The sequence below is a fragment of the Ruegeria sp. CDSC052 genome (genome assembly GCF_059610685.1).
Map to the genome: position 1 here is coordinate 1 of NZ_JBXWOB010000020.1, position 43,960 is coordinate 43,960.

The 43,960-nt window shown below is 54.3% G+C and carries 39 protein-coding genes and 3 pseudogenes; 16 read left to right on the top strand and 26 right to left on the bottom strand.

Annotation, left to right across the window (positions count from 1 at the left end; genetic code table 11):
* Positions 1 to 170: 170 nt before the first annotated feature.
* The 9 genes from AC2FIM_RS19590 to AC2FIM_RS19630 form a co-directional block, all read right to left on the bottom strand.
* A complete protein-coding gene (locus AC2FIM_RS19590) occupies positions 171 to 887 on the bottom strand; it encodes a glycoside hydrolase family 25 protein (RefSeq protein WP_271952468.1) in 717 nt (238 codons plus the stop codon).
* 21 nt (positions 888 to 908) lie between these two features.
* The gene (locus AC2FIM_RS19595) at positions 909 to 1,547 is read right to left on the bottom strand and encodes a tail fiber protein (protein WP_271952471.1); all 639 of its coding nucleotides are present in this window, start codon (positions 1,545 to 1,547) and stop codon (positions 909 to 911) included.
* Positions 1,544 to 4,840 (bottom strand): hypothetical protein, encoded by a 3,297-nt coding sequence (locus tag AC2FIM_RS19600; protein ID WP_496708372.1) that lies wholly within the window; start codon positions 4,838 to 4,840, stop codon positions 1,544 to 1,546. Before AC2FIM_RS19600 ends, AC2FIM_RS19595 begins: the two co-directional genes overlap by 4 nt.
* 5 nt (positions 4,841 to 4,845) lie before the next feature.
* The gene (locus AC2FIM_RS19605; protein WP_271952474.1) at positions 4,846 to 5,526 is read right to left on the bottom strand and encodes a hypothetical protein; all 681 of its coding nucleotides are present in this window, start codon (positions 5,524 to 5,526) and stop codon (positions 4,846 to 4,848) included.
* 41 nt (positions 5,527 to 5,567) lie between these two features.
* On the bottom strand, positions 5,568 to 6,875 hold the full coding sequence (locus AC2FIM_RS19610) for a hypothetical protein (protein ID WP_282021700.1): 1,308 nt from the start codon (positions 6,873 to 6,875) through the stop codon (positions 5,568 to 5,570).
* 36 nt (positions 6,876 to 6,911) lie between these two features.
* The gene (locus AC2FIM_RS19615; protein WP_281973906.1) at positions 6,912 to 7,505 is read right to left on the bottom strand and encodes a hypothetical protein; all 594 of its coding nucleotides are present in this window, start codon (positions 7,503 to 7,505) and stop codon (positions 6,912 to 6,914) included.
* Positions 7,506 to 7,528: 23 nt separating this feature from the next.
* The gene (locus AC2FIM_RS19620) at positions 7,529 to 8,128 is read right to left on the bottom strand and encodes a hypothetical protein (RefSeq protein WP_142640306.1); all 600 of its coding nucleotides are present in this window, start codon (positions 8,126 to 8,128) and stop codon (positions 7,529 to 7,531) included.
* Between the two features lie 73 nt (positions 8,129 to 8,201).
* A complete protein-coding gene (locus AC2FIM_RS19625; protein WP_142640307.1) occupies positions 8,202 to 8,828 on the bottom strand; it encodes a hypothetical protein in 627 nt (208 codons plus the stop codon).
* Between the two features lie 210 nt (positions 8,829 to 9,038).
* Positions 9,039 to 9,659, bottom strand: coding sequence for a helix-turn-helix domain-containing protein (locus AC2FIM_RS19630; protein ID WP_496708371.1), 621 nt, complete (start codon positions 9,657 to 9,659; stop codon positions 9,039 to 9,041).
* A gap of 382 nt (positions 9,660 to 10,041) precedes the next feature.
* On the opposite strand from AC2FIM_RS19630, the gene AC2FIM_RS19635 reads away from it, so the two are divergent.
* Positions 10,042 to 11,064, top strand: a complete 1,023-nt coding sequence (locus AC2FIM_RS19635; protein ID WP_496708370.1) for an Ldh family oxidoreductase — start codon at positions 10,042 to 10,044, stop codon at positions 11,062 to 11,064.
* 64 nt (positions 11,065 to 11,128) lie between these two features.
* Positions 11,129 to 13,435 (top strand): Tex family protein, encoded by a 2,307-nt coding sequence (locus tag AC2FIM_RS19640; protein ID WP_496679696.1) that lies wholly within the window; start codon positions 11,129 to 11,131, stop codon positions 13,433 to 13,435.
* A gap of 38 nt (positions 13,436 to 13,473) precedes the next feature.
* Here the strand turns inward: AC2FIM_RS19640 and AC2FIM_RS19645 are convergent, their stop codons facing one another.
* Positions 13,474 to 14,733: a replication initiation protein gene (locus AC2FIM_RS19645; protein WP_271952489.1), complete on the bottom strand. Its 1,260-nt coding sequence runs from the start codon at positions 14,731 to 14,733 to the stop codon at positions 13,474 to 13,476.
* Between the two features lie 580 nt (positions 14,734 to 15,313).
* Here AC2FIM_RS19645 and AC2FIM_RS19650 point away from each other — a divergent pair.
* Both AC2FIM_RS19650 and AC2FIM_RS19655 read left to right on the top strand, forming a co-directional pair.
* Positions 15,314 to 16,699 (top strand): AAA family ATPase, encoded by a 1,386-nt coding sequence (locus tag AC2FIM_RS19650; RefSeq protein ID WP_496679694.1) that lies wholly within the window; start codon positions 15,314 to 15,316, stop codon positions 16,697 to 16,699.
* A complete protein-coding gene (locus AC2FIM_RS19655) occupies positions 16,692 to 17,759 on the top strand; it encodes a ParB/RepB/Spo0J family partition protein (protein ID WP_496679692.1) in 1,068 nt (355 codons plus the stop codon). Before AC2FIM_RS19650 ends, AC2FIM_RS19655 begins: the two co-directional genes overlap by 8 nt.
* Positions 17,760 to 17,988: 229 nt before the next feature.
* On the opposite strand, the gene AC2FIM_RS19660 is transcribed toward AC2FIM_RS19655, so the two are convergent.
* Positions 17,989 to 18,672 (bottom strand): IS6 family transposase, encoded by a 684-nt coding sequence (locus AC2FIM_RS19660; protein ID WP_271952492.1) that lies wholly within the window; start codon positions 18,670 to 18,672, stop codon positions 17,989 to 17,991.
* A 76-nt stretch (positions 18,673 to 18,748) separates the two neighbouring features.
* On the opposite strand from AC2FIM_RS19660, the pseudogene AC2FIM_RS19665 reads away from it, so the two are divergent.
* Both AC2FIM_RS19665 and AC2FIM_RS19670 read left to right on the top strand, forming a co-directional pair.
* Positions 18,749 to 19,075 (top strand): annotated as a pseudogene (locus tag AC2FIM_RS19665) (DDE-type integrase/transposase/recombinase); the annotation flags it as partial.
* A gap of 57 nt (positions 19,076 to 19,132) precedes the next feature.
* Positions 19,133 to 19,534, top strand: a complete 402-nt coding sequence (locus AC2FIM_RS19670; RefSeq protein ID WP_271952528.1) for a GNAT family N-acetyltransferase — start codon at positions 19,133 to 19,135, stop codon at positions 19,532 to 19,534.
* Positions 19,535 to 19,762: 228 nt separating this feature from the next.
* Here the strand turns inward: AC2FIM_RS19670 and AC2FIM_RS19675 are convergent, their stop codons facing one another.
* The 4 genes from AC2FIM_RS19675 to AC2FIM_RS19690 form a co-directional block, all read right to left on the bottom strand.
* Complete coding sequence (locus AC2FIM_RS19675; RefSeq protein WP_271952494.1) at positions 19,763 to 20,170, bottom strand: universal stress protein; 408 nt, start codon at positions 20,168 to 20,170, stop codon at positions 19,763 to 19,765.
* A gap of 60 nt (positions 20,171 to 20,230) precedes the next feature.
* On the bottom strand, positions 20,231 to 20,680 hold the full coding sequence (locus AC2FIM_RS19680; protein ID WP_271952496.1) for a phasin family protein: 450 nt from the start codon (positions 20,678 to 20,680) through the stop codon (positions 20,231 to 20,233).
* 133 nt (positions 20,681 to 20,813) lie between these two features.
* Positions 20,814 to 21,221, bottom strand: a complete 408-nt coding sequence (locus tag AC2FIM_RS19685) for a c-type cytochrome (protein ID WP_142636019.1) — start codon at positions 21,219 to 21,221, stop codon at positions 20,814 to 20,816.
* Between the two features lie 31 nt (positions 21,222 to 21,252).
* Positions 21,253 to 21,468, bottom strand: coding sequence for a hypothetical protein (locus AC2FIM_RS19690; protein ID WP_142636020.1), 216 nt, complete (start codon positions 21,466 to 21,468; stop codon positions 21,253 to 21,255).
* Positions 21,469 to 21,624: 156 nt separating this feature from the next.
* Here AC2FIM_RS19690 and AC2FIM_RS19695 point away from each other — a divergent pair, with 156 nt between their 5' ends.
* Positions 21,625 to 22,845: an APC family permease gene (locus AC2FIM_RS19695; protein ID WP_142636022.1), complete on the top strand. Its 1,221-nt coding sequence runs from the start codon at positions 21,625 to 21,627 to the stop codon at positions 22,843 to 22,845.
* Positions 22,846 to 22,893: 48 nt separating this feature from the next.
* Positions 22,894 to 24,510 carry an MFS transporter gene (locus AC2FIM_RS19700; RefSeq protein WP_271952501.1) on the top strand — a complete coding sequence of 539 codons (1,617 nt, stop codon included), beginning with the start codon at positions 22,894 to 22,896 and terminating at the stop codon, positions 24,508 to 24,510.
* Positions 24,511 to 24,519: 9 nt separating this feature from the next.
* On the opposite strand, the gene AC2FIM_RS19705 is transcribed toward AC2FIM_RS19700, so the two are convergent.
* From AC2FIM_RS19705 to AC2FIM_RS19740, 8 genes and pseudogenes are all read right to left on the bottom strand, one after another.
* Positions 24,520 to 26,094 carry a trypsin-like peptidase domain-containing protein gene (locus AC2FIM_RS19705; RefSeq protein WP_496679686.1) on the bottom strand — a complete coding sequence of 525 codons (1,575 nt, stop codon included), beginning with the start codon at positions 26,092 to 26,094 and terminating at the stop codon, positions 24,520 to 24,522.
* A 317-nt stretch (positions 26,095 to 26,411) separates the two neighbouring features.
* Entirely contained in the window at positions 26,412 to 27,536 is a 1,125-nt protein-coding gene (locus tag AC2FIM_RS19710; RefSeq protein WP_496679684.1) for an ABC transporter permease, read from the bottom strand.
* On the bottom strand, positions 27,537 to 30,233 hold the full coding sequence (rbbA, locus tag AC2FIM_RS19715; protein ID WP_496708368.1) for a ribosome-associated ATPase/putative transporter RbbA: 2,697 nt from the start codon (positions 30,231 to 30,233) through the stop codon (positions 27,537 to 27,539). It abuts the gene before it with no gap.
* Positions 30,230 to 31,225: an HlyD family secretion protein gene (locus AC2FIM_RS19720; RefSeq protein WP_271952509.1), complete on the bottom strand. Its 996-nt coding sequence runs from the start codon at positions 31,223 to 31,225 to the stop codon at positions 30,230 to 30,232. Before AC2FIM_RS19720 ends, rbbA begins: the two co-directional genes overlap by 4 nt.
* A gap of 346 nt (positions 31,226 to 31,571) precedes the next feature.
* On the bottom strand, positions 31,572 to 31,949 hold the full coding sequence (locus AC2FIM_RS19725; protein WP_271952511.1) for a nuclear transport factor 2 family protein: 378 nt from the start codon (positions 31,947 to 31,949) through the stop codon (positions 31,572 to 31,574).
* Positions 31,950 to 32,193: 244 nt separating this feature from the next.
* Positions 32,194 to 32,979 (bottom strand): formate/nitrite transporter family protein, encoded by a 786-nt coding sequence (locus tag AC2FIM_RS19730; protein ID WP_271952513.1) that lies wholly within the window; start codon positions 32,977 to 32,979, stop codon positions 32,194 to 32,196.
* Positions 32,980 to 33,234: 255 nt separating this feature from the next.
* Positions 33,235 to 33,681, bottom strand: coding sequence for a universal stress protein (locus tag AC2FIM_RS19735; RefSeq protein WP_271952515.1), 447 nt, complete (start codon positions 33,679 to 33,681; stop codon positions 33,235 to 33,237).
* A gap of 997 nt (positions 33,682 to 34,678) precedes the next feature.
* Positions 34,679 to 34,917, bottom strand: a pseudogene (locus tag AC2FIM_RS19740) (transposase); the annotation flags it as partial.
* A gap of 642 nt (positions 34,918 to 35,559) precedes the next feature.
* On the opposite strand from AC2FIM_RS19740, the gene AC2FIM_RS19745 reads away from it, so the two are divergent.
* Entirely contained in the window at positions 35,560 to 35,745 is a 186-nt protein-coding gene (locus AC2FIM_RS19745) for a hypothetical protein (protein WP_142636042.1), read from the top strand.
* Between the two features lie 165 nt (positions 35,746 to 35,910).
* Here AC2FIM_RS19745 and AC2FIM_RS19750 read toward each other — a convergent pair whose 3' ends face one another.
* A complete protein-coding gene (locus tag AC2FIM_RS19750; protein WP_271952517.1) occupies positions 35,911 to 36,909 on the bottom strand; it encodes a hypothetical protein in 999 nt (332 codons plus the stop codon).
* A gap of 205 nt (positions 36,910 to 37,114) precedes the next feature.
* Here AC2FIM_RS19750 and AC2FIM_RS19755 point away from each other — a divergent pair, with 205 nt between their 5' ends.
* From AC2FIM_RS19755 to AC2FIM_RS19775, 5 genes are all read left to right on the top strand, one after another.
* Complete coding sequence (locus AC2FIM_RS19755) at positions 37,115 to 37,642, top strand: PepSY domain-containing protein (RefSeq protein ID WP_271952518.1); 528 nt, start codon at positions 37,115 to 37,117, stop codon at positions 37,640 to 37,642.
* A 38-nt stretch (positions 37,643 to 37,680) separates the two neighbouring features.
* Complete coding sequence (locus AC2FIM_RS19760) at positions 37,681 to 38,340, top strand: response regulator transcription factor (RefSeq protein WP_142636050.1); 660 nt, start codon at positions 37,681 to 37,683, stop codon at positions 38,338 to 38,340.
* Positions 38,341 to 38,390: 50 nt separating this feature from the next.
* Entirely contained in the window at positions 38,391 to 39,668 is a 1,278-nt protein-coding gene (locus tag AC2FIM_RS19765; protein ID WP_496732289.1) for a sensor histidine kinase, read from the top strand.
* 131 nt (positions 39,669 to 39,799) lie between these two features.
* Entirely contained in the window at positions 39,800 to 39,976 is a 177-nt protein-coding gene (locus AC2FIM_RS19770) for a hypothetical protein (RefSeq protein WP_271952523.1), read from the top strand.
* A gap of 8 nt (positions 39,977 to 39,984) precedes the next feature.
* Positions 39,985 to 40,932, top strand: coding sequence for an ornithine cyclodeaminase family protein (locus AC2FIM_RS19775; RefSeq protein ID WP_271952525.1), 948 nt, complete (start codon positions 39,985 to 39,987; stop codon positions 40,930 to 40,932).
* Positions 40,933 to 41,231: 299 nt separating this feature from the next.
* Here the strand turns inward: AC2FIM_RS19775 and AC2FIM_RS19780 are convergent, their stop codons facing one another.
* Together AC2FIM_RS19780 and AC2FIM_RS19785 are read right to left on the bottom strand one after the other, a co-directional pair.
* The gene (locus AC2FIM_RS19780; protein WP_142636056.1) at positions 41,232 to 41,768 is read right to left on the bottom strand and encodes a luciferase domain-containing protein; all 537 of its coding nucleotides are present in this window, start codon (positions 41,766 to 41,768) and stop codon (positions 41,232 to 41,234) included.
* Positions 41,769 to 41,834: 66 nt separating this feature from the next.
* The gene (locus AC2FIM_RS19785) at positions 41,835 to 42,425 is read right to left on the bottom strand and encodes a YceI family protein (protein ID WP_142636058.1); all 591 of its coding nucleotides are present in this window, start codon (positions 42,423 to 42,425) and stop codon (positions 41,835 to 41,837) included.
* A 123-nt stretch (positions 42,426 to 42,548) separates the two neighbouring features.
* On the opposite strand from AC2FIM_RS19785, the gene AC2FIM_RS19790 reads away from it, so the two are divergent.
* Positions 42,549 to 43,130 (top strand): TetR-like C-terminal domain-containing protein, encoded by a 582-nt coding sequence (locus AC2FIM_RS19790; RefSeq protein WP_142636060.1) that lies wholly within the window; start codon positions 42,549 to 42,551, stop codon positions 43,128 to 43,130.
* A 466-nt stretch (positions 43,131 to 43,596) separates the two neighbouring features.
* Positions 43,597 to 43,887: pseudogene (locus tag AC2FIM_RS19795) on the top strand (transposase); the annotation flags it as partial.
* Positions 43,888 to 43,960 lie beyond the last annotated feature (73 nt).

The following is a 43,960-nucleotide window of genomic DNA, read 5'->3' on the forward strand; positions in this document are numbered from 1 at the left end:
AAACCATCATCTCAATGGATCACAGGCCAATGATGCACTAACAATCAAATTGAACCAGTCAGATGAGGCTGCTCAACGGGATCACTCAAATTCTTTGCGGAGTTGCACTACCGTTTTTTGGGTTTGCCCAAGTTAGCAACTGATCATTTTGGTGAATCGAACTGTGACAATTATAAGTTTCGGCTTTGCACCCCGTACTGCGCCTTCAGTTGCTGAACCGATCCGCAATACACGTCCAAATCAACCTCTGGGGCAATACCGGACACTCGCTCGTTCGTAGAGTGCTGCCAAAACTCCCATTGCGGAGCATCCGGTGCGGGTCTGGCTGCGTATTCTGCCAGCCAGACCGGGTAGTTCCCGAAACCCGAAGTCAGCTCAGTCTCCCAGGTGTTCAGATTGGCATATACCATCGGCACCGTTCCGAAAGCCCTCTGAACGCTGGTAAGCCATTCCAGCGCGAGGCTTCGATAGGCGGCCCCCTGTGCCGTCGGGACGCCTTCAAGATCGAGTGTAAATGGCAGGTGCAGAAGGCCGGATTTTCCAACCGGGCCTTTCGAAAGAACAGCCTGCACTGCATCGACAAAATTCGTGACCTGTGGCTTGGCCGGGTGGCTGACGTGAAGCAGGTGATAGGCGCCGCACAGGATACCCACCTCATTCGCGCCCAGTACATTTGGCTGAAAATAGGCATCCTTGATGCTGACGCTTTCGGTCGCCTTTATCAGCGCAAAAGAAACACCCGAGGCTGCGACTTGCGGCCAGTTGATATCCCGCTGATGATCACTGACATCTATTCCTTTTGCCTGCGCCTTATCTGGCGCCGCCTTGAGAATCTGTCCTGATGGTTTGCGAAACGACCTTACAATTTTGCCCAGCCTACATGCCATCAGATCGGCCTTTTCTATCTGTCATAACACCGCATCCAACCGACATTTGATAAGCCAATAGACCGAGATGTTGATTGCGCGGGTCTCGGTCTCGCTGGTCAGGGCCGACCCTTTAACGACGTTGCCCGAATTGGATTGGGGTGTGGGGGCGATAACCGGTTCCGGGCCTAACACTCCGTTTGATACCGTGCTGTCGCTTTGTTCCAGCACATGTTGGTGTTGCTGGAGCGCAGACAGTTGCAGCGACCCTACCCTGTCATATTTCTGGTTCTTTTTGTCGGTTCGGTACCTCTGGTCCTGATCCTTATCGACTTTCCCGCCGGGGTCGACGCCGCGCAGAAAATAGCCCTGGTAATCAGGCAGTCGAAACTCTCCGTCCTTGCCTTTACCAAACAGATATCCGATGGCGGCAAACAATTCCGGATAAGCGGAAATCAACAGAGGTGAGCCGTCGCAAACCTTCCAGCCATAATGTTGCAGATCAGTGGTCCCGCCCGCCAGCTTTTTGGATTGTCCCAGAAGCTCCCCGGAAAAAGCGATCACCGCGCCAACCGGCATTCCCAATACCCGGCCCGGAGACGGACCCCAGCCTTGTTGTGGTTCAAGCGGTCCGCCGGGGGCGTTTGGTCGGGGCGGGGTCGGAAAGCCTGGCGGTCTCATTCTGAATCCGTCTGACCTGGCAGATCACTATCCGCACTCAGCATGCACATATGCGTGGGCACCTGAACCGTCCAGGATTGCGCATTGCCTTCATCGTCTTGTGTATGTTCCGATTTAATCCGGGCCACAATTTCGGCGTCTTCGGGCAGGCAAGGGGCAAGATGATCTGCATCCGGCCAGATCCGGCCGGTGCGCAGGAAATACAGGAAACTGCGCGCGTGCTTTCTGTCGACCGGCGCCAGAATGCGCACACGGTCAGCGCGCAGAAAATCCCGGAACCGCAGGTCGGGTACGGTCTCGCGCAGGGCAAGATCCGCGGGGTCGCCTGTCAGATCGCTGACTTCGTCCTCGATATCCATGAATGTGGCGATGTCGGACCACCCGACCGTTTGTTGCAAATAGTGCCTGATACGCGGCTTGACATAATCCGGGGCCACGGCATCCTTCTCGGACCCGCTGAGGGTCAAGATTTGCTCCTGGGCCGCGGACAGGATTTCCGTCGTCATCGCCTTGTTCAGGAACGCAGGGTTCTGAGCCTCAATCGCAGCCACCTGTTGTTCCAGTTTGCGACGGTAACCCTCTAGCTGCCGCGCATACGCTTCCTTGATCAGCCTATAGGTTTCGAATTGCCAATCGGAATAAGTCTGCGCCGACCGTTGGCACGTCACTTCAAGAGTTGCCGCAAAGAAACCGGTCAATTCGGTTTGCAAATGCATTGGTGCAGGATCGGGAACCGGCATATCCGGCGGAGAGTTGGGCTCGGACGATTGTGTGGCTGCGGTTTGCTTGAGGCTGCACAGAATGGTGAACCCAAGCGGATGGCCTTCATCCGCCGGAGAGGTTCCGGTTCCGAACCCTTTATCCAGCTGGGCGCTCAGCACCTGCGCGCCCGAGGCTTGGCTGACAGGCAGGCGCAGTGGCTGCGGTGACTTGTCCGCATGGCCGTTTGAACCGGGCGGGGCGGATTTGTCCCCCGCTTGCTGCGGTTGCAGGGCGACCGAGCCCACGATGACATGGGTTTCTGCGGGAGTTCCGACACTCATCACCGTTGCTGTTGCTTTGATGGGCTCAAAGCCTCTGGGGATCAGGACGGCGCCTTCGGCCACTGGCGTATGGCTTTGCACCGTTTGGCTGACCACAAGCTTGAATGGCGGGGCCATACGGGTCTCTTCCACGCCAAATTCCTGAAACGCATCGAGATAAAATATCTTGCCATCGTCTGTCTTGCCAGTCTCATCGGTCAAATCCTGAAATCCGCTTATCCCAAACTCGCCTGGAGATTTCGGTGGGCGCAGATCAAGCTGCCAGGACCGGCGAATATGCCGGACAAGATTCTCACCCGGGCTGGGGACCATGATCTCAAAAATCAAAACCTCGCCCAGACTTTTCGTGCGCAAGCGAAAGCTTCTGTTCACCCAACGATAGATGCCGCGGATATCCGTGCCGTTCCGCCGATTGTCAAAGCGCGTCACATCCGAGTATTCGGTTTCTTCAACTTCGGATAACTCGCGCGTATGGCGCATTTCGCGTGACAGGTTTCGCACCGTTTTCTCGACGATGTCGCGGGCAAATTTCAGGTCGTTTTTCGCGAAGCCTCCGGCTGGCTGCTCTTGCACCCACCAATTCCCAGTAACACTCATCTTATTGCCATCTGTCGGCATTCCGTACTGGGTGTCGTAAGAGTTGACATGCGTGGTCGAGACATGGTCGGCCAACGTCTTTTGCACCTGATTGATCAGGTCCGAAACCGAGGTATCCTCGTCCCGCCGGGCAATTTTGGTGGTCACATCGGAATGTGCCTCATGGCTTTCGCGGCGCTGCAATCTCCGGTTTCGCGTCTCGCGCATTTCACCGCGCAGGACATTTTCGATACGCTGCACGTCGCCCAATTCATACCCAAGCGGCTGATACCGGATCGAACGAGCAAGCCCGTATGAATAGGCGCGCACCCAGCCGGGCTTTGTCAATTTCAGAGGGATCTGATGATCTGTATCCTTTGCTGCAACCGGCGCAGGTTTTTTCGGCTCGAATATGGAGCCAGGCAAAACCAGCGTCGCATGCATCCAAGCTTTGATCTGTTGTCCGGTGACCGGATCGGTCATCAAGCTGGCATGCCCTCCTTCGGTTGCAGCCAGCGCACGGGTCAGAACGTGATGGGTAGTCAACACCTGAATCAGAACTGCAAGTTCGTCTTTTTGCCAGCCAGCCAAAAGGTTCAGCGCAACGATGCTTTCCCAGATGCGGGCCAGTTCCTTTTGCGCATCCGGTGCATTTGCCAGAACCTTGAATGCGGCCCATCCGCCCAGACGGGCCTTGATCAGATCTGTGATCTGGGCCAGCGAAAAATCAGGCAGCTCTCGCAGAGCCGGCCACAATTCAGGATATGAACTGAATGGCGGGCCAAGCGATTCAATCGAGGAGATGAACCCTTTGGGTTTGCCCGGTTCGGCCGCAGGCTGAGCCTTGCCGGATTGCCCCGCATCCGATGCCGGATGGGGCGAACTATTCCCACCTGGTGTATTGTCGGTGTTCGAGCTTGGATCCACGTAAGTAACCGCCAAAGCCTCCTGCCCTGACCTGTCCCCGGATTTTGAAACAAGGCTTTGCAGGAACACGCTGTTCGCCAGGATCTTTTGCGGAACCTCCATGAAACCCGCATCCAGCGCGCCCGGCGCTATCGACGGCCAATGTTTCATATAGATGAAGGGGAACAGCTCATCCCAGCGCAGGTTAGCGCCCTGAGTGACCGGGCTCAGCCCGTCAGAATCCGGGTCATCGCTAAATGGATTATCACCATCACCGCCGTGAGTGTGGCTTGGCTGATCTGGGTCATGCCCGTCATGTCCACCTGAACCGTTTTGCCCGGTGCCAGAGTTCCCACCATCATCGGCCCCGCCCCCTGCTCCGGAATCGGGCGATGGAATATGGCTTGGCTTGCCAAATTCAGACATAAAACCCTGAAAGCGCCAGACACGACCGGTCTCGGGTTCTTGCAGAGCCAAAGCCCCAAGGACCTGCTGAGACAACGGCGTACTCAATCCGCTTTGCCAGGTCAGGGTACCGGTCAACCGCTCACCGGTTTCGAACAGCACATTCAGCGGCGTTCTTTCCTTGTACCTCAGAACAGGGCCGCGCACTGCCTTGCCCGGTGTCTTGGTGAAAAAGAACTGGACGGTCACGAATTCCGGGGGATCGGCACCATGCGGATGGGTTTCGAAATTGGCCACCAACTGGTTACGCAGATCCTCGAACGGCGCATCCATCCAAATGAGTTTGGGGTCCTGGCTGGTCATGCCCGTTAAGCGTCTTCCACCGCCAACACGACCTCAAGCTCGCTGATCGCCTGCAGTGAACCCTTAGTCAGCTTGCTGGATTTCAGGCCACTGATTTCCAGACGCTCGATATCCAGTTGCCAGACATCAACACCGGTATGGATATTGTCAAAAGGCGCGTGCGGAAAGAATGCCTCGATCTCGGTGTATTCATACAGGTTGTCCTGAATCACGGCCAACATCGCCGCGCGAGCCTCGGCCAACACCTCAACCATATAGTCGCGAATGCGGTCCAGATCCGCGTCGGACACTTCGGCGAAATAAACTGCGGATCGCGTGCCATCTTCATCGAAACGGGTCACGACTTCGGTCGCCGGGGCGAGCAATATCTCATGCTCGCCCTCGATTGACACAGGCCCCTTGTCTGCCGCTTCTGGGGGAAGGAACTCGATCAGCGCACCGCAACAATCAATCAGAATTTGCTGGCCGGCTTCGGCAATGAAATTATCATCCTCCCAAAGCTCAATCGCGATTTCAGGATCAACCTGAGCGTATGGCAGAGCATAGCGCCCGCCGCCATGCAGTTTCTGACCTTCGGGGAAAATTTGCCCCCCATTTCCGCGCTGGAAAAAGGTCAGGATAGGTCGACGAAACATCAGAAACCGACCAGAGCGGGTATGTACGAGTGCATAAACCTGAAAGGCCATGTGTCTTCTCCTCCGATATGTTAATTCGGGCTGTTGGTGACTTAGTCCAAACCCAATACGCGACGGACGCGGCTCAGCTCGCGGTCATGAACAGTCAGGGCATCCAGAAACAGAGAGACCGCAACCCGGTTATCCGCAGAATAATGCCCGCCCAGAACATGCTCCAGCGCAGCCGGGCAGCGGTCATAGGCATCCGCGATATTGTCGACGCTCAGCGCGCGCATCCCAGTACGCAGAACCTTGTCGCAATAGGCAGCAAAGCTGGCGTTCAGGTCGTTGATCACGATCCGCTCGGTTTTAGGTGAGGTCGACGGCTTGTAGGGCTCGTAAAGTGGCACCCAGCTTTCGGCGCGCCCCAGATGGGTCGAGGTGGGCGGATAGCCATTGGCGGTCATGAACATCGTACAGCCAAAACACGAGGCCAGCTTGGTGGTACAGTCACCAACCGTAATTTCATAAGGCGTGCAATGCGGGCCCAGATGATAGGCCTTGTAGATCGCCTGGATCATGCCATGGGTATAACCCTTAACGCCTTCGTCCCCGCTTTCATCGACGAAATTCATACCCTGATCAAAGCGCATGATATTGGTGATCTGGTCCGACCGGTTTGTCGCCCCGTGGTCGGGTTCCCCTTCCTTCGGAGCATCCTGCGCCAGATCGCCGCCAATGATGCCCCAACCAACGCAGTCATGGTCATGGGTATCGCGACGAACGCGCGGGTTCCACAGGGCAGAATCCTCGGGCGGCAACCACCGAGGGTACCATCCCTCGAAAATATTGTCGTCATGATCGCCCGCATCCAGATCAGGGATATGGAACCGCGCGCTTGGCATCGGACCGACCGGATCGGTGTCGCCTTCGACATTTCCGTTATCGACAAACCCGGTATAGGCCCCCAGCCCGATATACTGATAAGCGGGGTCGCGATCCCTTTGCTTGATCTCATCATATAGCACCTGCCCCTTGTCACTGAGGTGGTGTTCGGGGTGGCGGATATCGCCCTCGGTCGGAGGCTCATGCCCGGCCAAACCATAAACCCCAACGATCACAGCGCCGGTTTTATGATCGACGGCCGTCCCTGCCCTGACCGAATGGCCCTGCATGTCGATTTCCAAAGCGGCCAGCTGTCCGATTTTCTGGGCGGCTTGCTGAAGCTGATCCCATTCGCGGGACCATTTGTCGGGCCTGGGCATCTCGTCAGAAGGTTCCATTGAAAACTGCACATCGACATTGGCGCGGATCTGTTCGATCGAATGACCTACGATGGCGGCGGCAACAATATAGTCCGCCTCAAGCTTGGGATCGGCACCGCCGTCGGTCAGAATTCCGGATGTACGTCTGTAAGCCATCAATTCACTCCTCCAAAGTTTCGCCCGCTTTGGGCGTCATGAATATTGAATGTCGTAACCAACAAAATTGATCGGATCGGAATTCGGACCCGGCGTGCCGCCATACATGGCGACGCGCATTGCCTGGACCTGGTGCAGATCAAAACTGGCCACACCCGGACCTATTTCCCGGCGGTCGATCCGAAAACCCTGCCGCGTTGTCATATCGGCCGCAAAGTTCAGCCGGTCCGGAGCCCGGAGCACGCATTCTCCCTGCAAAGGCAGGCGGGTTTCGGTCAGGGGAAAGCCGCAGCGCACGACCTGCACCTTGTGCAACCGATGCCCTTTTGGAACCGTGATGGTCAGGTCAATCCCGTCGCCTTTGCGCCGGGGTTCGATCGTTGCCTCGCCACAGACAACTTTGCGATCCACCAGAACATCGGGCGAGATATTGCCCTCGCAGGTGACGAACCTGACCGACAGGGTCAGGTCAATCTGAAAGCTTCGGTACCAGCGATACGGGCATTGCAGAACAACCTGCCAGGTTAACGGCCTAATGTGCTGGTCGTGATCCAAACAGTCCCAGAACAGGCCAACCCTGCGCACATTGGGGTTTAATGATCGGTTCTCAAATACGAGTTGGGTTGTCATCGCGCCACCCTGACGAATCTGTGTTATGAACTCGACGGCGGCGGCGACAGCCTCATGATAAAACCAAGCTGTTGAAACCCCGGCTCCAGGCCGGATTTCAGACGCAACCTCAAGAACTTTCCATCCGGCTCGCCACTGATTTTGACGTGGCCGACCACTGTGAAATCTGTTTTACCCTTATCGCCCTTGGACGGTGACGCCTTGGCGTCTTTGCTGGGCTTGGGTTTGGCGGGTTTGGGAACCTCAACCCAGCCATCACTGACCGCCAGAGCCTGAATTTCGGATGAGACCCCGTCCTTGGAATATGTAAAATCCGTGAAGGTGACGGCCACGTCCTCAAATTTCCCGGCATCGTCCACCTTGTACTGAACCGAAATCTGAAGCCCGTTATAGGGGGGCTTGTTGCGCCCGGTCTTATGGAAATCGCCAGATTGCCAAACCTGTTTGATGGGCTTCAAACTGTCTTTCTTGTCCGCGTCATCCTTGGGTTTCGAATCCGGCTTTTTGGGATTCGCGGGCTTTACCGGCGTCGGGGTATCAGCGGCAGCCTTCTGATCGCTGTCTTCGTCGCCCTCAGACCGTTTGCGTTTTAGGGCGATTGTTGTGTCGGCAGTTTTGGTCATGACACACCTCCTCTTTCCATAGCTCCGTCAAGCGGTGTGCATCCTGCGGCGCGTGACTCGCCGCAGGGCGCGTTTACGCATTGATGTTTGCCAGCTGGAAATCGAAGGGGGTAGAGTTTTTGCCAGGCCCGCCGCCCGACATCACGATATCAGCGCTTTGGATGCCGAACAGATTGATCTCGGTGTTGATCTGACTGATGATCGCCGAGTCCATGACCTGGCCCTCTTCGATCTGCGACACCACGCCGATATAGATGGTCGGGTGGAACTGAAAGACGCCCTTCTGCCCCGGCGCAAGGTTGGTCTTGGCGGCCAGAAGTTTGCCTTCGCGATAGATATTCGCGTTGATCGATCCCATGGTCAGATTGTTGCGCAGCTCGACCTCATTCGGCGACGTTGCCGGGGTTTTGGCCAGGCGCAAAATATCTCCGCTGGTGTCTTTGACCATTTCATAGGCCTGACCGTCATAGGCCGTCATCTGCGGCGTATAGTTCCCATAGCTGTCCGAGGCCGAAACCTGAAACTTCAGCGGGTATTTGAAGGGGTGATAATCCAGCCGCCCCAGGTTTTTGATGACTTTCCACGCGATAGCGAGTTCGCCGAAATCTTCGGCCACGTTTTGCTGGAAAATAACGATCGATGAATTATTGGCATCATCCGAGTGATTGACCAATCTGAGTTGAATATTTTCGGTAACCAATTTCAGATTCCTTCCATTAGCGGTTCTTGTCGAGAACGACGAAATCGTGAATCAATGCTAGCTGAGAACTCTGTAATTCGATCTTTGCAGGAATCATCATTTCCTTTGATCTTTGCACTGTTAGACCCCTGCCCGCGGTAACCGGTGCGCACTTTGGCCAGCCTCGCGCGCGCAGGAGCATGCTCATCCAGGACGTGTTTTGGGTGATGCTTAGTTCATCGAATTGCGATAGCGCCGATACTCTGACGGCGAGACGTCGAATTCCCGTTTGAACGCGGTCGAAAAGTTATTCGCATCCTCGTAGCCAACCTTGAAGGCGATGTCCTGAATGCTGTGCTGCCCCTCAAGAACCAGGGCCGCTGCATAGTTCAACCTGTAGCGCCGAAACCAAGCCATGGGGCCAACGCCGAACTCTTCCTTGAACCGCTTGGACAAGGTGTTCCGGTTTGACCCGACCACTTGCGCCAAGGCGTCAATGCCGCCTGTAAATTCGGGCTCGGTAGAAAGGAAATTACAAGCAGCATTGACCAACGTATCTTTTGAAAAGTACTCGGCAGAGACATTCTGTTTCATCAATGCTCGCGCCGCACTGAATCTGTGCTGGATTTCGCTGGTGACAAATGGATAGGCAATATAGTCGCTGTATCCTTGCGAATATACTTCGGCACGCGCCGTCGACAAACCCAGGTTGATCAGTGCAAAACTGTGCTGGCGCTTATGCGACCCGGCAGGTTTTGGGGCATTGGCCGGCACAAAACGCTTCAGGCACTGACGTACAACGATTGCTTTTTCATGGTAAGAAATGCCTGTGCTTTCTGCATCGTTCGACACGCGGTATCCCATAGACCTTTCAACTATGCTGCGAAATTCGGACAAAAGGCGCGGTGTAAACTCCAAGCAGATCACTCGGTCACGATCATAAGGACTATGCATAAAATTCCCCATCCAAAAAACTTCTGAAAATTTTGTAGGGCGCCACGCAGAGTGCGACCTCTGCTGATCTGAAAAATCAACTTGAGTCGCTGAGCCGCCACCACAACTTTTGATTGAGTACAAAAGGCCTGGGAACTTCTGTTAACTTATTCACATATTGCATTATTAGACCAATCCAATACGGCATTAACCATAAATGAATGGCAAATTGCCAAGGGTTCTCCTTGCCAGTCAGACCAAGCTATGCCTTCTTCTGCCAACGCAATGGGAGACATGGCAGATGAGCGAAGCGGTCAATCTGACACTGGATGAAATACGAAACCTAAGCCTGAACATCCTGTCCGGATCCGGATACGGGCCGGACCATGCAGCGGCCATCGCGGATATGCTGGTCACCTGTCAGATTGATGATTGCCAGTCGCACGGCCTGTTCCGACTGTTCATGTGCAATGACACCATGAAGGCAGGCAAGATTGACGGAAATGTCTCGCCAGCCATTACCCAATCGGATAACGCCATCGTTCGGGTCGATGCTCGCGGAGGTATGTCCCTGCTGGCATTTCATGAGGCACTTCCAATTCTGATCGAGAAAACCCGAACCCATGGTATTGCAGCCATGGCCATCAATCGCTGTTTTCATTTCTCTGCCCTCTGGCCCGAAGTGGAGCGGCTATCTGCTGCCGGCCTTGCGGCGATGGCGATGGTACCAAGCCATTCCTGGGTTGCCCCTGCCGGCGGCACCCGCGGTTCATTGGGCACCAACCCGCTGGCCTTCAGCTGGCCGCGACAGGGCAAGGATCCCTTCACCTTTGACTTCGCAACAAGCGCCTTTGCCCGTGGCGAAATCGAACTCTATCGCCGCGCAGGCAAGCCCCTGCCCGATGGCGTAGCAATCGATAAGGACGGCAACCCAACCAACGATCCGCAGGCTGCGATGGAGGGTGCGATGTTGACCTTCGGCAGCTACAAGGGTTCGGCCCTGTCCATCATGATCGAACTCTTGGCCGGTCCGTTGATCGACGACCTGACCAGTCTGGAGAGCATGGAGTTTGCCGGCAACTCAGGCGGCGCCCCCTATCATGGTGAAATCCTTCTGGCCTTCGATCCGAGGCATTTCAGCGGTGGCCGCATAGACCCGAATGATGCAGGGGCAGAACGCCTGTTCGCTGACATCACCGATCAGGGCGCGCGCCTGCCATCGCAACGCCGGTTTGCCGCCCGGGCCCGCAACATCGAACGCGGATATGTTGAGATTGCCAAAACCCTCTATGACGATCTGCAAGAGTTGGCCCAACAGATTTAGCCCCCTTCCCCTCAGCAAAGCAGCTGGCTAAGAAGTCTCTCCGAACGACTGTCAGGAGGCCCCATTGGACCGCATCGCCCGCACCATCGCCACCGAGATCAACGCCCGACCCGATCAGGTAGGGGCCGCAGTAAAATTGTTGGACGAAGGCGCGACTGTGCCCTTTGTTGCGCGCTACCGCAAAGAAGCGACAGGTGGTTTGGACGATACCCAACTGCGCACCCTGTCAGATCGCCTGACCTATCTGCGCGAATTGGACGCCCGGCGCGCAACCATCCTGAATTCGATCAAGGATCAAGGCAAGCTGACAGACGATCTTGCAAAATCCATTGCGCTGGCTGACACTAAAGCACAGCTGGAAGACATCTACCTGCCCTACAAACCCAAGCGGCGCACCAAGGCAATGATCGCACGCGAGAACGGGTTGGAACCTCTGGCTAACGCAATTCTTGCAGACCGGTCTGTCGATCCCGATACCCTTGCCCAATCCTACCTGTCCGAGGCTGTTCCGACCAGCAAGGATGCCCTGAACGGTGCCCGCGACATTGTCACCGAACGACTAACCGAGAACGCTACCCTGTTAGGCGAACTGCGCAGCTTCATGCAGCGCGAGGCGCTGCTGACATCGAAGGTGATTGATGGCAAACAACAGGATGGCGCGAAATTCAGTGACTATTTCGACCACTCCGAGCTGTGGGCCAAAACGCCGTCTCATCGGGCTTTGGCGATGCTTCGCGCGTCAAAAGAGGGCATCGTGACATTGGACATCGCGCCGGACCCCGAGACCGGCGCGGCTCGGGCGGAAGCGATCGTCGCATCACATCTGCTAACCCGCACGGATTCAACTGCCGATACTTGGTTACGCAAGGTGGCCGGTTGGACCTGGAGGGTAAAGCTCTCGCTGACGATGATGGTTGACCTGATGGCCGACCTCCGCAGCCGTGCCCAGGACGAGGCGATTTCTGTTTTCTCTCGCAATCTCAAAGACTTACTTTTCTCTGCGCCAGCTGGCGCCCGCCCAACCTTGGGGCTGGACCCTGGAATACGAACAGGTGTCAAAGCAGCGGTTGTCGATGCTACTGGCAAAGTGGTTGCAACTGAAACAATTTACCCGTTCCAACCCAAGAATGACCTTCGAGGCGCACAGGCCACAATCCTGCGCCTGATCGCCCAGCACGGCATTGAGCTTGTTGCAATCGGCAACGGAACAGCCAGCCGCGAAACCGAAAAGCTGGTCGGCGACACGCTCAGAGATTTGCCCAAAACCGTCACTCCTCCCACCAAAGTCGTGGTCTCGGAAGCCGGAGCGTCAGTCTATTCCGCATCCGAACTGGCCGCCCGAGAGTTCCCGGATCTGGACGTTTCCCTTCGCGGAGCGGTTTCAATCGCCCGTCGTTTACAGGACCCCTTGGCGGAACTGGTCAAGATCGAACCCAAATCCATCGGGGTCGGGCAATATCAGCACGATGTGGATCAATATAAGCTTTCGCAATCATTGGCATCTGTCATTGAAGACGTTGTGAACGCTGTCGGGGTTGATCTGAATACTGCTTCTGCCCCATTGCTGTCGCATGTGTCCGGGTTGGGCCCGGGACTGGCAGAATCCATCGTGTTGCACCGCGACATGAATGGTGCCTTTCAATCTCGTTCAGAGTTGCTGAAGGTGGCGCGCCTAGGTCCCCGCGCGTTCGAACAATGCGCAGGCTTTTTGAGAATACGCGATGGGGCCGAGCCCCTTGATGCGTCTTCCGTGCACCCCGAGGCTTATTCCGTGGCCCGACGCGTTGTCGCCGCATGTGGGCGGGATATTCGGCAAATCCTGGGGAATGAAGGCGCCCTGAAAGGCCTGCGCGCCGAACAGTTTGTTAACGACAGTTTTGGCCTGCCCACGGTTCAGGACATATTCTCCGAGCTTGAAAAACCCGGTCGTGATCCCCGGCCACATTTCAAAACTGCCTCGTTCGCTGATGGCGTGGAAGAGATCAGCGATTTGAAACCTGGAATGACCCTGGAGGGCACAGTTACCAATGTCGCGGCATTCGGCGCTTTTGTTGATATCGGTGTTCATCAGGACGGGTTGGTGCATATCAGCCAACTGGCAGATCGGTTTGTCAAAGATCCCCATGATGTCGTCAAAACCGGCCAGGTAGTTAAGGTACGGGTCGTCGAGGTGGATGCGCCGCGAAAACGCATCGGTCTGACGATGCGCAAGGATGGTGGCATTGAAACCCGGCAAAAGCGCGTTCAAAGCAGCGACCAATCGCGGCAAAGCCATACAAAACAAAAAGAAACACAACGCGCAAAAAACGGCAATAATGCGCAGCAGGGGGCACTTGCAGATGCACTGAAATCTGCGTTCAAAAAACAATAATCTGCTAAAGGGTATGCACTCCCCTGCCCTTACCGCGATCAGTCGAAAGCGTCTGGCTCTAGCTCTTGCCAGAATTCGAAGATTGCGGTTGCGTTCAGCCCCGAGCGCCACGCATGCGCTCGGAAATGCTCGCGGTCCAGGTCGTTGTCTAGACCGGCAAGAAACAGTCTTTTATCTGCGTCCCTCTGTGTCGGGTTTCGCCGCGAAACCAGCTCTTCTACGATCGAGAGTTTCCGCGCCCGCTCCTCCCGCTCGGCTACCCGTTCGGCATAGGCTTTGTCTTCAACCGCCACTTGGGCCTGCCTCGCCTGCGCTTCTTCCAGTGCTTCGGGGCTGGGCTTCGCTGGCTGTTCCGGTTCAGGTGGCTGATAGTCATCGCGCAATGCAGCCGACAGATAGCCCAATGTGGATTTCACTCCGCCCTTTTGCCTTACGTAATCAAGTTTCTGCGCAACGTAGTCTTCACCATGTTCGGAAATCCACTGTCGGGCCAAACGATCCGAGACCCCTTGATCACGTAGCTTCGTGTACACCTGCATATTCCGAGCACCGTCGCTGTCATCAATTTCGAACATCGCCTTTTGCGGGTTTCCCTTAATCCGAAAGCGAATATTGGTGACCGCCCGGCCTTTCTTTTGGAACTCGGGTTCGATCAGAATGTCCGAGCTTTTGTTCACCTCGGCAACCGCCGGCTTGATGATCTTGGCGTTGAGATGTTTGAAGCTGGTATAATAGTCGCTGCCATCTACACCCATGAGCTTTCGAAACACGTCCAAGGCCCACCAACCGGTCGAGCCGATGCGCACAAAGCGATAGCAGTTTTCATACAGTGCCAATCCGTGCCCCGAACTAAAGTTGCGCTGAATCTGAACGTTGATCAGCGCATAGATTTTGGGATCATACAGCTTCTGCGCCAGCGCCGGTGAGTAGGCATATTCACAAACACCATTCTTGAGCTTGGCAAAACTCAGCAGAGAGGAAACACCCCATTCCTGACGCCCCTGCTCATCCAACATGTCCCATTCAGCGACAGTCTCGGCCAGGGCGCGCAGGCTTGCACGCAAGGTATCAAAATCGTTCGAGTTATAGCCGACCATCATCGCCAGAGTTCGTGCATCGATGGTATGGGTCTGTGCAGATGTCAGCGCATCATAGGCATTGAGAAGCAGGACATTCGACAGCTTTCGCTGAAGCAATGTCAACTTACCGCTGATGTGAATCGCGGCGACGTTCTTTTTCACCGTTTCCCTTCGCAAGGCTCCGGATAGGTGATCCATGTCTATTTGTGTTTCCGGCATGATTCTGCCTGACTGCTCTTTTTTGTATTTCTGCCATGAAAGGTACCTATCAATCAACTTCTATTAGGTGCCCAAATACAGGTTCAGGCTCATCCCGAAAACGGGTACCCTAAACAGATATACCTAAACTTATCCCCAGACCTATCATCGCGAGCCCGTCATAAGAACGACTCAGACAGGATCGAACGTACTGGAAACGGCTTTGTAAGTGTCTAATAGCGTCGAAGATCCACGTCCCTGCGAATCGGTGCCCTTGTTCCTGTCGAATGGTTCCCTTGGTCCCGTATCTGGGCACCTTTGATCCCGGAATCGGATACCCCAGGAACTGTAAATGGGTCCCTAATGTGATCTAACTTGTTGTTATAATTATCATATTCTTAATCTAAATCTCTTAAAGACTCTATAAATAGTAAACTCTTTGTTGGCGTGCTCTCTCATTTTTCTAGAGTTTCGTGGCGAAACCCAGCCTCGCGCGCAAAAACTGTGGAAAACTTCCGATAGCAGGATAGCTTTAGAAGATAATGTTCGCTACATTCCTAAATATACGCCGCTAAGGCGAACATCTTCTGAGGCAACGACAGTGAACAAATCAAACCAACCTCCGTTACCGCCATATCTGAATCTTGATCCCGCAACAGCGGCCGGGAAGTTACCTGATCCTATAGGCACCTCTCGATTCGCAAAAGCAGCGGCATTCTGCGCCAAAGGCCGTGAGGATCTTGCTCGCCGAGGTTATGCCCCTGATGGTGAAAAGCGGCTGCGTAGGTTTTCAATCTGGGAAATAACTAAGTATCTAATTCCGGTTGCACCTGCGCATCTCCGCCGTGTCCTCAAAGCAAATCCTGATCTTCCTCAAGGCGAAGGAGAAGCTGGTTCAAAATGGTTCACTTTGGAAGAGGTCCTGACCTTGCGCCAGCATTTTGCGGCTGAAGGCGTCAGCACGAAGGAGTATCTTCCCTACCGGCCTGAAGGGCTTCCGGCAAAGGTTGTTTCCGTTGCAAATTTCAAAGGCGGTGTTGGAAAAACCTCGACCGCCGCCCATCTGGCCATGTCCGCCGCCTTGGACGGGTACAAAGTTCTGGTAATCGACCTCGACAGCCAAGGATCCATGACGTCGATCCTTGGCGGGTCCGTCGCAGATGAATGGCAAACTGTGTTCCCCTTGATCGCAAAGGACTATGCTCGGGCGGTGCAGGAGGAAAACCGCGTGCGCAATGCGGCAGGTCAACCTGAAATTCCTTTGGATGAGACCTTGCAAGAGGCGCTTACAACGACTCCTGGCGATGTAATTCAGAACACCCATTGGCCAAATATTGATCTGATAGGTGCGCAGTTGAACCTTTACTGGGCCGAGTTCCAGATCCCAGTGTGGAGGATGGGGCTGAGAAGTTGGCCTTTGTGGGACGGCCTGACCAATTTCCTCGAGGATGAAGGTATCCTCAACGATTATGACATCGTCTTTCTCGATACGCCTCCTGCACTTGGGTACCTTACGATCAATGCACTGGCTGCTGCAGATATCCTTTTGGTTCCGCTTGGAGCTTCGTTTCTGGAGTTTGATTCAACGGGTCGGTTCTTTGACATGCTCTATACGACCTTCGCCAGTATCGAGGATGGTGAAAACACGGCACAACGCGCAGCTGGCTTGCCTGAGCTCAAGTTCGAATGGGATGTTGTACGCGCAATCATCACCCGGTTTGATGCCAGTCAGCAAACAGACATGGCGAACGTAATTCAGGCCTATTTCGGGGATTTCATGAATGCCTACCGGCAGGACTATACTGCTTTGGTCGGGCAGGCTGGTGAGCAGGTGAATGGGATCTACGAAGCCGACTACCGTGATTTTAACCGCGACACATATGTTCGGGGTCGGGAAACATTTGACCGGACTTACGCAGAATTCAAAGAGGTTCTGATCGGTTGCTGGTGGCGCGACGCTCAGATGGGAGGAGAAGCAGATGGCTAAACGCAGAAGACTGACCGCACCGGATACAACAGAGCTCGAACAGCTTGAAGCGGGTTTCGCCGCGAAACCGTCGATCAGCCCGTTTGAAGCAAGCTCGTCAGCACCTCCAATAGCTCAGGTTGCGGCGGAGGCCGCCACTTTGGGTGGCATGGCGTCCGTGACAGACAGGGTCGCTTTGGCCCAGGACCAAGGTGATGCAGCTCGATGGCGCGATGCACAGACCGCCGGTTTGATTGCGGAAAAAATACCGCTGGATCAGATTGATCCTGATTTTATCCGCCGTGACCGGATGGTTGAAGACGAAGAAGCCATGGCGGAACTGTTGGAATCGTTGCGCGTTCACGGCTTGAGAACGCCAATCGAGGTGAGCCGGGTCGGTGACAGTTTTGGCCTGATCTCGGGCTATCGGCGCCTGGAAGCCTTCAAGCGGCTGTCCCAAAGTGATGCTCGGTTCACCGAGATTCCTGCATTTGTCCGTGAGGCTGGAACAGGGCAGGGCGCTTACGTCTCGATGGTGGAAGAGAATGAGCTGCGCTCGAACCTCAGCCCTTATGAACGCGGGCGCGTCGCGGTTCTGGCGGCAGGGCAGGGGGTTTTTGCTTCAACCGAGGCCGCTGTCGATGTGCTTTTTGCCGCAGCGTCCAAAGCCAAACGGTCCAAGGTCCGTAGCTTTGCTATGGTCCATGAAGCGTTGGGGGATTTGCTGCAGCATCCCGTGTCGTTGTCAGAAAAGGCCGGACTCAAGCTTGCTTCGGCATTGCGGGACGGGGCACAAACCAGATTGCGTCAGGCATTGGCTGGCGCCGGCCCGTTGGATTCCAAATCCGAATGGGGTCTGCTTGAAGCTGCGATCAAGGGCGTGCCGGACGTGGAAAAAGCTAAATCGCGCGGCGGGCGCCCGCAGCAGGTGCAACGATTGACACCGGTTGTCCTTCCCACAGGCGGCACAATTCAGGCCGAGGTGACATCTGGGGAACTCCGCCTCAGGATACGCGGGCGGGAAATTTCAGTTGATGAGGCTCAAAAACTGATCGACCAGATTGGCAACCATCTGGGCTAGCCCTTTGACGAGACCGGGATAGATCGATCTCGTCGCCAAACAAATCAAAGAGCTGACTGGATTGGTTCGCAGAGGCGAGTTCTACTACTGTCATGGTAATGATCAAAATGTGGAATAAATGATCATTGTGAATTCAAGATCCTTTGGAGGTGCTCGCTAGGGATGTGTCGCAAACGGTTCTGTCGCAAACTTTTTGGATGGCTAAGCATCTTTGAAATTGGTGGGCAGATTAGCGTGCCAGCTCGGCGAACTGCTGAAACGGGCGGAGTCCGGGCGTGAATTGATCTTTGCGGATCATGTTGACCAATTCTATGCCTGCCAGGATAGATGCGGCTGATGCGAAGGATTTGAAACCGAGCATGGGCCTGATCCGTCGTTTGATGAATCTATGGTCTTGTTCGATGATATTATTGAGGTACTTCCGCCTAACCATCTCAATCGGTATTGGGCAGCCAAAGCCTTTCAGCATCTTGTTTATGGCTTTGATGCCGGCAGTGTTGGCCCCGCTTTTGTCGATAACAATCTTATGCGGCAGACCGTTGACTTCGAGCGCGCGGGCAAAAAACTTCGTTGCCGCAACTTTGTTTCTGCGCTTGGAAAGCATGAAATCAAGCGTATTGCCGAACTTGTCGATCGCGCGATAGAGATACACCCACTCACCCTTCACTTTCACATACGTCTCATCCATGCGCCAAGAACGATCCACAGCATGCTTTCGATATCGCGCGGCTTCAGCCACGAGCCCGGCATATTTGCCCACCCATCGGTTCAGCGTCGCATGATCCAAGTCGACGCCCCGTTCGGCCATGATTTCTTCCAGGTCTCGATAGGAAACACCGTAACGCAGGTAAAAGAAGACCGCGTGTAGGATCACGTCCTTTGGGAAATGCGCGCCTTTGAATGAGATCGTCACCGTTTGCTCATGTCTTATCCGAGCGCGCACTATCAGAACCGCAGTCGGAATGACAGTTGGGAGCAAAGTTTGCGACAGAACCCTTGAGGTGAACGGATTGCCACGCAAGATCGTCATCGACTAAAGTGGTGCCAATACAGCTGGCATCAAAGCGATCAACAAGATGCTCAAGAGCTTTGGTTGTCCGATCCCATTCGATATGGTCAGGCGGAAATACCTCAACAACATCATTGAACAGGATCACCGATTTATCAAACGAAGGATCAGACCCATGCTGGGATTCAAATCCTTCGCTTCAGCCGCATCTGTCCTGGCAGGCATAGAACTGGTCAACATGATCCGCAAAGGTCAATTCACGCCCGGACTCCGTCCGTTTCAGCAGTTCATCCAACTGGCGGGATAAACTGCTCGCCAAATCCACTGATGCTTTGCCATCTAAAAAGTTTGCGACAGAACCTCGATCAGTGTCAAACCGGACGGGCAGATTGCAGGCAACGTGCTGTTTACGCCGTTCGTCTTCCAGGACCATCCGGACACAAAATGCTACCTGCTCGCACCTTGCGGCGTGTCGCCGGTGTATCAAGGCCATGGAGTCGGCAAGGAGCTGATGGAAACCAGTATCGAACACCTGAAGTCCATTGGAACGGATGCTGTGTTCGTGCTGGGCGTCCCCGACTTCTACCCCCGGTATGGTTTTGCCCCAACTGACAAACAGACGCCTTATCCTGATCTGTTGACGGCGCATGAAGCATGGATGGCCCTTGAGCTGACAGCCGGAACGGTCGAGTGCTTGAACGGCACGACGATGGCGATCCCTCAGTTCGTGCAAGCGCATTGGTGGGACACCTCAGGGCGCGAGTGACGCAAATACCGAGAACCAGACATTGGGCATTGATTGTTTAATGTCTGGTTTGTCCCGTATAGCAGACATCGGCGCTCCTCATTGTGAACTCTCGAATGTCTGCTGAGAGCCCATAGCGTGAATACGATTTTCATGCTGCGCGTGCTCACAGCGCCAATTTCACTCCGTCGTCTTTGTGTCCCATGCTGGGCATCCGGCATTTGACTTGGACACCTGCCTAAAAACGACTCAGCGGATCACGTGGACAGAACAATTGGCGTGGTGAACGACCCGGTTCGCAGTCGACCCAATAAAAATGTTCTCGATCCCCGGCTTGTGTGAGGCCAGCACGATGCAATCGATGCCATTTTCATTTGCGAAATCAACGATCGCTCGGCCAGCGCTCCCCGAGATAAGCCGCGGTTTCGCCCCCGGTAGCTCTGCAGCGTTCCGATGTAAGCCCTCCTGAAGCTCTTTTCGCGTGTTTGCCAGAACTTCCTCAGGTATCTGGGATGCCACATATGCAGGGATCGGCTCCTGCACATGGAGCACTGTGAATTCCGCATCGGCACTCGCCAGCAAACGAGCAGCTTCAAATGAGGCCTGTGTATCGTGATCGTTGTCCAGCGCGACTGGAATCAGAATGTTCTTATACATGTTAGTCACCTTCGATTGCTCCAGCTACGATCATTCCGGCCTCCGCGGTGATACGGCACTCTAAACCGGTTCGGATTTCGAAGACTTACCCGCTTTCTTTGCTGTGCTTGCAACATCATCTATTGTTTTTTCCACAGCTTCGGCTTCGGTTTCCGCTGCAAATGCTGCACATCGGGCAACTGTTTCGAACCATTCCTGAGCGTCAGCCACGAGGCGTTCGGCTGAATGCTTCTGCCACTCTGCTATGGATTGCAGTGCTTTCGCCGGATCAGTCGGGTCTGCAGCAGACGCCGAGCGCGCAGCTTCTAGCGCGGTTCGAACAGCCTCGTGGCGCCTCTCAAACCAATGTTGTGCAAAGGCCTCTGCCTCTTTCAGTGATTTCTCCTGCGTGTCCCAGAATTGCTCAAGCTGAGCGCCTAAAAACGGATTGGCCGTAGTAGTCGGCTGCATCTGCTTGAAAACATCAACAAGTGGGTTGGAGTAACTTGATTTTGGCTTCTCTTCAGGCATCGGAGATTCCTCCTCATCTTCCCAATGTTGAATGTTACCAAATCCCGTAGAAAATAACCTTAATGTAGATCAACCGGCGTCAACAAACGTGGGCAGTGGTCCTCTACAATCTAATGGCAGCATTTGTACCAACCTACTCGATTTGTATGGACTCAAGATAATAAATCACATTTGCCAACGGCACACCTGCGAACATTGGCTGGCCGTCAGGCATGGTCAGCGCAACTTTTTGGTCCGAATCCAAAGCTGGTCCAAAAATGGGCATTTCTCCGCCATGCGCGAGCAATGGTGCGCGACCATCAATTTGACGCGCCACCTCCTCAATCGGAAAAACACCGTCGTTTTGGGCCGCAAGCCTGGTCAGATCAGGCGTCCTTATTGCCAGCATCTCCGCCATTGGACCATCTCCAGTGGCCTCGAAACCATGGCATTGCCAGCAATAGGTTCTGTAGAGATTGTGCCCGTTTTGAAGGTCAATATCCTGCGCCAGTGCAGCACTTGCAGCAAATATTGACAAAAGAAGTCCGCGATAAACTGGCATTTGTTCCTCCTCGAACGTCAGCATTTCGCGTTTAGACTACGCGGTATTGAGCGAACGCTTCATTGATCTCGCTCATATTCAGCCTTTGAGTACCAGCTGGGAAAAACTGCGACGAAAGTAAGTACACTGCAGTCGGTTCCGCTTGGCTGGTCGGTTCTTGGCGACCAATGACATAGATCAATTCAAAAAGGTACATTACATAGTAAAGCATGAATGTTTCAGCGGGATTGCCGTTCATCGCCTGCATCCAAATCAAACATGGTGATAAGCGGAATTGCAAAAGCGTGGAAATTCCACCGCAGGGGCTCGGAATGAATGGTGGCGAGCCCCTCGTTAGTGACTGGTGTACTCAACCGCGCTGTAGCTCGGTACACAGGCGTTTGTTCATTGAGGAGTGAAGCCAATGCATACGGCCGATCCACCGACACCTAAACTCCGACGCGCGCTTACTGCCCCGTTGCTTACGCTTTACGGACTAGGTGTCACCGTTGGTGCGGGAATCTATGTGCTTGTCGGTGCCACCGCCGAGGTCGCTGGTCCTTACGCCGCTGTTTCGTTTCTCATTGCAGCGCTCGTCGTTTCGCTGACGGCTTTGTCGTACGCCGAACTCGCAACCCGTTATCCCGTAAGCGCGGGAGAAGCGGCATACGTCGAAGCTGGGTTTCAAAGAAACTGGATTGCCGTGTTGGTGGGTCTCGCCGTCGCTGCTTCGGGAGTGATATCGGCTTCGGCCGTTGCGATTGGAGCGGCCTCCTATCTTCACACCCTGACCAACCTTGGCACCACGTTGCTTACGATCGGCATCGTGTCGGTTATGGGACTGATTGCACTCTGGGGCATCGCGCAATCAGTATTTGTGGCGGCAGTGATCACGATCATCGAGATTTCGGGGCTTCTGTTTGTGATTGGCTGGGGCATGTCCGTGCAGGATCCGCAAGGCTATGCGTTCAGCGAGACGTTTCCAGGTTTTGAGATCAACGCTTGGCGGGGCATTTTTGCGGCGTCGCTTCTGGCTTTCTTTGCCTTTGTTGGATTCGAGGACATGGCAAACGTCGCCGAAGAAGTAAAAGACCCAGTTCGCACAATTCCTAAGGCAATTCTGCTGACGCTCGTTCTGGCGACGGGTCTGTATCTGGCGACCTCAATTACGGTCCTGCTTGTTGTTCCTATCGACACCTTGTCGACGTCGACTGCCCCGCTTGCTTTGGTTTTTTCAAATGCACCCGAAGTAATCAAACAGGGGTTTGCCGCAGTCGCAGTCGTTGCAACAGTCAATGGCGTCCTGATCCAGATGATAATGGCGTCGCGGGTAATCTACGGTCTTGCCGACCGGGATCATCTGCCGAAAATACTGGCGAGTGTCCCGCAGGTAACCCAGACACCAGTCGTCGCAACCCTGCTGGTTGTGGCGCTAATCCTTCTACTGACCCAAACACTGCCGATCGGCACCCTAGCAGAACGCACATCTCAGATCGTCTTGGGGGTGTTTGTGCTAGTCAATTTCTCGCTGATCTTTTTGAAGTTGAAACCGGATTCAACCCGACAACATTTCCACGTACCTCTTGTCGTGCCAATCCTTGGTGTGCTGACCAGCACCCTGCTTTTTGGCGCCGGGTTTCTTTGAGAGAAAATCCGACGGCGTTAGGTTGCCAGAACGGGATCCGAATGACGTATGAACACTGATCGACCTACACTTGGAAGGCGGCTCTCTGACTGGTGGCACCGGACATTCGTTGATCTGGTCGCGCAATTACAATGGTCCTACATGCCACCGTTAATGGTGTACTTCGCGGCCGGAGTTTCGGGACTGACATCCGTCGTTGGCGCGTTTTTCCTCAAGGACTATCTGAATCTATCTGCTGCTTTCGTGGCGGGCTTGGCATTTTGGGCCGGATTGCCCTGGATTTTGAAAATGCCGCTTGGGCATCTGGTGGATCTGTTCTGGCGTTGGAAATCGCTGCTGATATTGGTTGGCGCGTCTCTTATCACGGCCTCGTTGCTTATCATGTATGGACTTGTGACCGCGCCTGCCCAGATGGCCGGGGTCATGCTGCTTGAGCATTGGTATGTCGTTGCCTTGATCCTGGCACCTTCTGGTTATGCCATTCAGGACGTCGTGGCAGATGCCATGACGGTCGAAGCGGTACCACAAACCAACCAAGATGGGTTCGCGTTTACGCATGAAGAAGTTCGTGCCCGCCACACTACCATGCAGACCCTGGGCAGGATTGCGATCATATCCGGGTTTGCGGGAGTCGCAGCGGTTAACATTTGGATTTTTTCGGGCGCGGAGGATCTGGATAAAAGCGATCGTTTGGTTCTCTACGGTCAGGTCTATCTCGTCGCTCTGGTTGTCCCCTTACTGTCGATCAGCGGAGTGGTTCTTCATGCTCTGATACAGCGTCGCCTCGTTAGTCTTGGGCACCTTCCACACAAACCGGATCAAGCCACCGAAGTAAGGTGGCCAATACTGCTGGGAGGTCTCGCGTTTGTTGTACTCAGCGTTGTGTTGGGAACCGCAAATTTCGCCTTTGCGCAAGAGACTGTTTTTGCGGTTTCGCTCACGGTCATTCTCTATCTCATGTCACGGCTGCTAAGGGAACTGGAGTCGAAACAGGCCAAGGTTCTGATCGGGACGGCGACAATCATTTTCGTTTTTCGCGCGGTCCCGTTGCCTGGTCCGGGATTGACCTGGTTCGAAATCGACGAGCTTGGGTTCGACGAACAGTTTCTGGCAATTCTGGCGCTCCTGACCTCACTACTAGCGCTGCTTGGCCTGATCATCCTCAGACCGTTTATGGCCAGTCGTTCCATCGCGCAGGTGGTGGTACTGCTCACCATTGCCGCCGGAGTGCTGGCCCTGCCTAACCTTGCTTTGTACTACGGAGTGCATGAATGGACGGCCGCGCACACAGGCGGGGTTGTGGATGCAAGATTCATCGCCATACTCGACACAGCCGTCGAGTCACCGCTGGGTCAGATCGCGATGGTCCCGATGCTGGCCTGGATCGCACGTAACGCCCCGACACATCTCAAGGCGACCTTTTTTGCTGTCATGGCGTCTTTCACCAACATGGCATTGTCGGCAAGCAGCTTGGGCACAAAATACCTAAACCAGGTATTTGTCGTGACTCGTGTCGTGACCGAACCCAGAACGGGTACAGTTGCATCCATCGCTGACTATAGCCACTTGGGGAATTTGCTGATTACCGTGGGCCTGATCTCTGTCATAGTCCCACTGATTATGGTTTTTCTTGTGCAAAATTCACCATATCGGACAGGCGAATGAATACGCGGATCAATCGCTTTCATTGAGAAGTGTCTTGAGGTGCGACACCGGAACGCCAATATTCGAACCACCAAACTCGGGTAAGATCGCGGCGTTGATCGCAACCACCTTACCGTTTCGGTTCAACGCAGGTCCCCCGCTTCCTCCAGTTGTGGTCTCTGCATCATAAACAAGGGCGCCGGGACTGGTCTGGGCTACGATTCCCCGGCTGGCCAGGGGTCGGATTTTATTTTGTTCCGAAAGATGGGTCGCAATTGTCCAGAAATCCACGGCGCCTTTATTCTCTAGCGTTTTCAGAAAGCCCGGACCGGCCTGCGCGATAAGAGCCTTCAGGCCGGTTGGATATCCAAGCAGGAAAACTTCCTCTCCCGCTCGCGGTGGCTCATCTGCAAGTAACAGCCCAAGACCCCGAACGCGTGTGGCGTCGATAGAGAGAAGCGCCAGATCTGCGGTTTCGCTTGCTTTATGCAAGACAGCCTTAATTGGCACAGTTTGATCAGGCAAATAGACCAGCAAACTCAGCATCTCGGCCTCCAGCGCTGCGGCCTGAAGGGCTTGTGCACGGTCGCCAGTCGTCCAGGGCAAGGCAACATGACGGTTGGTCACCAACAGAGGCGGGTCCTGTAGAAGAAACCCGGTTCCAGTAAACTGAAACTCAGCAGGTTCGCCCATCGCATCTGGTTCGAGCCACGGTTGTCCAAATGGCGTTTGCAGATTCTTTCCATCGGGGCCAACCACATGCCGCAGCAATTTCCCGCTTTTGATCTGCCGCAATCCATAGGCGCCCTGGACGAACGCGACGGAACGCGTAGAGGCTGTGATAATCCGCGTTGATGCGCCTGCGCGTTCCTCCAGCGTGCCAAGACGCTGCTCAGTGGACAGCACCTGACTCTCGAATGCGTCTTTGAGTGCACCCAAATCCTCTGGCGTCAATGAGTCTTCCCGGGTCTGTGCCAGCATAACGGCAACTGCTTCGATCTTTCGGGATTCTCGTTCCAGGCTGTCCGCCAGCTTCCTGTCGTTCTGAAACAGTAAATACCCAAATACGGCGATCAGAAGGATTGCGCCAATAACGGTGATCCTGAAGAGAATTGTGGTTTGTGATGTTAGCCGACGCCCACTGTCGCGCAGTGCACCGGAAATTTTCCTTGGAAAGGGTCGACGGCTTGTTCTCGCATATGCGTACGCGTCGCTTAGGATATCCTCGACCGTGCGATGTGCAGGGAATGAGTGTTCGCATACCCTGTAGCGGGACATCGGGCCTTTTTCGCCGAATTCGATCATGTCACCGTGCCTGAGGTCAGCCGAAGCGACCTTGTGACCGTTGACCCAGATATTCCGATCAGACAACGCGTTTAACGTGTAACCGTCATCTGACCACTGAAGAGTCGCAATGTCTTCGTCATAAGCTGGCACATCTTCTTTCGGTCTCAGCCTCAAGGTACGGTCCGGACCGACCGAGGCCGACACAGCGTTGTCGGCAAGCCAGACTACGGCCCCGCGGGACGGGCCGGTCAAGCTCTCCAGGAATGCACGGACATTACCTGTATCAACTCCTGTGTCGCCTTGGTCCGGTGTCCGCATGGCCCATCTCTGTTTAATAGCGCTATACCCACTCTATCATGGGCAACCTCGAAACTTCCACGTTTGGCAATAAAGCACACATTCAGAGTATGCCCGGGAGCGGTTCTCCGGCGGTTAATTGTTACCGTCGAGTTAATTGCAAGTAGGTGATGCCATCAGGAGAAGTCCAATCACCGACCGACCAGCCTTCTGTACATGTTGACCCGATCTTGGTGAACGTGCGTGCGCTTCAAATTTGCTTACTTGGATGAGACCTTGATCTTACGCAAGCGGGTGTTCTGTCAGCCGCCTAGTTTGGCTCAGGTGCAAAAACTTATTTAGGTCTCTTGTGCAACCGAGCGTCTAAAAAGCAGCAGACTTGTTGCCAGAAGGATCGCGCCCAAGCACGCCATCCATACAAACTCTGCCCAGACCGTCTCGATCCCTGCACCTTTGAAAATAATGGACTGACTGGCTGACATGTAGTGGCGGGATGGGAGGATAGATGTTCCGATCTGAAGCCAGCCGGGCTGCCCTTCGATTGGCGTCTCTCCTCCTGACAGCATCAACATTGGAAGCACCGTCAGCATAACCAAAAGTGCGAATTGAGCCATTGAGCGCGCAATCGTCGCAAGAAACACCCCAAGCGCCGTCGCCGTGAAGAGAAAGAGAGCTGTGCCAATTAAAAACAACACCTTCGATCCCGCGATGCTGATCCCCAGGAAGTCTTGCATAACAAAGGTCAGCGAGAGAGCGGTCGCTACCAGAACCACCGCCGCGTTTGCCCAGATCTTGGCGACCGCAATGTCAAATGGAGTAAGCGGCATCGCCAGCAGGTGTTCGATTGTTCCATGCTCGCGCTCACGGATCATGGCAGCACCGGTAAGGATTGTGGTCAGCCACATGATCTGGCCGATCAGCGCGACGATACCGGCGAAACGAACAGTGTCGCGGTTTGGATTAAATGCGCTGCGCACAATGATATCAATGGGCGGCGGGTCTAACAATTCTGCACCTATGGCAAAGCGCCGGATCTCGGCGCTCAAGATATTGATGATGTAGTTCGCTCCAATTCCGGCCTGCTCCATCGCTGTCGCATCGATCAAAACCTGAATTTCTGGCGCGCGCCTGGCTCGAACATCTTTCTCGAACCCTGGTGGCACTGCGACTACGAACAGGAAATGCCCTGCATCCATCTTTTCGGCTCCGGTGCCCGGTGCGATCTGGACAACGGGCTGGAATTCAGGCGGAAAAAACGCTGAGGCAAGCGAGCGTGAAAGAGGCGAGCCATCCTCGTCGGCAAATGCAATGGATGCATTGTTCACCGAGTTTGAAACGCCCGTAGCCTCCATTACGGGCGCCAGCGTGAATGACCAGACGAGCAGCGCCATCATCACCCAGTCGCGCCGAAGGCTCATCATTTCTTTCAAACCAAGCCAGAATATGCGGGACAATCGTTGCATTCACTTCTCCTGCGCTCGGAGTAACAGTGCAGCGATCAAGGTTAGCGCGGGACCGAAACAGGCTAGGGCCAGAAGGTCGGGGGCAAGTGCATCCCAGCTAAGACCTTTGGTGAACGCGCCGACGTTTAGATGCAGGAAATAGGAAGAAGGCCAAAGCGATCCAATCGTCTGAGCGCCGCCTTCCAACGTCGAGATCGGTTGTAGCAGCCCGGAGAATTGAATGGTCGGCACCACCGACGCGATAGCGGTGGCAAAAGTTGCGGCCACCTGGCTCGACGTTATGGTCGCAATAAGCAATCCATAAGATGTGGTTGCCCAAACATATAGGAAAGCACCAATTGCAAGGGGCACCGGATTTCCTTTTAGGGGCACGCCAAAAATGAAGATCGTCATCGCCGCCAAAAGTAGGAAATTGACGAACGCTATCGCAATGTAAGGGATCTGTTTGCCAACCAGAAATTCGAGCCGCGTCGTTGGCGTTGCGTAGAAATTGGTGATCGTGCCCAACTCTTTCTCCCGCGCGACACTAACAGCCATCAAAACGGCCGGCAGCATTATCAACAGGATCGCAGGCATGGCAGGGGCCATTGCAGCGATACTTTCAAAGCTTTGATTGTATCGGAAGCGCGGTTCGATGCGGGCGATTTCGACCGACTGCTCGCCACTTTGGCGGGCCATTACTTCCAGAAACGTACTGTGAAGCCCGGCCACATAGCCCTCTATTGTCTCACCCTTGAACGGTATCGCACCGTCCACAATTGCCAAGACTTCAGTTGGCTCGCCGGCGCGCAGCTTGCGACCAAAATCGGGTGGAAGTTCGACAACCAGCGAGATGTCTCCTTTGGCCAACCGCTCGCGGCCGTCTTCAAAACTGGCCAGTGGCGCCGTGGGGTTGAAATAGCGCGAACCAGAAATCTCGGCGATATAGGTACGACTCTCAGGCGATTGAGACAGGTCGAGTACCGCGAAATCCAGGTCTTCTATGTCCAGAGTGATCCCATAGCAAAAGACCAACATCAGGATCACCGAGCCAAGGAAAGCAAAAGCCAAACGGACGCGATCGCGCAGAACCTCGGTTGTCTCGCGCCGTGCATAGGCTAGTATGCGCCCGATACTTCCGGCAGCGCCCGGGTTGACAGCATCACCCGAAACATTGGGTGCTGCTACCGGCGCAGGGGGCTCGACGGCCTCCAAGACAGCGATGAACGCACCTTCCAGACTGTCCGACTGCGCCGTTGCGATCAACTCATCTGGTGTACCTTCAGCTAATACCCTGCCTGCATGCATGAAAGAAACGCGATCACAGCGCTCCGCTTCGGTCATGAAATGTGTCGAGACGAAAATCGTTACATCATCGTCTCGCGACAGCTCGATTAACAGCGCCCAAAACGAGTCGCGCGCCTCGGGGTCCACGCCCGAGGTTGGCTCATCCAGGATCAACACCCGAGGCCTGTGGATCACGGCGACGGCAAGGGAAAGACGCTGCTTGATACCCAGCGGAAGCGCTGACGCCAGCGTGCCCATATGTGCCTTCAGGCCGAAACGTTCGGCCAATTCATCAATGAGTTCCACACGATCCTTGATCGCAAAGATGCGGGCGTGCAACTGGAGGTTTTGTTGAACGGTCAGCTCGCCATAAAGCGAGAATGCCTGGCTCATATACCCGATCTCGCGGCGCATCCTTAGATCGCGCGCATCCACCGGTCTGCCGAACAGCAGCGCCTCTCCCTCACTTGCTGGCAGAAGACCTGTCAGCATTTTCATGGTGGTTGACTTGCCGCAGCCGTTTGATCCGAGGAAGCCAAAGATTTCGCCTCGGTGGATCGAGAATTCGACGTTGTCGACGGCAGTAAAATCGCCAAAGCGCCGGGTCAACCCACGCGCCGTGATCACCGGGTCTGCACCTTGATGATGCATGGGTACCTTGTTCGACACAAACCGGGGTTCTCCTCGCGCCTGTAGCTGCCTGTAAGATGTTTCAAGATCCCGGGCTTTACCCTTCAGCTTGGCAGGGGGGCCGTGAAATATCACCCGACCGGCATCCATCGCTACGATAAAATCGAATTGTTCGGCTTCCTCCATATAGGCCGTTGAAACCAGTATGGAGAGACCGGGCGTTTCTTCTCGGACCGCGTCTATCAGCGCCCAAAATTGGCGCCGCGACAGGGGATCAATTCCGGTCGTCGGTTCGTCCAGTACCAGAAACTTAGGGTCGTGGATCAGCGCACAACACAGTCCAAGTTTCTGCTTCATTCCGCCCGAAAGTTTGCCCATAAGCCGGTCCGAAAAGGGCGCAAGTCCGGTCGCTGACAGCAAGGCCGCGATCCTGATTTCACGTTCCTGTTGCCCCTGTCCGAAAAGACGTGAAAAGAACTCGAGATTCTCACGCACAGACAGTTCCGCGTATAAGTTGCGGCCCAACCCCTGCGGCATAAATGCGATCGCCGGGCACACGCGGTGACGGTGCGCGCGGTCACCTATCGATCCCCCGAGAACATCAATTTCCCCGGACTGAAGTTGCTTTGCGCCGGTAATCAATCCCAGCAGCGTTGACTTGCCAACCCCGTCCGGCCCGATCAATCCGATAAGCTGGCCAGTTGGCAGAACCAGCGAAAGGTTATCCAACGCAACATGCTGTCGGTACGTGTGTGTGACACCGTTGATGCAGAAACCAGATGAGCCCCCCTCGGCGCTCATTCGAACAGCTCGGGTGGAATTCGTCTATCCAGATCGTCTGGCCACGCGCCATCGGAAGTAAGTCGGATCACTGCAATGCCGCGAAGGCCGGTCTTCACATGCTCAATCCGCGCCGTAACCAAATCCCTGGGAATGCGAACCCGAACGCGAAAAACCAGCTGCTCCCGTTCGCTTAAAGTTTCTACCTGCTTGGGAGTGAATTGAGCTTCGGGAGAGACGAAGGTTACGGTTGCTGGGATGGCAAATTCCGGCAACGCATCAAGCACGATGCGCGCCTCGGCACCGATGGGCAATAGTCCCGCTTCGCGTGCAGGCAGGAAGACCTCCATATAGACGTTTTCCAAACTGAGTAACGTCAAGATCGGTTCGCCCGCTCCAACGACCTCGCCGGGCTCGGCCAGTCGATACAGAATACGCCCCGGCATGGGAGCGATGAGAGAACCATCCTCTATTTGTGCCGCAATCCGGCGCACCTCGGCCTCTGCGGCGGCAATCTGGCTATCCGCCGTTGCAACCCGGGCCTTGGCCGCGCCCAGCACGGCATCCGCAACCTGAAACGCGGTTTCACGATCCTCAAAGACAGTCATCGAGATATTCTGACCGGCCAGCAACGCCTTTGCCCGGTCAAGCTCCTGCGAAGCGCGACGTTGCTGGCTTTCTCGCTGGACGACCACGGCTTCGGCTTCGGCCTTGGTTTGGCGCGCCAGCGCAACCTCGGCACTGGCACGGTCAAGGGCTGCAGATAATTCATCTGTATCCATTTCAACCAGCAGTTCACCCGAAGCAACCAGGCTGCCCTCTGCTGCCATGACCCGAGCAACTCGCCCGGCAAAGGTTGGAGCGATTTCTACTTGTTCAGCCTCGATCCGCCCATTGCCCTGTACAAACCCAGCCGGCAATTCATCACTGTCTTCTGCGACGAAAAAATAAACAGCTGCACCTGCAAGTAGGAGCGCTATGGCGATCAGAATTGCGCGTACGTTCTTTCTCATGGCCCCGCGCACATTAGTTAATTTTCTATTCTAATTTAGCTCGCTCTCGACGTGATGCCTTGAGTTGGATCAAACAGGTTCTACCTGATGATTGTCCAAGTGCTTATCGGGTACGAATTTGCGGCTCAGGTCTGGTTGTTGGCCCACATCCACGGCCCAATGAGGCTTTCGGGGTGTGACTCTCTATGACGGCTGCGCCGAATTGGTCGCAATGATGCGCAAGGGCAAGCATCCCGTAGTCGAAATAAATGCCCAGTTGCGCATCTGTCGTGTCAAAGCTCTTACGAGTCACGCTTCCAACGTGCAGATAAGACCAACACTGCGTCAGCGTTGCTGGCTGTCGTTCCTACTTCGGCAACATGAAGAACTCTTCAAGTACAATTTTCCCATCTGCTACCGAATAAACTGCGATCTCGCTCAAGGTCATGTGTTGCCCTGTAGCCTTCTGCGTTACGTTGACCTTATATCGTACACCGAAGCGGTTTGGGGGATGAACATAGGGGCCATCCACGTCGAATTCGACGATTTCATGAGCTGCCAGCCAGTCCTCTCTTTTTCCCTTTATAGCATCCCGGCCCTTGGTGACGCGAAACTGTCGAACCGGAGGTACAACCGCCTCAATAGATTGAGCGTTTTCGGCATACATTTCACCAACGTTTGCAAGACCTCTGCGATCACGCATTGCCTGAACGAATGTTCGTCCAATCTCGACTATTTCTTCCATGATAGCCCCCCAATTTCAGCCTCAACTGTATCACATCGTACCTTTGCCAATCTTGACAGGGATCAATAAAATTAGATGTTCGCGAAGGATTCAGATCAGGATCGAGAGGACGACTTGCACAGTGGAAATGAGCGGCCCAATTTCCGGCGTCGTCTTCAGCCAGTGCGTTATTAGACAACGCCTTCAGAACCAACTGTATCCGATCATTTCTCTCCGGCGGGTGCTGAAATCGAAGAAACAGATCTTACCGTTTGGGTCCGCCAAGATAAGCAAACCAATAGGCCAAGGCAACTCCTCCCGCCCCGCCGACAATGTTACCCAGAGTGACCCATAGCAGATTGGCCGCCGCTGCGAAAACCGGCACGGTTGCTCCCGCTGCCCAGCCCTGCGGGAAGAAATACATGTTCGCAATCGAATGCTCGAGCCCCAGCAACACAAATGCAGAGACGGGCCACAAGACCGCTAGAATTTTTCCAGCGACGCTGCGGGCGGCGAAGGACAGCCATACGGCAAGGCAGACCAGCCCGTTGCACAATGCGCCGCGGGCGAAAGCCTCCATTGGTTCCAACCCCGCTTTGGCATCGGCTACCCTTATGGCAGTGCTACCCATCGGCCCCTCAAGCAAGCCGGTCAGGGCGAAGGCCAATGCAAGCCCAACGGCACCCACGAAGTTACCAACGTAGACGATGCCCCAGCTTCGGAACAGCAGCCGCAACGGTATCTTGCGATCGACCGCTGCTATCACCATCAGAACATTGCCGGTGAATAATTCTGCACCACCTGCGATCACCAGGATAAGGCCCAGGGAAAACACTGCTCCTCCCAGAACGCGGATCGGCCCTGAAGCGCTGTCTGCCCCCGTGACCGCCATCGTATAGGCCGCTGCGCCAAACCCTATGAATGCTCCAGCCAGCATCGCAAGAATGAACATGGGTGCTAGTGGCAGCTTTGCCTTTGCGACCCCGGCAGTCTCAACTAACGTTGCAATTTCAGCGGGTTTATGAGCATCGAACAGGGCCGGGGGGTTCATGTGGCGCTCCAGAGTTGGCACGAGTTTACGTAGCAGGAAGTTTAATCCTGTCTTCTGACCTTGAACTAACGCGCAAATAAAACCGGAGGCCTATCTGTTCCCTCTGAGTTCGGATAGTTCCTCCTAACACAGTTTGGCGCGCGGTCATGGCCATAGGTACCCTTGAGATCTACTTCAGCTTCCGCTTTCGCGAGATCTTAACGCAGAACTTTTCGATCCTCATCGTTTAGCGCCGATTGGGGCCAAGTTTGAAATTCAGGCAACGGTTAAAACAGCACAAGTGGCATTCCGACTGATGCCTAGAGAGGTGCTCCCTTGAATTAGGCTACCAATGCTTCCCAATCCACGGCGACCCGTCACAATCAGGTCAGCTGTGCATTGCTCGGCACATGCGATGATCTGGTCGACGGGATCACCGCGTTGGGTATACGTTTGCGAAACCGTCTGATTGTACTCTTCGGCGATCTCTCTACCAGCAGAAATAATCTTGTTTGCTGCCTGCTGCACCTCTTCGTCTGATGGCATTGTCGTGACGGCGTGATAGCCAGCCAATGCGCCCATTGCGAACGCCACGGTTTGGGGCTGAGGTGTATGAACAAGGTGAATTTGGGAGCCATATTTGCTTGAAATATCACAGGCAACGCGCAGAGCTGCTTCTGACGCCTCAGATCCATCCAAGCCAACTACGATCTTTTTGAACATGTTGCACTCCCTCCTTAGTGAGGGGTTAGTATGGGCGAGCTTGAAGTAGTTAACTTTGACTCAAATCAACACTTTTCACTGCAGGTTCGAACGTAGTCGTCCGTCTATTTCTAGAAGATACACGGTAACTGAACCAATTTTAAAGAATGTTAGGAGTTGCAAACGGGTCGTCCCAAAGGGGCAACAGCGCATAATTATTGCGAAAAACCTCGCGCAGACGCTGCATTTTTTCAAAGGGTATCAAGTTAAGCCCAATGATAAAGATCAAGGGAAATGGCGAGAAGAATTGCTATTAGGGACGTGCGTTTCAGTTCGTTTGGCAAGGTTGGCAGATTGCCCACGACATGAGATTCAATCTTATTTCTGGGGAATACAACGATGCCTTCCTCTCCGCCTTGGGTTCGCCCAGTTACGATAGCCGCATTACTCTTTGGTCTCCTTACCATTTTCTCAGGAGGAACAGCCCTGTTTGGGGGGACTGCTGCCAGAGCTGCAGTCGGAGATGCAGTTCTATTCGTGCTTTGGTTCAATTTTCTGGCTGGATTTATCTATTTGCTAGGCGCTTTCGCGCTCTATAAATCCACAATCTGGGCACAACGAATTGCCTGGTTGCTTGGCTTATCTACACTATTGGTGTTCGTTGTTCTGATACTAGTGGCACTTAGTGGAACGCCGTTTGAATGGCGAACGGTCGGCGCAATGACCATACGCAGTGCATTCTGGTTAACTGTAGCTTTCGCGCTTTCCAAAACCGCATAAGCCAGCCAATGGGTGCCTCACCCGCGCCCAAATAACTTGGCAAGACAGGCACTTTTGATTGGGATCAAGGGCCGAAGCGAGCTGTTTCGACATAGTTGGTGCGTTTTTCGAACCGATTTGCAGGAGGATCGGAATAACTGTGCTGATTGCCTACGGTACCCTAGAAGGCCAAACGGCTAAGATTGCGCATTTTATCAACGATGTGGTCAGAGAAACTAGCTACGAAACGAAGCTGATCAACGCCAGCGGTCACCCCCGCTGTCTGTCTCAGTGGCAGCTTGAATAGCACCTTGGTCGACAGGTAGAATTGGATCGCCGCATTCGAAAAGACCGGCTGTGACAAGGCCGACCTTCGTGCGCCGCGAGCCAGGTCATGTCCTTGTCCAGCCAGACAAGAAGTGACCCGCGCTCCTTAGGCGCAGCATTGTAGTCGGACCAATTCGTGACGCGTTAACGGGCGGAAGATGGCTTACTCATCCACACCGTTTAACCTTATGGATTCGCGTTGTGAATCCCTCGCTGCGAGAGATATGCAACAACGCCCGTGTTCGTGAGAACATAGCGGTCTAACTATCAGAAGGTCATTTAAGATGAGATTGATACTCGCGATTTTGCTTCCGTTTGTGGTGTTCTTCACGATCCAACGCCCTTTTCAGGGCTTTTTCTGCCTGCTCTGCGTATTCCCAGTGAATTGCCGCGTGAATCCCAATAAAGCTGCCGCCCAATCTTGTTGACAACGTTCATCCAGAACGATGGCCTCCAATCGACGTGCCACAGGCTACTTGGCAGTAAGGCCACACGGCAGACCTTCGCCGCGCTTGCATCAACAAGCCCTACAAACGGCGGCAATAGCATCGGAAGCGGACTTTTAATCCAAGATGCAGTGGTGTGGAGCTTTGGACAGTGGCCATGCGAGACAAAGCCGCCATCGGGAAATAAAATCAAAATGGAAGCATTTCCTTATACGGCGGTCAATGCCCCCTCCCAATTTGTCCACTCATACGCAACAACATTAACCGAACGTGAACAATGTATTCTCAGAGTGTTCAACCGTTATCGTTCATACTTCCTTACTCAGGGCCGATCAATGCGTGCCCGGATGCACTGAAGGGGAACAGCATGATCAATACTGCCAATGAGGGTGCGCCTAGCATTCCTACAGCAATGCAATCCTCGCGCACCGTCTCAGGCGGTGAAATGTCAAACATCACGAATTCGAGCAACGGTCGCTTCCCTCCTATCGAAAATGCACTGTCTGAAATTATCAACAATAAGCGACTAGAAGAGGCAAAACGGGGCGTCTGATCTCTCAACAGAACGTCTGCGTATATCCCAAGTCACGTGGTGTTGTCTGGGATGTAGTGAAACCCGCTCCGGATCGGAGCGGGTTTTTTTATTTGTGATGTTGTTATGCCTGCTGGCTCGGGTCTATTTGACCTGATGATTGATTGGACAATCAGCAATCAGCTATCAGCTATCAAGACCAAGCAGAGTTTTTACGGCAGCTTCGACCTCATCCGTCACAGGCTTGTTGGCGGCAGCCTCCAACGCTTCACGCTCGGTCTGCGGTTGATTTTCTACAGCCTCAGTCAGCGCATCGACTTCTGCCACCGTATCGTTGTAGTCGACCGCAGCCTGCCGTTCGGCGCCTAGGTCTTCGGCCGTATCGAGGGCTCCCTGAAGTTCGTCATTGGCGTCCTTAAGCTCTGCTTCTATATCCGGATCTGTGCCCCCGGCATCGGCAAGAGCGTCCTCAAGCTCGTTCACGCGATCCTGCTTCTCCTGAACATCTGTCAGAGCCGCATCAAGGTCTTCTTCGATCTCAGAGACCGGGCGGTCCGGCGGGGTCATGCCATCCAGCTGTGCCTGTGTTTCCGCAAGCTCCTCACGCAATTCATCTCCGGCCAGAACCGCGTCACGAAATGCGGCGATGCGGCCCACACGGGAATTAGGAGAGGCGTTCTTGAGAGCATTCTCATTAGCGTTGGCGGCGTTCAGTGCGCCTAGTTCAGATGGGTGCACGCCCAGCAGATCCGCCATCTTGTACCCTTTCGGTTTCGGGGCGGGGCGAATTGCTTTGGTCACCTGATCCACTGGTTGACTTTTGCGTACGGTCTTTACGGCTGTGGATTTGGCTTTGGTCTTTTTGCCCCCAAACAGGTCTTTCAAGGAAAACTTGTTTTTTCCCGATGACTTTGACTTACCCGCGTTGGAAGATTTCCGGTTAGATTTTCCGGCCGCTTTATCACTATCGCTAATGGACGCACCAGATCCGCCATTACCGTTTCCACCACCATTGCCGTTTCCACCGCCGTTGCCATTGCCGCCGCCGTTTCCGTTACCGCCGCCGTTTCCCCCTTTGGCATAAGCAGCATCAGGAAACGCGACAGCTCCGACAATCGCGGTCGAGCCCAGCAGGGCGATGGCAATAGCAGAGGCTTTTAGCAGGTTGATCGGTTTGGTGTTCATAATGGTCCTCGTTCGTCAGGTGCGATTCTTGTCTGTCACGGTAATCAGCGGCGAGCAGACGCAAAAACTGGGTGTCGAAAACAGAGTCCGACACCCCTAATCTAAACCCATCATCGTTGAACCCACGCGTAACTGGCTGTTCACCGTAGGTTCACATAGAAATCGGTAGATTGAGCCGGCGTTTTCGCAGTAATGAGTGACAAGGATGAAAAAGCTTATTGCCATTGCCTGTCTACTTGCCTTTCTCCACCCCGGAGAGGGACAGGCTTCTGCACGTGAGTTGACGCAATCCGAGTTGCGCAAGGCGACAACCTCAGGCAGTGCCATTCGTTTGAAAAAAGTAATCAAAGGCGTTGAAAAGGCTTTTGGTGGAACGCCAGTTGACGCGCGCGCCTTTCAGGCTGACAGGCTATATTACCGTATTCTCGTCAAGAAACCGGATGGTAAAATCGTCAGTGTCATCGTCAACGCTCAGACGGGTGTTGTTGTCTCCAACCGATCCGTCGTTGGCCGCCAGATTTTTGAAGCTGCCCGCGCTGCGCCGGGTAAATCCGGCAAGGGCACTTCGCAGGGGAAATCTGCAAACAAAGGCAATAGCGGCGGTAACTCCGGTGGCAATGGTGGCGGTAATTCCGGTGGTAACGGAGGTGGTAATTCCGGTGGCAACGGCGGCGGTAACGGCGGTGGTAACTCCGGTGGTAATGGCGGAGGTAACGGCGGGGGCAAAAAGTAATGGTTATACTTCCATTCGCTCGCCTATAGTCCCTAAGTATGAGAGTATTGCTGGCAGAAGACGAACCGCACCTCTGCGAACAGATCAAAAAACTCCTGAACGCAGAAGGCCGCGTTGTGGATGTCGCCAATAGTGGGCTCGACGCCCTGCATCTGGGTGCGACCGAACCATATGACATGATCATCCTTGACCTCGGCCTTCCAGAGCGCGATGGCATTTCGATTCTGCGCGAATGGCGCAACGAGGGTGTCAAAACACCGGTGCTGATTCTGACTGCCCGCGATGGCTGGAGCGAAAGGGTCGACGGCCTGGATGCGGGCGCAGATGACTATATGACCAAACCGTTCCACATGCCCGAACTGGCCGCGCGTGTTCGCGCCATCCTGCGACGGCAAAGTGGACAGCTAAATCCCGTGATTGAAATGGGAAACGTCATTCTGGATACCCGTAACGGCCGGGTGACAGCCGATGGCGTGCCGGTTGACCTGACTGCTCAAGAAATCGCGGTGCTGACTTATCTGGCGCATAATTCTGGTCGGATGATTTCACGATCAGAACTTTCAGAGCATATCTATGAATACGATGGAGACCGGGATTCGAACACTATCGCCGTATTTGTTACCCGTCTGCGCAAGAAGCTTGGCACTGACCTGATCACAACGGTTCGGGGTCGTGGATATATGATCGATTCGGCCTGATGTTATCGCTGCGACAACGGGCATTGCTGGGGGGAATTGCATCTGGGGCAGTGTCTGTGGGCGTAGGCACACTGGCGGTTTTCTCATACATTGATGCACGGGTGTCCAACCGGTTCGACTCTGCGCTGCTGGATCGTCACACACAGCTGGTTGTCGGGCTGAATGTCACAACCGAAAACCCGGATGCCCTACGGGATCTGATATTTGACCCGGCTTATGGCACCCCCTATTCCGGACGGTACTGGCAGGTCAGCAGCGCCGACGGTGTGGTCTTCACCTCTCGCTCGCTGTTTGATGAGGTCATCGCGGAACCCCCCGGCATTCCCGATATCCCCACACTCTGGGACACAAGCGGCCCGGAGAATGAAGTGCTGCGCAGCGCTTTTCAGAAGATCACTTATGAAGATGGCACGGTATGGGGCGTCAGCGTCGCCGAAAGTCAGGCTCAACTCGTGGCCGAGCGGCGCGCGGCGCAGAAAAGCCTGCTGCCGGTGTTTGGCCTAGTTGGCCTGATCGGTTTAGCCGGCTCGTTGTTTCTGATTTCAGTTGTTCTGGGACCATTGCGAAAGCTGCGTACGGATGTGGCCCATCGCTGGGATCAAGACGAAGACCTTAGGCCAACAGATTACCCCGAAGAGGTCTCGCCATTGGTCGAGGACCTGAACCAGCTGTTGCGTCGGAACCGCGAGATTGTCTCGGGTTCGCGCCGCCAGGCCGCAGATCTGGCACACGCATTGAAAACTCCTACAGCCATATTGCGCAATGAACTTGTGACATTGTCCAACGCCGGAGCGGTGACAGATACCGCACAAGAGGCGCTGGACAGGATCGATGCTCAACTTGGTCGATCTCTGGCCAGGCTGCGGGCTTTGAACGCTGCTGACCTGACCCATTCGCGGACCGATCTGTCTAACTCCATCAAGCGCCTGGCGCGGCTGTTCTCGGCCATGGCGGACCGCGAAGGCAAATCGCTGCAGATTGATGGCGATCCGGGTCTTTGGGTGCGCATGGATACGCAGGACATAGAAGAGATTTTGGGCAACCTTCTGGACAATGCGGTCAAATGGTGTCGAAGCACGGTACGGCTGACCGCGAAACGTAAGCAGAAATGTATCGAAATCAGTATCGAGGATGACGGTCCGGGAATTCCAGAAGACGCCCACCGCGAAGCCTTGCGATCCGGCGGACGACTGGATACCTCGGTCGTTGGTAGCGGGCTTGGGCTGGCGATCGCGGTCGACTTACTGAAAGCCTACGATGCCAGACTAGATCTGGACCGCTCTGAATCGCTGGGTGGGTTGGTGTGTCGGATAGTGATCCCGACCTGAAGTCGCCCGGAATCTGATCTGCAAAGTGTCGTTTGAACAATTCGCAACTTTAACTACCAATGGGCCCGAACCTGTCGTCTGACGATCTCAGTAGGTCATCGGGTTGGTTCAGACCGCACAAAGTCGGCCTAATGGACGAAGCAGGCGTTCGACTGGGTTCACATTTTCAGAAAAATGAAGGCGCTTTTTTTCTGCGCATTGGATCGGGCGATCAAAAGTTACAGCCAAAATACTTCTGTGAAGGTAAACCGATAGGAAGAACTGCCGAAGACAATGTATTCAGTCAAAAAGCCAAATTGCTTAAGTGAGGGACTCTGTGACTTCTGAGAACGCCTTAATTTATCTGTCTGACGACGACCTCGGGGGTTTAGGCATCCAACCTTCGGAAGTTGCCGATGCCATCGAGGCTGCTTTAATAGCCAAGGCAGACGGAAAGCTTCACACTTCTCCCAAGACAGTCATTTTGCCCGGCGATGGGCGCTACGCAATGTCTACATTGGCAATGGGAGATGATGGATTCATCGTGACCAAGCAGGTTACAGTGTGTCCGGAAAATCCGGCGAGGGGTCTTCCCGCGATAAACGGTGCCATCATGGTTATGGATGCGCAAACCGGACTGCTTCGCGCGGTCTTGGGAGCGAATTGGATTACGGCAAACAGAACTGCGGCTCTGTCAGTGGTGGCAGCGCGTCGGCTTGCTGACCCTCATGCCGAGACAGTGGCTTTTGTGGGCGCGGGCGTGCAGGCTCACTCCCATCTAGCTGCGTTTTCAGAACTGTTTCCCTTGAAACGAATCCGCGTGTTCGGGCGAGGTAAAGAGAATGCCGACAAGCTTTGTCGTTATGCTAGGGGCATGGGTCTCGAAGCTGAAACATGCGCCGATGCCAAGGACGCTTTGAGTGATGCCGATCTGATAGTGACATCGATAACGTTGGACTACTCCATTGAACCCTTCTTGGATGCCCGATGGCTGAAGCCGACTGCCTTCGCCACCATAACTGATGCGTGCATCCCGTGGGTGCCGGCGCACATGATTGGTTTCAAAACGGTAATTGTCGACGACCGTTTGCAGGAGCTGGAAAGCGACAAGCCGATGTTGCCATACGAGCAAATTGCTGGCGACTTGACGGAATTGGTCGCTGGCAAAGTCGACGTCCGAGCACGCAATAAACCGGCGGCTTTTGCTTTCAGAGGGATTTCACTGGGGGATTATGCTGCTTCGGTCCTCGCAGTTCGCCGGTTCACCGAAAAACCCGTGAAGTGAGGCCAAAGACATGAACACCCACTTTGTAATTAGATACCGGAATGGTCGCTTTGGGCGCAGATACGCCATTCTCTGCGATCAGTTCAATTAGTTGGTCGCAGCCCGAAGCGGAACTTCCACTCCGAGCTTTGCAAAATCTAACAAGCGGACGGCAGCTACCATTAGTGTGAATGGCTTGAAGGTATCGAGCATTCGCCACGGCGACAATTTAAGAAAAAAATGACTGCGAGAAACAAGGTGGCTGAAACTGCTCTCTGACAGAAAACAGGCGCCACCGCACACTTTCGGGAAAAACAGGTTTAACCCAAGGTGTTGCCGGTGATGAAGGTGTACGAACTTTCGACCAGATCGATGACGACTTCCAACTCTTCTGGTGTGGTTGGAGTATAGATCATGACAAAGCCGCTCCATCCGGGGCGTTGATCGGCCCAAGGGTGAGCTACGGCCCAGCCAGCCTCAATTGCTTTTCGCGCCAATGCTGGGTCGAGCGAAGCGTGCAAACTGCCGTCAGGATGCAAATGCGCAAACTCAAACCCACCGACGATAGAGCTCGGTCGAGACAACAACATGTCGGGATCAAGCTGAAAGCCAGTCGCGCCAGGTAGTGATATGCGTGTGGGGCCAAGTGTGACCCCTGGGAATTGCGCAACTCGCTCCAGCAATAGCCGGGCCAAATCGGCATCAATTTCGACACCTATCTGAGTATGCGGTACGCCGCTTGTCGTTTCAGGGCGGGGCGAGGTGCGCTCTGGGAACGCGTACTCTTGCGCATATGCCAAAGGGCTCGTGACCGCCGCTACTGCGACAACAGCAAATATTTTCGGGAAAATATCCATATTGTTGGCGACCCCGTCAAAAGTTAAGAAAGAGCACTCCGTGCAGTATCAGCGCACTTGCACACATCATTCAGCCTTTAACGCTTCGATATTGATCAAGAGCTCTATTTCGTCGCTCACCGCAGGTGCAAACGCCCCAAGTCCGAATTCAGACCGCACGATAGTCGCCGTGGCTGCCAGCCCCAAGGTTGGCGTGCCCTCTTTTGGGCCAAACGGGTATGGCGCTGACTTGTTAAGCGTTGTTTCCAGGACAACAGGTTTGGTGATGCCATTCATGGTCAGGTCGCCAGAAATATTCGCGGTGTTGTCCCCGGTCACTTCAATGTTGGTTGAGGCGAATGTGACCACGTCACCGTCACTCGCGCTAAAAAAGTCATCGGACATGAAGTGTTGCAAACGGGCATCCCAGCCCGTGATCATGGATTTTACAGGCATAGACACTGTGACAGATGAGGCCGACGGATCATCTTCGTTGAACTCTATCTCACCGCTAAAACCTGAGAACATTCCAAACGTTTCTGAGAACCCGATGTGATCGTAGCTAAACAATACCTGGCTGTGTCCAGGATCCAGCTCGTAAGTGCCACTCTCGGACAATGCGGTTGTCGCGCCCATCGATAAGATTACCGCCAGCGGGGTTGCTGCCACTTTGAACATTGATACGCTCCCATTTTGACAAGACGTGTTTGCGAAATTGAATTTTGGGATTTAGTTTTAGCTTGCCATACTTTTAGGACAAAATGTTCTACTATGCAACAAAATGTTCTATAGGAGGGGTGATTGAAAGAAGATCCTAGGCTGATCGCCACACGACAGACCGCGCTTGATGCTGCGCAAAAGATACTAATGGATGAGGGCGTGCTGCACGTAACTCATGGCTCAGTATCGAAGGCAACGGGCATTTCGCGCAGCACACTTTACAGACACTGGCCAGATGCGCGTAGTCTGCGTGATGCAGCGTTCAGGCGCATCGCAACACCGCCGAACATACCGCCCAAAACCGATGGCCCGCTACGATCTGACCTGCGCTGGCTACTCGGTGTACTGATGGGAGCCTTGAATGACACACCATGGGGCCAAATTGCGCCTCAGGTGGTCGCTGCTGCGTCCAACGATGCAGAAGCGAGGTTGGTGATCACTGAATTTATGAAAGACAGGTTCGCAAGTGTTGAAGCAGTATTTGCAGCCGCAATAGGCCGCGGTGAGATCACCGCCGACGTCCCGGTTGACCAACTCATAGAACTAGCAGTCGCTGCACCTTATTTCCGCAAACTCATACGTCACGAGGCACTGGACGAAGATTGGTTGGATCAACATGTTGATCTGCTTTGCAGTATAGCGAAAACCAATTCGGGACATTGAACATCGCCTGAATTTGCAGACAAAGCGACCAAGAAGCCTAACGATCTCCAAGATCGCGGTGAGGCTATGTTCGCTGCGTGACATCAGCACGTCGCATGGTCAAAACGTACCGCTACTCACAACGTTGATGTCTGTACCCTGATTTGTCGCTGCCGCTCATTCCTATTGCAACATGAACACCTTGGGTTCAGTGTTGCCATTCTCCGCAGCAAACACCATAGGCCGCTAGCAGCCCAAAGCGGACCTTCAAGACAAGAATTTGCAGTTTCGTTGATGCGAGCCTACCCGCCGTTCGCTACTCTCGGATAAAGCGCATTCACAGTCTCGGTTAGCGGCCATTCAACAACGCTTGCCATGAATTGACTTTTGGTGCGAAGGAAGCTTTCGCTTGGATCTATGTTAGGCTCAGGATGCATTGATTTTCGCTGCGCTGCGTGATTCACAGCTCCAAATATGGAGCGATGACATGAGCGACCTTTATTGGCTGACAGACGAGCATATGGCCAAGCTTTCCCCTTTCTTCCCGAAGTAGCACGGCAGGCAACGGGTCGATGATAGAAGGGTGTTGAGCGGGATTATCTTCATTAATCGCAATGGGTTGCGTTGGCGAGATGTGCCCTGGGAATCCGGACCTCAAAAGGCGCTCTACAGCCGGTGGATGCGTTGGAGCGAGAAAGGCATCTTCGCACGGATGATGGCTGGTCTGGCTGCCGAGCACGGTGAAAAGAAGATGGTCATGATCGACGCCACATATCTAGGCTCCAGACTCATTGATTTACAGCCAGAATAGGACTGTAGCAGCGAGAGCGATGGCCGAGAGGAATACCTTT

What these genes read in the sequence shown, in the direction of transcription:
- AC2FIM_RS19590 (WP_271952468.1), bottom strand. Translation starts at nt 887, where the DNA reads ATGGCATGTAGGCTGGGCAAAATTGTAAGGTCGTTTCGCAAACCATCA.
- AC2FIM_RS19595 (WP_271952471.1), bottom strand. Translation starts at nt 1,547, where the DNA reads ATGAGACCGCCAGGCTTTCCGACCCCGCCCCGACCAAACGCCCCCGGC.
- AC2FIM_RS19600 (WP_496708372.1), bottom strand. Translation starts at nt 4,840, where the DNA reads ATGACCAGCCAGGACCCCAAACTCATTTGGATGGATGCGCCGTTCGAG.
- AC2FIM_RS19605 (WP_271952474.1), bottom strand. Translation starts at nt 5,526, where the DNA reads ATGGCCTTTCAGGTTTATGCACTCGTACATACCCGCTCTGGTCGGTTT.
- AC2FIM_RS19610 (WP_282021700.1), bottom strand. Translation starts at nt 6,875, where the DNA reads ATGGCTTACAGACGTACATCCGGAATTCTGACCGACGGCGGTGCCGAT.
- AC2FIM_RS19615 (WP_281973906.1), bottom strand. Translation starts at nt 7,505, where the DNA reads ATGACAACCCAACTCGTATTTGAGAACCGATCATTAAACCCCAATGTG.
- AC2FIM_RS19620 (WP_142640306.1), bottom strand. Translation starts at nt 8,128, where the DNA reads ATGACCAAAACTGCCGACACAACAATCGCCCTAAAACGCAAACGGTCT.
- AC2FIM_RS19635 (WP_496708370.1), top strand. Translation starts at nt 10,042, where the DNA reads ATGAGCGAAGCGGTCAATCTGACACTGGATGAAATACGAAACCTAAGC.
- AC2FIM_RS19645 (WP_271952489.1), bottom strand. Translation starts at nt 14,733, where the DNA reads ATGCCGGAAACACAAATAGACATGGATCACCTATCCGGAGCCTTGCGA.
- AC2FIM_RS19655 (WP_496679692.1), top strand. Translation starts at nt 16,692, where the DNA reads ATGGCTAAACGCAGAAGACTGACCGCACCGGATACAACAGAGCTCGAA.
- AC2FIM_RS19675 (WP_271952494.1), bottom strand. Translation starts at nt 20,170, where the DNA reads ATGTATAAGAACATTCTGATTCCAGTCGCGCTGGACAACGATCACGAT.
- AC2FIM_RS19680 (WP_271952496.1), bottom strand. Translation starts at nt 20,680, where the DNA reads ATGCCTGAAGAGAAGCCAAAATCAAGTTACTCCAACCCACTTGTTGAT.
- AC2FIM_RS19685 (WP_142636019.1), bottom strand. Translation starts at nt 21,221, where the DNA reads ATGCCAGTTTATCGCGGACTTCTTTTGTCAATATTTGCTGCAAGTGCT.
- AC2FIM_RS19690 (WP_142636020.1), bottom strand. Translation starts at nt 21,468, where the DNA reads ATGCAGGCGATGAACGGCAATCCCGCTGAAACATTCATGCTTTACTAT.
- AC2FIM_RS19695 (WP_142636022.1), top strand. Translation starts at nt 21,625, where the DNA reads ATGCATACGGCCGATCCACCGACACCTAAACTCCGACGCGCGCTTACT.
- AC2FIM_RS19700 (WP_271952501.1), top strand. Translation starts at nt 22,894, where the DNA reads ATGAACACTGATCGACCTACACTTGGAAGGCGGCTCTCTGACTGGTGG.
- AC2FIM_RS19705 (WP_496679686.1), bottom strand. Translation starts at nt 26,094, where the DNA reads ATGCGGACACCGGACCAAGGCGACACAGGAGTTGATACAGGTAATGTC.
- AC2FIM_RS19710 (WP_496679684.1), bottom strand. Translation starts at nt 27,536, where the DNA reads ATGCAACGATTGTCCCGCATATTCTGGCTTGGTTTGAAAGAAATGATG.
- rbbA (WP_496708368.1), bottom strand. Translation starts at nt 30,233, where the DNA reads ATGAGCGCCGAGGGGGGCTCATCTGGTTTCTGCATCAACGGTGTCACA.
- AC2FIM_RS19720 (WP_271952509.1), bottom strand. Translation starts at nt 31,225, where the DNA reads ATGAGAAAGAACGTACGCGCAATTCTGATCGCCATAGCGCTCCTACTT.
- AC2FIM_RS19725 (WP_271952511.1), bottom strand. Translation starts at nt 31,949, where the DNA reads ATGGAAGAAATAGTCGAGATTGGACGAACATTCGTTCAGGCAATGCGT.
- AC2FIM_RS19730 (WP_271952513.1), bottom strand. Translation starts at nt 32,979, where the DNA reads ATGAACCCCCCGGCCCTGTTCGATGCTCATAAACCCGCTGAAATTGCA.
- AC2FIM_RS19735 (WP_271952515.1), bottom strand. Translation starts at nt 33,681, where the DNA reads ATGTTCAAAAAGATCGTAGTTGGCTTGGATGGATCTGAGGCGTCAGAA.
- AC2FIM_RS19745 (WP_142636042.1), top strand. Translation starts at nt 35,560, where the DNA reads ATGATCAATACTGCCAATGAGGGTGCGCCTAGCATTCCTACAGCAATG.
- AC2FIM_RS19750 (WP_271952517.1), bottom strand. Translation starts at nt 36,909, where the DNA reads ATGAACACCAAACCGATCAACCTGCTAAAAGCCTCTGCTATTGCCATC.
- AC2FIM_RS19755 (WP_271952518.1), top strand. Translation starts at nt 37,115, where the DNA reads ATGAAAAAGCTTATTGCCATTGCCTGTCTACTTGCCTTTCTCCACCCC.
- AC2FIM_RS19760 (WP_142636050.1), top strand. Translation starts at nt 37,681, where the DNA reads ATGAGAGTATTGCTGGCAGAAGACGAACCGCACCTCTGCGAACAGATC.
- AC2FIM_RS19770 (WP_271952523.1), top strand. Translation starts at nt 39,800, where the DNA reads ATGGACGAAGCAGGCGTTCGACTGGGTTCACATTTTCAGAAAAATGAA.
- AC2FIM_RS19780 (WP_142636056.1), bottom strand. Translation starts at nt 41,768, where the DNA reads ATGGATATTTTCCCGAAAATATTTGCTGTTGTCGCAGTAGCGGCGGTC.
- AC2FIM_RS19785 (WP_142636058.1), bottom strand. Translation starts at nt 42,425, where the DNA reads ATGTTCAAAGTGGCAGCAACCCCGCTGGCGGTAATCTTATCGATGGGC.